The organism is Psychromarinibacter sediminicola (assembly GCF_029168335.1).
GTDB classification, from domain to species: domain Bacteria; phylum Pseudomonadota; class Alphaproteobacteria; order Rhodobacterales; family Rhodobacteraceae; genus Psychromarinibacter; species Psychromarinibacter sediminicola.
Map to the genome: position 1 here is coordinate 1 of NZ_JARGYC010000006.1, position 56782 is coordinate 56782.

Genomic DNA, 56782 nt, shown 5'->3' on the forward strand with positions numbered 1-56782 from the left:
TCCGTCCCGCGCATCATCACCCCCAGCATGCCGTGCAAAGGGTGAATCACGTTCTCAAACCCCTGTCGAGGCAGAGTTTTTCAGCAGCCTGTTAAAAGGGGGCCCGGGCGGCCCCCTTTCGCGTTCTGCGGGCGGCTCAGCTATCGCCGTCCTCGGCCGCTTCGGCCTGCAGGAAATGCGTGCGCGCCACGTCGTTCACGACATCGCGGCGAACGCCGGGCTGGTTCTGCAGATAGACCCGGCCCTCGTTGCCTTCGAGCCCTTCATGGGCCTTCAGGATCGACAGTTCCTGCAGCGTGTACTGCCCGGGCTCCACGCCGAGGCTGCGCGCAAGCTGGTCGTTGGCCAGGGCCGGCGTGGCGGCTGCGAGGGCGATGGCGGAAATGATGATGCGTTTCATGGTCTTGCTCCTTGTCTCAGGTTCGTTGGGTCGCGGCGTCTTGCCGTCGATGATCAAAGAATGGGAGCCACCGACCCGTTTATCAATGAACAAGAGCGTGCCAAATTCGTTAGATAGGTGCTTTCTTGCACATAGGTTCCGCAATTTCTGGCATGACGTCGCGTTGCATGGTCGCAGGCGGCCCACTGTCCGACGGTTTGAAACGGCCCCATATTGCTGCCAATCTTCATGGCGAGATCGCGCTGGATAGGGCAAAAGACAGGCATGCGCTGGAAATCCACGACATATGCGGGTTGGGGCCGCGCCCTGCGCGCCGCGGGCGAGCTCGCCCGGCCGGAGCGGCAGGCGACGCTCGCGGCGCTGATGGCCGACAGCCCCGCCCCCGCCATCGGCAAGCGCCGCTCCTACGGCGACGCCTGCCTGAACGACGGCGGCCGGGCGGTGGACATGACCCGGCTCGACCGCTTCCTCGGCTTCGACGAGACGACCGGTGCGCTGACCGCCGAGGCCGGCCTGACCCTGGGCGAGATCGTCGCGGTCATGGCGCCGCGCGGCTGGATTCCCGCGGTGGTGCCCGGCACCGGCTTCGCGACCATCGGCGGCGCCATCGGCAACGACGTCCATGGCAAGAACCACCACCACGCCGGCAGCTTCGCCCAGCATGTCCGCGCGCTGACCCTGCTCCGGCCCGACGGCACGCAGGCCCGCATCACGCCCGAGGACGACATCGACCTGTTCCGTGCCACCGCCGGCGGGCTGGGCCAGACCGGCATCGTCGTCTCGGCCGAGCTGGAGATGACGCGCGTGCCCGGCGACATCATGACCGTGACCGAACGGCGGGCGGAAGATTTCGACGCCTTCCGCGCCATGCTGGACGCCTCGGAGGCCTCCTATACCGTGGGCTGGATCGACACGACGGCGAAGGGCGACAGCCTGGGCCGCGGCATCCTGGAAGAGGCGGAACCGGCCTCGGGCCTGGTGCCGCTCAAGAAAGGGTCGAAACGGGTGCCGATGGACGCGCCGGGCTTCGCCCTGTCCCACCCGATCGTCCGGGTCTTCAACGAGGCCTATTACCGCCGCGTGCCCCGGCGCGGGCGCACCGTGGTCCGGCCCGTCGACGACTTCTTCTTCCCGCTCGACCGGATCCACGACTGGAACCGGCTTTACGGCAAGCGCGGCTTCCACCAGTTCCAGTGCGTCGTGCCGCTGGCCGCGCGCGAGGCGATCCGCGACATGCTGGGCCGGATCGCGGGGTCCGGCCTGTCCTCGCCGCTGGCGGTGCTGAAACGCACCGGGCCGGGCCGCGCGGGGCATCTGAGCTTCCCGATGGAGGGCTACACGCTGGCCTGCGATCTGCGCGCCCTGCCCGAGGCGGAAAAGATGATCCGCACGCTGGAGGATCTGACGGCGGATGCCGGCGGCCGTATCTACTTCGCCAAGGACGCGCTCTGCACGCCCGAGCGCATTCCGCAGATGTATCCCGAACTCGACGCCTGGCGCGCGGTGGTGGCCAAGGCCGACCCGAAGGGCGCGATGGTCACCGACCTGGTGCGGCGGCTGAAGCTTCGGGAGGCTGCATGAGCCAGACCTGGATCATCCTCGGGGCGACCTCGTCGATGGCGCGCGCGCTGGCCCGGGCGCTGGCGGCGGAGGGGCACATGCTGATCCTCGCCGGGCGCGACGGCGCGGAGCTGGAGGCCATCGCCGCCGACTGCCGCCTGCGCGGCGCCGCCGCGGCCGAGACCGCCGCCTTCGACGCGCGCGACGCCGGCAGCTTCACGCCCCTGATCGACCGCGCCAGGGCGGCCGAGGGCATCGTCAACGCCGCCGTCTTCGTCGGCTCGATGCCCGAGCAATCGGCCATCGACGCGGACCCGTCGCTTCTGGACGGCACCGTGACCGACAGCTTCACCGGGCCGGCGCGCTTCCTGCAGATGCTGGCCCCGGTGATCGAGGAGAAGGCCGCCGGCACCGTCGTCGGCGTCGGCTCCGTCGCGGGCGACCGCGGGCGGCTCGGCAACTATGTCTACGGCGCCGCCAAGGCGGGCTTTGCCACCTATCTCTCCGGCCTGCGCAACCGGCTGACGCGCGCCGGCGGGCATGTGGTCACGGTCAAGCCGGGCTTCGTCGACACCGGCATGACCTGGGGGATCGAGGGGATGTTCCTGGTGGCCCAGCCCGACAAGGTCGCCGCCGACATCCTGAAGGCGGTCGCGCGCCGGCGGAACGTGATCTACACGCCGTTCTTCTGGCGCGGGATCATGGCGATCATCCGCGCGATCCCCGAGCCGATCTTCAAGAAGCTGTCGATCTGAGCGGCACGCCCGGCGAGACCGGCTCGGCAGAGCGCGCCGAGCGCGAGCTCAGCCGAACCATGTCTGCCACAGCCCGGCCGCGTAGAACATGATCGCCAGCATCAGGAAGATCAGCCCCAATCCGTGCTTGTCGGTCGCCGCAAAGACGATGGGGTCGTAATCCTGCTTGCCCTGGTAGCCCAGCCGCACCATCCGCCATAGCCACAGGAACAGCGGCACCAGCGCCACCCATAACAGCCAGCGCGTCGGGTAGAGCTCCCGCGCCTGCTCGGTGAAGCTGTAGAGGAAGAAGACCAGCAGCGCCCCGAATGTCCCGAGCCACGCCACGTTCAGCAGGTCGCCCCGGTCCGGCCGGCCATAGCCGCGCCCCGGTAGCCGCTCGTCCCCGGTGGCCAGCGTCACCTCGGTCAGCCGCTTGACGCAGCCCAGCGTCACGAAGGTCGGGAAGATAAAGACCAGCAGGTAGCCCGAGACATAGACGTCGACCGCCAGCGCCCCGGCGACCACCCGCAGGGTGTAAAGCCCCGCAAGCGTCGCGATATCGACCCAGCGCAGCCGCTTCAGCTTCAGCGAATAGCTGAGCGACAGCACCATGTAGAGACAGACCACGCCCAGAAAGGCCGGCGAGATCAGCAGGCTCAGGCTCACCGCCAGCGCCGTCAACACGGCCCAGGCGGCCATGCCTACGCTGATCGGGACGGTGCCGCTGGCGAAGGGCCGCTTGTGCTTGGTGGCGTGCAGCCGGTCGGCCTCCAGGTCCAGAAGGTCGTTGACGATGTAAATCGACGAGGCCGCGAAGGAGAAGGCGACCATCCCCAGGAGCACGGTGAACAGCGTCGACCAGTCGAAATAGTGCGAGGCCAGCATCGGCACCAGCAGCAGCACGTTCTTCACCCACTGGTGCGGCCGCAGCGCGCGGATCAGGTCGCCCAGCTGCCACGTGCCGGCCAGCCGAGTCACCGGCTTGCCCGCCGCCTCCAGCGCCGCGGCCTCCGCCGGTGCACCGACGACGACGGCGCCGCGCGCCTCGGCCCAGACGGGGCGGTCGGCGGCCTCGTTGCCGGCATAGTCGAAGCCGCCCTTGCCATAGGTCTCGACCAGCGCCGCCGCCTTGGCGGCGCCCTTCATGTTCTGCCCGTCGGCCGAGGCGATGACGGTCTCCGGCAGCCCGTGGTCCCGCGCCAGCGCCTGTACCAGCGCGCTGTCCGAGGCGGAGGCGAAGACCACCTCGCGCCCCTCCGCCCGCGCGGTGCGGGCCAGGTCCGCGACGTCCGAGTTGACCGGCAACAGGTCGGTCCGGAGCTGGGCGATCTCGGCCAGTTCGCGCTTCAGCACGGCGCGGTCGCCGAAATGCGCCGCGCAGGTGCGCAGGGTGTCGGCGGGCGCCCGGCCCAGCCCGGCCCAGAAACACTCGAACAGCATGTCGGTGCGCAGGAACGTGCCGTCCACGTCCAGCACCAGCGGCGTCTTATCAGCTTTCACTCGGGATTCCCGCAACTCGGAAGGCACAGCCATCGCTTATGAACATCGGCGGCGTCTGGCACAAGCCGCGCGCCACCGACCACGCGGCCAGCACCTTGGGCACATAGGCGCGCGTCTCGGCATAGGGCGGCACGCCGGCATGTTTCTTCACCGCGCCCTCGCCCGCGTTGTAGCCGGCCAGCACGAGGATCGGGTCGCCGCCGAACTCCTCCATCAGCCAGTCCAGATAGGCCACGCCGCCGGCGATGTTCTGCGCCGGATCGGCGCGGTCCGTCACGCCGAAGCGTGTGGCCGTGTCGGGCATCAGCTGCATCAGCCCGGCCGCGCCCTTGCCGCTGACGGCGTCGGGGCGGCCGGCGCTTTCGATCCCGATCACCGCCAGGACCAGGGCGGGCGAGACGCGGGTGTCGATCGTCGCGGCCAGGATCTGCGCCCCGTAGGTCTCGGCGATGCTCTGCAGGCTGGCCAGCCGCGGCGTCGGCACGCCCGGCCCCTTGGTCAGTTGCGCCAGGGCCGCGTCCAGCCGCCCGGGCCGGCCGTCGCCCAGGGCCGGGCTGACCTTGTCCCAGTACCACGCATAGGCTTCGGGCGCCGGGTCGGGTCCGGTCTCGGGATCGGTCTTCTCCGGCGCGACCTCGGCCTCCGGCTCGATCTGAACGGTGATGCGCGGTGGAGCGCCGGGTTTCGGCGGCTTCACCCGCTTGAAGGTGAAGTCGCGGAACGGCGGCGGGTCGTCGGCCGCGGCCGGAAGCGCCGCCATGGCGCATGAAATCACTGTCGCAAGGAATACCTGTCTCATTATGGGTGCGTTCCTGCCCGGACCCTGTTGCGCCTTCATTGCCAAGTGGCACCGCGGTTGACCAGATTCCGACGCGGCGCAGCGGCCGGCGGAGGGTCATTCGAAGCTCGGATGTGGCAAAATTGACAGTCTGGCGCTGTGAATGCGCAAAACAAACGCGAAAATGCGAAGAACCCGGCGGCGCGGACCACGCCGGCGCGACCACCGGGTCGCACCGATCCGCGCAGGTGACGCTCTGCCAAGGAACTCCGCCGCGAGGAACCTCTCGGCTGTGCGGTCGGCAACGCGCGCGCCACCATGTCGAACCGCCGGCGATTGTTGCGACCCGGACACAAATAACCGCCAGCGCTTCGAAATTGTACACATGCCGCCCAATTGCCGCCCCAATTCGAAGGTTAATGATTTTTTGCCGCGGGCAAAGATCCGCGGAGAGCAGAGTATCGAGCAGACGGAGAGAGACATGAAACTATTCAACCTGATCAAGCGCTTCGAGCGTGACGAAGACGGCGCCGTGACCGTCGACTGGGTCGTGCTGACCGCCGCCATCGTCGGCCTGGGCATCGCCGTGCTGACCACCGTCGGCGGTGCCACGGACGACTACGGCGAGACCATCGGCTCGCACCTGTCCTCGCAGGATGTGAAGACGACCTACTGATCGCCTGACAGGCGATCCGAACGGACCCGCGCCGGAGGGCCCCGGCGCGGGTCCTTATTATGTCCGGCCCCCGGCAACCGCCGTCGGACACCGGCCTCAGTCGGAACCCAGTCGGAGCGATATGCCGGCACTGTCGGCGGAGCGTGGAGAAATCACAGCAATGCCAACGGCAGTGCACGGATTTGCCGCAATACCGGGGCAGATTGAACGAAACCGTTGGGTCGACGTACGACCGGCGCGGTTCGCCGTGCCCGGTCGATCGGGAAAGGAAACACGATGCGCGTGATATTCGGACTGGTTCTTGTCATCGGCCTCGGCCTTGCCGGCTTCGCCGTCTACATGGCCAAGGGATATCTGGAGAGCGAGCGCGCGGCGCGCGAGAGGATCGTGCCCACCGTGGACGTCGTCGTCGCGGACACGCAGCTGACCTATGGACAGCCCATCAGGAAGGAGGACCTGCGCGTCATCCGGTGGCCGGAGAATTCCGTGCCCAAGGGAGCGTTCCCGTCCATCGACGCGGTCTTCTCCAAGGGCGAGGACGTTTACCGCACCGCCCTGCGCACCATCGAGAAGAACGAGCCGCTGATGCTGGTGAAGATCACCGATCCCGGCGAGGATGCCGGCGTGTCGACCCGGCTGACCAAGGGCATGCGCGCCTTCGCGATCAAGGTCGACGTCGCCTCCGGCGTGTCGGGCTTCCTGCGGCCGGGCGACCGCGTCGACGTCTACTGGACCGGGCAGTTGCCCGACCGTCGCCGGGAGGGCACGCGCGACGTCACCAAGCTGATCCTGTCGCGGATCAAGCTCGTGGCGGTGGACCAGACCGCCGACGGCGAGCGCGCCGCCCCCACCATCGCCCGCACGGTCACGGTGGAGGTGACGCCGATGGAAGTCGCCGCCCTTGCCCAGGCGCAAAGCACCGGCCGGCTGTCGCTGTCGCTGGTGGGCGCCTCTGACGACACCTCCGTGGAAAGCAGCGTGGAGATCGACCAGAACCGTCTGCTCGGGATCGAGGAGGAGGAAAAGGAAGAGCCCGAGGTCGTCGAGGCCGAAGAACCGGAGGTCTGCACGATCCGCACGAATCGTGGCGGCGAGATCCGGGAAATCCCGATCCCCTGCACCAACTGACAAAGCACGAATCAAACAAAGGACGGGCCCGCAATGCAGGGCCCGTTTTGTTTCTAAAGTACAATTTGTGGTGCTCTGTTGCCCTTTCTCCACATGAAAGGATTTCTACAAACGGTTGATTATTGATCGGAATCGCGTTTTCGGTCACCTTGCGCCCAACCCGGCATCCAGATCGGGCTTCCGTGATCATAGAGGCAGGTCACATGCACATTGCGAGATTCCTTGGGGCCGCCCTGCTGGGGCTGTCCGTTCTGGGCGCCACCGTGCCGGACGCATCCGCCCAAAGCCTTCGGGTGCTGCGCGGCGCGGCGTCCGGCTCTCTCAAGGTTCCGATGAACCGGGCGGTCGTCGTCGAAAGCGACGTGCCCTTCGCGGAGCTCTCCATCGCCAACCCGGCCATCGCCGACATCTCCACGCTGTCGGACCGCACGATCTATGTGCTGGGCAAGACGCCGGGGCGCACCACGCTGACGCTGCTGGGCGTCGACGGCGGGCTGATCGCCAATGTCGAGGTGCAGGTCGCGCCCGACATCACCGAGTTCAAGGAACGGCTGCAGCAGATCCTGCCGGGCGAGAATATCGAGGTGCGGACCGCGAATGACGGCATCGTGCTGTCCGGTGTCGTCTCCAGCATCGAGAAGCTGGATCGCGCGCTGGATCTGGCCAACCGCTACGCGCCGGACCGGGTGTCGAACCTGATGGTCGTCGGCGGTACGCATCAGGTGATGCTGAAGGTCCGCTTCGCCGAGATGGAACGCTCGGTGTCGAAGAGCCTGTCGACTTCGCTGGCCGTCGGCGGCGGCAACGGCGTCAGCGTCTCCGGCGAGACCGGGACGTGGCTGGACGCCGGCAACGGGCTCGGCAATCCGATCACCACCGGCCCGGGCACCGAGGGCGCGCTGGCGCTGGGCGTCTCGGCCGGCGCCTTCGAGTTCGGGGTGCTGCTGGAAGCGCTGGAGACCAAGGGCGTCGTCCGCACCCTGGCGGAGCCGAACCTCACCGCGCTGTCGGGGCAGGAAGCGCATTTCCTCGCCGGCGGCGAATACCCGATCCCGGTCGTCGACAACGACGGCTCGGTCACCATCGAGTACAAGCCCTTCGGCATCGAGCTGACCTTCACCCCCCGCGTGGTGGACCAGGACAAGATCAACCTGCAGCTCAACGCGGCGGTGTCGGGCATCGACCCGTCGATCACCGTCACCCAGGGCGGCATCGACGTCAGCGCCTTCCGCCGGCGCGAGGCCTCGACCGTGGTCGAGATGCGCGACGGCGAGAGCTTTGCCATCGCCGGCCTGCTGCAGGACGACTTCGAGGACCTGAACGGCCAGGTGCCGTGGCTGGGCGATATCCCGATCCTGGGGGCGCTGTTCCGCTCGGCCAGCTATCAGCGCGAGCAGAGCGAGCTGGTGATCATCATCACCCCGCATCTGGTGACGCCGACCAACGGCGACGCGCTGGCGCTGCCGACCGACCGTGTCAACCCGCCGACCGAGGCCGAGCTGTTCCTGTTCGGCAAGACCGTGGGCGGCGACGGCACCACCCCGCCGCCCGGACCCGCCGGCGAAGTCTCTCAACAGGACTTCAACGGCTCCTACGGCTACGTGATGGAGTGAGAGACATGGCCGGATACCGCACAACGACCCTGCTCGCCGCCACGAGCCTCCTGGCGCTGTCTGCCTGCGGCGACCGTGCGCCCCTGTCCGGCTGGACCGAGGAGGCCGGGGCCTTCATCGACTCCGGCGGCTTCGGCAACGCGACGATGAACAACACCGGCGTCCAGAACGGCGACCTGTCCTACGTGCTGAACCTGAACGAACGGTTCAACGACGAGGTCACCACGGTCGTGGAATTCGCCTTCGACTCCGCGGTGCTCGACGCCCGGGCGCAGGCCGTGCTGCGGCGGCAGGCCGCCTGGATCCGGCAGTTCCCCGAGGTGCGGTTCCGGGTCTACGGCCATACCGACCTGGTGGGCTCGGACGCCTACAACAAGCGGCTCGGCCAGCGCCGCGCCAACGCGGTGGTCGCCTATCTCGCGCGGCAGGGCATCCACCGCGGCCGGCTGGAGGCGGTGGTCTCCTATGGCGAGACGCAGCCGATCATCTACACCGAGCAGCCCGAGATGCGGAACCGGCGCGCGGTGACCGAGGTGTCGGGCTTCGTCCAGAACCACCCGCTGGTGCTGAACGGCAAATACGCCGACGTGATCTTCCGCGAATACGTCGAAAGCGCGACCGAGCAGAGCAGTTCGGACGAAGGTGGGGGCGAAGGCGGCTGACGCCGCCGCAAGTCGGGCAATCTGGAGAAAGGCGGTCACCGGATCGCCTTTTTTCGTATCGGGTGCCCCCGCGGCAGCCGCCCCCGCTCGCGGAACAATCCTGCCGAATGGGGCCGCTCCGTTCCAAGAAATCGAATAATGACGATTTTTCAGCCGTAATCTTGCCCACATTCCCCGGCATCACAACGGCATAGGAGCAGTGCATCCGGCCCGAGGGGGGCCGGGTTCCGGGCTCTTCCCCTGCGCGCCAGAACCGGCCGCGGGCGGCCCGGAGAAACAGGGAACGGAATTATGAGCTCAAACGCGGCCTTGCAAAGCGATCCTGCACCCATCCTGGCGTGCACGGTGGCGCGCGACGTTCAGAAGTTCGACCTTCTCATCGAGGACATGGAGACCGAGCTGGGCGAAGCCTGGGGGGATCTGTCCTTCGAAGACGCGCGGATGTTCTTCGGTCAGCCCGAAGCCCAGCACATGGAATTCGTCGCCATCGCGATCGACGAGGAGGACGAGACGAACCTCGCCGGGATCGCCGACCTGATCGAGACGGCGAACCACCACGGTCTCAAGGTGATCCTGATCGCCGAGAATGTCAGCCCCATCGCGCTGCACCAGCTGCTGAAGCTCGGCGCGAAGGAGTTCTGCCCCTACCCGCTGCCCGAAGGCACGCTGCACGACGCCATCGAACGCATCCGCAACGCCGACCAGGCCGCCGAGCTGGCGCCGGCCAACACGAACGTGGCCCATCCCAGCCGGACCGACCGCAACGGCGTGATCGTCACGGTGCACGGCCTGGCCGGCGGCGTGGGCGCCACGACGCTGGCGGTCAACCTCGCCTGGGAACTGGCGACCGTCGAGGACAAGAAGCCGCCGCGGGTCTGCCTGATCGACTTCGACCTGCAGTTCGGCTCGGTCGCCACCTATCTCGACCTGCCGCGCCGCGAGGCGGTCTACGAGCTGCTGTCCGACACCGCGTCGATGGACGCCGAGGCGTTCATGCAGTCGCTCGTCACGTTCAAGGACCGGCTGCACGTCCTGACCTCCCCCTCCGACATCCTGCCGCTGGACTTCGTCGCGCCGGAGGATATCGAGCGGCTGATGGAGGAGGCCACGGCGAATTTCGACTACGTGGTCATCGACATGCCCACCACCATCGTCCAGTGGACCGAGACGGTGCTGAACGAGAGCCACGTCTACCTGACGCCGCTGGAGCTGGACATGCGCTCGGCGCAGAACGCGCTGCGCATGGTGCGGGCGCTGAAATCCGAGGACCTGCCGTTCGAGAAGCTGCGCTATGTCCTCAACCGCGCGCCCAAGTTCACCGACCTCAGCGGCAAGAGCCGGGTCAAGCGCATGGCAGAAAGCCTGGACATCGCCATCGAGATCCTGCTGCCCGACGGCGCCAAGCAGGTGATGCAGTCCTGCGACCACGGCGTGCCGCTGGCCGAGACCGCGTCGAAGAACGTGCTGCGCAAGGAAATCCACAAGCTGGCGGCCTCGATCCACCAGCACAATGTCGACCAGGCGGCCGCCGAGGCCGACTGAACGTCCAAGCGAGGATAAGCGTCCGTGTTTGCCCGTTACAGCAAAAAGAGTACCGCCAACGCCAAGCCGGTGAAGACCGCGGAGGCCGCGCCGAAGCCCGCACCCGCGGCCGAGGCCGCCCCCGCGGCGAAACCCGCGCCCAAGGCGAAACAGGCCCCGCGCCAGCCCGCCCTGCCCCAGCCGGTGGACAAGGAGCGCAAGCGCAAGGAACGCATCGCCGAGATCAAGGTGGAGCTGCACAAGCGGCTTCTCGACAACCTGAACCTCGCCGCGCTGGAACACGCCACCGAAAGCGACCTGCGCGCCGAGATCGCCGCGATCACCTCCGAGGCGCTGGAGGAGTTGTCGGTCGTCCTGAACAAGGACGAGCGCACGACGCTGATCAAGGATCTCTACAACGAGGTCACGGGCCTCGGGCCGCTCGAGGCGCTTCTGCAGGACGACAGCGTCAACGACATCCTCGTCAACGGGCCGCGGCAGATCTTCGTGGAACGCGACGGCCGGCTCGAACTGTCGGACATCACCTTCAAAGACGAGCGCCACCTGTTGCGGATCATCGACAAGATCGTCTCGGCCGTCGGCCGGCGCGTCGATGAATCGAACCCCTACGTCGACGCCCGCCTTGCCGACGGCTCGCGCTTCAACGCCATGGTGCCGCCGATCGCGGTGGACGGCAGCCTCGTCTCGATCCGTAAGTTCAAGAAGGAAAAGCTGGGCATCCGCGACCTGGTGGGCTTCGGCGCCTTTTCCGAGGACATGGCGATGTTCCTGGAGGCCGCGGTGGCCTGTCGGCTGAACGTCATCGTCTCGGGCGGGACAGGTTCGGGCAAGACCACCACGCTCAACGCGCTGTCGTCCTTCATCGACGACGCCGAACGCATCCTGACGATCGAGGACACGGCCGAACTTCAGCTGCAGCAGACCCATGTGGGCCGGATGGAAAGCCGCCCGCCCAACGTCGAGGGCAAGGGCGCGGTGACCCAGCGCGACTGTCTGCGCAACGCCCTGCGGATGCGTCCCGACCGCATCATCGTCGGCGAGACGCGCGGCGAAGAGGTCATCGACATGCTGCAGGCGATGAATACCGGCCACGACGGCTCGATGACCACGATCCACGCCAACAGCGCGCGCGACGCGGTTTCGCGTCTGGAGAACATGATCGCCATGGCCGGCATCGAGATGCCGCTGAAGGCGGTGCGCGCCCAGATCGCCAGCGCCGTGAACCTGATCGTGCAGGCCAGCCGCCTGCAGGACGGCTCGCGCCGCATGATCTCGATCACCGAGGTCACCGGCATGGAAGGCGAGGTGATCTCGATGCAGGAGCTGTTCCGCTATCAGCGCCTCGGGCTGGAACCCAACGGCAAGATCATCGGCCAGTTCACCGCGACCGGCGTGCGGTCGCATTACTCCGAGCGCTTCCGGCAGTGGGGCTACGACCTGCCGCCGCAAATCTTCGAACCTTCGGTAGGACTGTAAGCCATGAGCGTCCCCATAGAACTCATTATCTACGGGCTGATCTTCATCGCCGTTCTGGTGCTGGTCGAAGGCATCTACCTGACCGTCTTCGGCAAGTCGATCAGCCTGAACAACAAGCTGAACCGCCGGCTGGAGATGCTGGAAAAGGGCGTTGGCCGCGAACAGGTCCTGGAACAGCTCCGCAAGGAGATGTCGCAGCACCTGAAGTCGAAGTCGATCCCGCTCTACGCGATCCTGGCCGAGAAGGCGCAGAAGGCCAATATCGCCTTCACGCCGGCGCAACTGATCATGGTGATGGGCGTGCTGGCCGCCGTCGCCTTCATGGGCCTGACCATCGGCACCGGCGCCTCGATCCAGATCCGCATCGGCGTGTCCGTCCTGATGGGCATCGGCGCGGTCTATGTCTGGATCAACAAGAAGGCCACCCAGCGCATGAAGATGATCGAGGAGCAGCTGCCCGACGCGGTGGAGCTGATGGTCCGCTCCCTGCGCGTCGGCCACCCGTTCTCCTCGGCGCTGAACATCGTCGCCAAGGAGGTGCCCGACCCGCTGGGCACCGAGATGGGGATGATCGCCGACGAATCCGCCTATGGCCGCGACGTGGGCGAGGCGCTGAAGGCGATGGCCGAGCGGCTCGACATGCAGGACATGCGCTTTCTCGCCGTCGCCGTGACGATCCAGCAGACCTCGGGCGGCAACCTGGCCGAAATCCTCGACGGCCTGGCCAAGGTGATCCGCTCGCGCTTCAAGCTGTTCCGCCGCGTCAACGCGATCACCGCCGAGGCGAAATGGTCGGGCAAGTTCCTGTCGGGCTTCCCGCTCCTGGCGCTGGTCGGCATCAATGTCGCGCAGCCCAACTATTACGACGAAGTGATGCAGACGCCGGTCTTTATCCCCGCCTGTCTCTTCGTCGCCGGCTTCCTCGTCGCGAACCTGTTCGTGATGCGGATGCTCGTGAACATCAAGGTCTGAGGAGGCCCCGCCCATGCAATCCTTCATGGACATGCTTACCGAACTGATGGGGCCCTTCGGACCGCTGATCGCGGTGGGGGGGCTCGGCCTGCTGCTGGTGCTGCTGACCCTGCCGATGTTGCTGAAAAAGCAGAAGGATCCGCTCGACCGGCTGAAGGAGCAGGCCCGCGCGCCCAAGCCGGGCGCCCCCGAGGCGCGGCTGCGCGCCGAGACCAAGAAGGACAAGCTGGAGAAATACTCCGACTTCCTCGAACCCAAGGACGCCGAGGAATTCTCGGCCGTCAAGCTGAAGCTCCTGCAGGCGGGCTATCGCGGCCGCAACGCCGTGCGCATGTACCACTTCGCCCAGTTCGCGCTGGGCGGCGGCGGCCTGATCCTGGGCACGGCCTATGCGCTGCTTCTGCAGGTGACGCAGGATCCCTCGACCCAGCAGATCATCCTGTCGATCCTGGTCCCCGGCGCCGTCGGCTATCTGGCGCCGAAATACTGGGTGAACCGCCGCCTGCAGTCCCGCCAGGAGGAGATCACCAACGGCTTTCCCGATTCGCTCGACATGATGCTGGTCTGCGTCGAGGCGGGCCAGTCGCTCGACCAGGCGATCCTGCGGGTGTCGCGCGAGATCAAGGCGGGCTACCCGGCGCTGGCCGAGGAGTTCAGCCAGGTCAGCCAGGAGATGAAGGCCGGCAAGGACCGGATCAGCGTGCTGCGCGACATGTCCGAGCGCGCGGGCGTGACCGACGTGGCCAGCTTCGTCACGGTGCTGATCCAGTCGGCCAGCTTCGGCACCTCGATCGCCGAGGCGCTGCGCGTGTTCTCCGCCGAGATGCGCGACAAGCGGGTGATGCGCGCCGAGGAAAAGGCGAACACCTTGCCCACGAAGATGACCCTTGCCACAATGATGCTGACGGTTCCGCCGCTTTTGATCATCCTGGTGGGACCGTCCGTGTACGGTATCTACGATACGCTCACGGGGCAGAGCACGGGGTTCTGAGCGCATGAGACATCGCTGGCCGGGCCTCCTCCTGGTCATCACAGCCTTGGCCGCCTGTTCGGGAACGGGCGGCCTTCGCACGTCCGACGGCCTGTTCGCGCCCGCCGTCGACACCAGCCGCGACAACGTGGACGGGCTCGTGGTGGGCCACAGGCTGATGGCCGGCGGCGAATACGAACTGGCGCTCAAGGCGTATTACCGTGCCGCCGCGGCCCAGGGCATGACGGTCGACGTGCTGTCCGCCGTGGGCTCGGCCAACCTGCGGCTGGGCCGGCTGAACCAGGCCGAAAACCTGCTGCGCCGCGCGCTCGACACCGACCAGACCTTCGTGCCCGCCTGGAACAATCTGGGCGTCGTGCTGATGGAGACCGGCCGCTACGGCGAGGCGGAGCGTGTCTTTCATACCGCATTCGCGCTCGATAACGGCGAAAGCGCCGCAATACGCGAGAATTTGCGCTTAGCCCTCGCAAAACTGGAAAATCCCAGTTACGATGCGGAAAACAAATCCCAATTCGCCCTGGTTCGGCGGGGAAGCGGTGAATACCGCCTGCTCGCCACGCCATAAGGCGAAGGACGAGCAGTAAAGGACGCCCAGGATGCGCCATGTTGTGGGGATGCTTTGCATCGGCAGCACTGTTCTGCTGTCCGCGTGCGGGGACAAGGCAGGCAACGCCGATGTCGAGCGGAGCTTCGACTCCGTGAACGTCATCGACGAAAGCAATATGAACGACATCATGCTGACGGTCGCCGACCCGAACGAGGCGGTGAACTACTTCCGGCGTGCGCTGTCGGAAGAGCCGGAGCGCGTGGATTTCCTGCGCGGGCTGGCCAAGTCGCTGATCCGCGCCAAGCGCAACACCGAGGCGGTGGCGGCCTGGAAACAGGTGATCGCGCATCCGGAGGTGAACAACGACGACCGGGTCGACTATGCCGACGCGCTGATCCGGACGGGCGACTGGACCAAGGCCGAGGAACAGCTGGACACGATCCCGCCGACCTACGAGACCTTCAAGCGCTACCGGCTGGAGGCGATGGTCGCCGACAGCAACCAGGAATGGAAGAACGCCGACTCGTTCTACGAAACCGCGGTGGGGCTGACGACCAAGCCGGCGAGCGTGCTGAACAACTGGGGCTATTCCAAGCTGACCCGCGGCGATTTCGCCGAGGCCGAGCGGCTGTTCACCGAGGCGATCACCTATGACGACAGCCTGTTCACCGCCAAGAACAACCTTTGCCTCGCCCGCGCCGCGCAGCGCAACTACGAGCTGCCGGTGATCCCGATGAGCCAGGTGGAGCGGGCGCAGCTGCTGCACACGCTGGGCCTGGGCGCGGTCAAGCAGGGCGACGTGGCGATCGGCAAGGGCCTGCTGCGCGAGGCGGTCGACACCCATCCGCAGCACTTCGAGGCCGCCGTGCGCTCGCTGCGCGCGCTGGAAGCGAACGTGACCAACTAGGGCGCCGCCCGGCCGAAGGCGCCGGGCGACGGGCCAGACAAGAGAGCGGTCCCGCATGACACTGCCCGCGGCCCAGGCGTTCTGGTTTCTGCCCTTCGTGCTGCCGATCGGTCTCTGGGTGGCCTGGAGCGACCTGAAATTCATGAAGATCCCGAACAAGGCGGTCTATGCGCTGACGGCCGTGTTCGTGGTGGTGGGTCTGATCGCCGTACCGCTCGCCGACTATCCCTGGCGCCTGCTGCACCTCGTGGTGGTGCTGGTGGTCGGCTTCGGGCTGAACGTGGCTGGCGCGCTGGGCGCGGGGGACGCCAAGTTCGCGGCCGCCATGGCGCCGTTCATCCCGCTGGCCGATGCGCGCGCCTTCCTGATGCTGCTGGCCGCCGTGCTGCTGGCCGCTTTCGTCACCCACCGCGCCGCCCGGGCCCTGCCCGCCCTGCGCGCGCATACCGGCGACTGGACGTCCTGGCGCAGGAACGACTTCCCCATGGGTCTCGCACTCGGTCCCGCCCTCGTCTTCTACCTGGCCCTCGCCGCCGCCTCCGGCCTCTGACGGCGCCGACCTCCGACATGCTCAGGCCGGCCGATTTGCCTCGGAGCCACCGTCGCCTGAGCGCAGCAGGACGGGCGGCGGCGCCCCGGGCAAGCGGAATCGCCGAGGGGCCCCGCGCGCATGTCGCGCGGGGAGACGGCTATTCCGCTTGCCCGGGGGGACGGCGCCTGTCAGGCAAGGCTCTGGCGAGGGGGGCTCCGAGGCTGCATCTGCCTTGGTGAACCAGAGCTGTCCCGCTTCGCCCCATTGAACCAGAGCTAACCCCCACTCCGCCCCCCGACGCACCCGCGCTTTTCCGGGCGCGCGGGCGGGCGGGTGGGCGCGCCCGGAAAAGCGCGGCCCCTACCCGGCCGCCTCGCCCAGCCCGTAGAGCACGTAGAGCGGCGCCCGCCGCACTTCGCGCACCGGGATCTCGGCCTCCTTGACGGCTTCCAGGATCTGCTTGCGCACCGATTGCGAGGTCGGGCAGAGCGGCACCAGCAGGTAATCCGCGCTGTCGATCCCCGGCAGCCCGCCGTAATACCACGGCGCCCCGCCCTCCAGCCGCGACAGGTTGCCGAACATCCAGTGCCCCATGAACAGGTCCGCCACGAAGACCCGGGTGCCGTCGCCGAACCCGTTCGCCTCCAGATCCGCGACGATCGCCTCGAACCAGGCGACGATCCCCATCTGCAGCTCACAGAACGGCAGCGCCCGGTCCTGGAACAACACCCGCTGCTCGTCGCGCTCGGCCGGCCCCGCGCGGTCCTCCAGCCCCGATCCCGGCACATCCAGCGCCACCAGCCCGTCGACCCGGTTCGCCCGGATGACCCGCGCCTGCAGGTCGTGATGCTCGGGGTTGCGCGCCAGGATCGGCTCGTAGTCGTCCTCTGGCAGGCTCAGATGCCGGAACGGCGAATAGGCGAGGTTCAGCACCGACGGCGCCGCGAAGGCGATGGCGACCGCCGCCGCCACGCCCAGCGCCTGCCCCACCGGCCAGCCGAAGCCGTTGCGCAGTTCCGCCCGCGGCTCGGGCACCAGAAGCAGCACCGCCAGCAGCATCAGCCATTGCGGGTCGTTGCCGAAGTTCTGGTAGGTCACATAGACGAAGCCCGGCGCCAGCAGCAGAAGCGACAGGCCCAGCACCATCTCGCCCGCCTGCCGCAGCAGGATGATCCCCGCGATCAGCACCGCCGTCGCCCCCAGATAGGCCGGCGCCGTCACCACCGACTCCAGCCCCAGCCCCGGCTGCGGCCGCACCGACGAGGCGGCGACGGTGCGCAGATCGGCGACATAGGCGAACCAGAAGTCCAGCGTCGCGAAGACCGACACCAGAAGCGCCACGCCCAGCCCGCTGAGGATCGCCGAGCGCAGCGCCCGCGCGTTGCCGTTGGCGATCAGCCCGACCACGACCACCGGCGCGAAGGCGGCGAAATAGGTCACCTTGCACAGCGCCAGAAAGGCCAGCCCCAGCCCGATGATCAGCCCGTCCAGAAGGTCGTTGCCGAAGGCGCGCGGCGGCAGCACCGCCAGCGCGATCACCACATAGCTCACCGCCCAGGCCCAGCGGTTGTAGTGCATCGAGATCGACACCGACCGCTCCGCCTCGCCATGCACCAGCCCCAGGACCAGCACGATCACCGCGAACCCGAACGGATAGGCCGCCCGCCGCGGCAGCCGGCTCATCCCCGTCCAGAACACCGCCGGCAGCAGGATGAAGGCCACGAGCACCTGGCTCAGCAGGATCGACATGCCCACCCCGACCCCGAGGTTCAGAAACAGCACGATCGGCGCGAAGGCCAGAAGCCCGATCGGCGTCATGAAATCCATGTGCGGCCACTCGCCCGACGCCATCCGGAACACGATCTGCAGAAGGTGCAGCGTGTCGCCCTCGTGCTTGGCGATGTAGAACCCGCCCTTGGCCAGGGTTACCGCGCCGAGGATGACGATCACCGCAATCAGAAAGGTGATGTAGATTGCGGGATTCGGTCTGCTCATGCCCTCGCCGCGTCCATTATTTTGCCACAGTAACCCGTCAGAAAACGACAAACGTCAGGGTGTCAAGGCTCAGGCCGGAGCCCCTGCGTAAGATTCGACCGATGGAGAGCAGTCCATGAACATGCAATCCGCGCCGGTGCTGGACCCGCCCGCACCGAAGGGCCTCGACGACACCGGCCTGCCCGTGGTGGTGATGCGCGACATCCTTCTGAAGACGATGTTCCGCCGCAACGTGGAACAGGTGACCGAACTGGCGAAGGTCCTCGCCCTGCCCGTCCCCGTCACCCAGGAACTCGTCGATCTCTGCCGCACCCAGCGGCTGGTCGAGGCGACCGGCACGCTGCACGCCAATTCCGGCGGCGAGATGGGCTATCAGCTGTCCGATGCCGGCAAGGCCCGCGCGATGGATGCGCTGTCGCAGTCGGAATATTACGGCGCCCTGCCCGTCCCGCTGGAGGATTACGGCGAACAGGTCAAGCGCCAGTCGATCCGCAACATCCAGATCACCCGCGACCAGCTGACCGGCGCCATGGGCCACCTGATCCTGCCGCCCGACCTCCTGGATCAGCTGGGCCCCGCCGTCGGCGCCGGCCGCTCGATCCTGATGTACGGCCCGCCCGGCAACGGCAAGTCGTCGATCTCCAACGGCATCCGCGACGCCATCGGCGACCAGATCTTCGTGCCCCGCGCCGTGTTCTACTCCGGCCAGGTGATCACCGTCTTCGACCCCATCGTCCATACCGTCGCCGAAGAGCTGGAGGACGACCCCACCCAGCTGCGCCGCACGTCGAACCGCTACGACCGCCGCTACGTGAAATGCGAACGCCCCACGGTGGTCACCGGGGGCGAGCTGTCGCTCGACATGCTGGATCTGGTCTACAACGCCACCAGCCGCACCTACCAGGCGCCCCTGCAGCTCAAGTCCACCGGCGGCGTGTTCATCGTCGACGACCTCGGCCGGCAGAAGGAGCCGCCGCAGGCGCTGATCAACCGCTGGATCGTGCCCTTGGAGGAATCCAAGGACATCCTCGCCCTGCAGTCGGGCGAGAAGTTCGAGGTGCCGTTCGACACGCTGGTGATCTTCTCCACCAACTTCCACCCGAACGAGATCTTCGACAAGGCGGCGCTGCGCCGGATCTTCTTCAAGATCAAGATCGACGGGCCGACGCAGAAGGACTTCCTGAAGATCTTCGCGATGGTCGCCAAGAAGAAGAACCTGCCGCTGTCCGAGGAAGCGCTGGTCTACCTGATCAAGCAGAAATACCCGACGATCAACAACGTCTACGCCAACTACCAGCCGGTCTTCCTGATCGACCAGATCCTCTCGATCTGCGACTTCGAGGGCATCCCCTACCAGATGACCCCCGAGCTGGTGGACCGCGCCTGGGCGAACATGTTCGTGAAAGACGAAAAGATCGTGAAGTAGCGCCGCGCGCGCCGCGTCCGCCCTCGAAACAGCGCGGCATGACCCCGCGTCAGAGTCGCCGGGACCGCCCATTCGTCGGGCATCTGCCCCGAGGGCGGCTTTCCGTTCGGTCAATTCTTGGGCGTTTCCCCGGATTGCGGTGAAATATTCATCGCCCCGGCGGAGTCGGCGCCGCGAAAGCCGGCGCGCTGTCCCATTCTGCCGCCAACCCGTGCAACGAAAAGGCGCCGCCCCGAGCGGGTGGCGTTGGTCGTGCGGTGATGCTGGCCGGTCAAACCAAGACATCACCGCACTGCGCAATTGATGCGTGGGGGGACTGTCGGCGCCTTCGGGCCGCCGCGCAAGAGGTCCCGCGCATACCGCACAAAGGGAACTTGTGATGCCGAAACCTCTTCTTTCCACCACCGCCGCCGCCGCGACGCTCGCTGCCGCGCTGCCGGCGATGGCGCAGGACGTCGACTGCCCGATCAAGGTCGGCGTGCTGCATTCGCTGTCCGGCACGATGGCGATCTCCGAGACGACGCTGAAGGACACGATGCTGATGCTGGTCGAGCAGCAGAACGAGGCCGGCGGGCTTCTGGGCTGCGACCTGGAAGCCGTCGTCGTCGACCCCGCCTCGGACTGGCCGCTCTTTGCCGAAAAGGCGCGCGAGCTTCTGACGGTGCACGACGTCGACGTGATCTTCGGCAACTGGACCTCCGTGTCGCGGAAATCCGTGCTGCCGGTGATCGAGGAGCTGAACGGCCTGCTGTTCTACCCGGTGCAGTACGAGGGCGAGGAAAGCTCGAAGAACGTGTTCTACACCGGCGCCGCGCCGAACCAGCAGGCGATCCCGGCCACCGACTATTTCCTCGAAGAGCTCGGCGTCGAGAAGTTCGCGCTGCTCGGCACCGACTACGTCTATCCGCGGACGACGAACAACATCCTGGAGTCCTATCTCAAGGACAAGGGCATCCCGGAAGAGGACATCTTCGTCAACTACACGCCGTTCGGCCATTCCGACTGGTCCACGATCATCGCCGACGTCAAGGAACTGGCCGCCGACGGCAGCCAGGTGGGCGTGATCTCGACCATCAACGGCGACGCCAATGTGGGCTTTTACAAGGAGCTGGCCGCCGCCGGCATCGACGCCGCCGACATCCCGGTCGTCGCCTTCTCGGTCGGTGAAGAGGAACTGTCGGGCTTCGACACCTCGAACCTCGTCGGCCACCTGGCCGCCTGGAACTACTTCATGAGCGCCGACACCGACGCCAACGAGGAGTTCATCGAGGCCTGGCACGAATTCATCGGCGACGACAGCCGCGTGACCAACGACCCGATGGAAGCCCACTATATCGGCTTCAACATGTGGGTGAACGCGGTCGAGGACGCCGGCACCACCGATGTCGACGCCGTGCGCGAGGCGATGTGGGGCCAGGAATTCCCGAACCTCACCGGCGGCACCGCGGTGATGAACGTCAACCATCACCTGTCCAAGCCCGTCCTGATCGGCGAGATCACCGAGGACGGCCAGTTCGACATCCTCAGCCAGACCGAGGAAGTGCCGGGCGACGCCTGGACCGACTACCTGCCGGAATCGGCGGTGCTGGTCTCCGACTGGAAGGATCTCGGGTGCGGTATGTACAACACCGAGACCGAGACCTGCGTCCAGATCGAATCCAACTACTAAGACCATCGGCGCGGGGGGCCTTGCGGCCTCCCGCGCCCCTTTTTCCGGGATCCAGGGCATGACGCGCATCCTGACCGCTCTCGCCGCCTGCCTGCTTCTGCTCGCCCCCGCGCCCGCGCCGGCGCAGGACGACGGGATCAGCGAGATACAGGCGCTTCTTCAGGCGCATCGCGAGCTGATCGAGGACAGCTCGCGCCGGACCATCGGCCCGGCGATCGACGCGCTGGCCGACAGCGGGCTTCCGGCCGCGCAAGCGGTGCTGGAACGCTGGCAGGCCAAGGAGATGTATCAGCGCGAGTCCGACGGGCTGTTCTTCTTCGCCGAGGAGGCGGGCGAGGACGACCAGGGCGAGGACCTGCTGACCCTCTACGACATCGCCACGGGCGAAGAGCTGGAGACCGTGCTCGAAGACGGCATGGACCAGCTTCGGCCGAATTCCGGCATCCGCGGCATGATGGGGGCCGCCCTGGTGCGCTTCCAGCTGAAGGACCCCGACCCGGCCGTCCGGCTGGGCGCGCTCGACGCCATCGGCCGGGACGCCGAGCCATCGCACCTGCCCGCCCTGCGCGCGGCGCTGGAGGCCGAGGACGACCCCGACATCGCCGCCCGGATGGACCGCCTGGCGCGGCTGCTGACGATCCAGTTCTCCGAAGACGACGCCGCCCGCATCGCCGCCATCGAGAGCTTCGCCGGCGACCTGGGCGTCGACGTGCGTGCCACGCTGAACCCGCTGGTGCGCACCGACCTGCGCGTCACCGAGGGGCCGGTGCCGGACGACGTGGATCTCGCCCGCGTGCTGACGCCGGGGACCGAGGCGCTGTCGAAGGTCGACGCCTACGAGGAGCTGGTGGACGCCGACCTCGCGCCGCCGCTGATCGACCGCGACGCGCAGAAGGCGGCGCTGGTGACCCATCTCGCCGACGGCGAAGTCGCCGGCATCCAGGTGGCCGACCTGAACACCGAAGCCACCCGCGACATGGCCTATGCCGAACTGGTCCGCCGGGGCGCGGTCGAGGCCGCCGCCACCCAGTCGGAGATCGACGACATCCTCGCGGGCTTTTCCTTCTACGAGGTCTATACCGCCACCTCGCCCGAGGTCGTCGCCGCCGCCGTCTCGGCGCTGCAGGCCATCGACCGCTCGGTGGCGTTCAACGAATTCCTCGACCTGGCGCTCGACGCGCTGTCGCTCGCCTCGATCTACTTCCTCGCCGCCATCGGCCTGGCGATCACCTTCGGCGTGATGCGGGTGATCAACATGGCGCATGGCGAGTTCATCATGATGGGCGCCTATACCGGCTACGTGGTGCAGCAGATCATCCCCGACTACACCGCCTCGCTGATCGTCGCGCTGCCCGCGGCCTTCGCGGTGACCTTCGGCGCCGGCGTCGCGATGGAGCGGCTGGTGATCCGCTGGCTCTACCACCGGCCGCTGGAGACGCTGCTGGCCACCTTCGGCATCTCCATCGCGCTGCAACAGCTCGCCCGCAACATCTTCGGCACCCAGGCGCGGCCGCTGACCTCGCCGGACTGGCTGGGCGGGGCGCTGACCATCAACGACGTGGTCTCGATCAGCTATATCCGCATCGCGATCTTCGGGCTGGCGCTGATCTTCCTGTGCGTCTTCCTGTTCATCATGAACCGCACCCGCGTCGGGCTGGAGGTGCGCGCCGTCACCCAGAACCCGGCGATGGCCGCCTCGATGGGCATCAACCCCGACCGCATCAACATGCTGACCTTCGGCCTGGGCTCCGGCATCGCCGGGATCGCGGGCGTGGCCATCGGGCTCTGGGCCAAGGTCACCTCCGAGCTCGGCCAGGACTATATCGTGCAGAGCTTCATGACCGTCGTCGTCGGCGGCGTCGGCAACATCTGGGGCACGCTGCTGGGCGCCGGGCTGATCGGCGCGCTGCAGAAGTTCATCGAGTGGTTCAACCCGTCCAACACGCTGGCGGCGCAGACCTACATGATCATCTTCATCATCATCTTCATCCAGTTCCGGCCGCGGGGGCTCATCGCCCTCAAGGGCCGCGCGGCGGAGGCGTAGGCAATGCCCGCAGACACGACGGCCCGCTCTTCATCCTGGCGCAATTCCTCTGGAGACTCCGGGGGGATCACCCCCCGGTCCGGCCCCTTCCTGCTGCGCCATCCCTCGGTCATGGTGTTCATCGCGCTCCTCGCGCTCTTCACCCTGGGCGTGACGATCCTGTCCGAGGGCTTCGGCATCGGCGCGATCTCGACCAGCTTCGTCAAGACGCTGGGCAAGACGCTCTGCCTCTGCCTGGTCGCGCTCGCGATGGACCTCGTCTGGGGCTATTGCGGCATCCTCTCGCTGGGCCACATGGCGTTCTTCGGCCTCGGCGGCTACGCCATCGGCATGTGGCTGATGTATGCCCGCACCGAGATCATCGTGGTCGAAAGCCTCGCCGCGGCCGAGCTGCCGCCGACCCCGCAGGAGATATCGGACGGCATCGCCGCGCAGATCTTCGGGGTCGTCGGCGCCTCCGAATTCCCGCCGGTCTGGGCCTTCGCGCATTCGCTGCCGCTGCAGCTCGCCGCCGTGGTGCTGGTGCCGGGGCTCCTGGCGCTGGTCTTCGGCTGGCTCGCCTTCCGCAGCCGCGTGACCGGGGTCTACCTGTCGATCCTGACCCAGGCGATGACGCTGGCGCTGTCGCTCTACCTGTTCCAGAACGACAGCGGGCTCAGGGGCAACAACGGCCTGTCCGGCCTGCAGAACCTGCCGGGCCTGGGCGACATGCCGCAGTCGGTCGTCTCGATCTGGTTTCTCTGGGCCTCCGCCCTGGCGCTGGGCGCGGGCTATCTGCTCTGCGCCTGGATCGTCTCGGGCAAGTTCGGCTCGGTGATCCGCGCCATCCGCGACGACGAGGCGCGGGTGCGGTTCCTGGGCTACCCGGTCGAGGCGTTCAAGCTGGCGGTCTTCACCGTGACCGCGGTGATCGCGGGCATCGCCGGCGCGCTCTATTACCCACAGGCCGGCATCATCAACCCGGCCGAGATCGCGCCCATCGCCTCGATCTACCTGGCGGTCTGGGTCGCCATCGGCGGGCGCGGGCGGCTCTACGGCGCGGTGATCGGGGCGGCCTTCGTGTCGCTGCTGTCGACCTGGTTCACCGGCGGGCAGGCGCCCGACGTCAATCTGGGCTTTTACCGCATCCACTGGGTCGACTGGTGGACCGTGCTGCTGGGCCTGTCCTTCGTGGCGGTCACGCTCTTCGCGCCGCGGGGCATCGGCGGGCTCGTCGACCTGATCGCCGAGCGCCGCCATCCCGACCGCCACGGCGCCGATCTCGGCCCCGACCAGGGCGCGCTGCGCGAGAAGGAGGCGGACCAGTGACCACGCTGCTCGAAGTCTCCGGCGTCTCGGTCTCGTTCGACGGGTTCAAGGCGATCAACAACCTGTCCTTCCAGGTCGCCGAGCGCGAGCTGCGCGCGGTGATCGGCCCGAACGGCGCCGGCAAGACGACCTTCATGGACATCATCACCGGCAAGACCCGGCCGGACCAGGGCCATGTTCGCTATGGCGACAAGGGCGCCTCGCTGCTGTCGATGTCGGAAAGCCGGATCGCGCAGGCGGGCGTCGGGCGCAAGTTCCAGCGCCCGACCGTGTTCGAGGACCAGTCGGTCGCCGACAACCTGATGATGGCGCTCAAGCGGGACCGCGGGCCGTTCGCCGTGCTCTTCTTCCGGCCGAGCGCGGCGGACCGGGCGCGGGTGGAGGAACTGGCCGACGAGATCGGGCTGACGCCTGCGCTGCATCGCAAGGCGGGCGAGCTCAGCCACGGCCAGAAGCAATGGCTGGAGATCGGCATGCTCCTGGCGCAGGAGCCCCGGCTTCTGCTGGTCGACGAGCCGGCCGCCGGCATGACCCCGGCCGAGCGCGAGCACACCACCGACCTTCTCAAGGAGGCCGCCCGCACCCGCGCGGTGGTGGTGGTCGAGCACGACATGGAATTCGTCCGCCGGCTGGAATGCAAGGTCACGGTGCTGCACGAGGGGTCGGTGCTGGCCGAAGGCTCCATCGACCACGTCACGCGGAACGAGAAAGTCATAGAGGTCTATCTTGGGCGCTGATCTGCTGAGACTCGAGGGGCTGACGCTGCACTACGGCGGCAGCCAGATCCTGAACGGCATCGACCTGACCGCGCGGCTGGGCGAGGTCACCTGCGTGATGGGCACGAACGGCGTCGGCAAGACGAGCCTTCTGAAGGCAATCTCCGGCACCCATCCACGGTCGGACGGGGTCTATGTTCTGGACGGAGAGGAGATCGGGCGCGCGCCGGCGCATGTGTTGGCCCGCAAGGGGGTCGGCTATGTCCCGCAGGGGCGCGACATCTTTCCGCTGCTGACGGTGCGGGAGAACCTGGAGACCGGCTTCGCCTGTCTGCCTGCGGGCAGCCACCGGATTCCCGACGAGATATTCGAGCTGTTCCCGATCCTGAAGGACTTCCTGAACCGCCGCGGGGGCGATCTGTCGGGGGGCCAGCAGCAGCAGCTCGCCATCGCCCGGGCGCTGATCGCGCGGCCGAAGCTCTTGCTGCTCGACGAGCCGACCGAGGGCATCCAGCCCAACATCATCCAGCAGATCGGCCGCGTCATCGCGCATCTGCGCGAGCGGGCGGACATGGCGATCGTTCTGGTGGAGCAGTATTTCAGCTTCGCCTACGACCTCGGCGATTCCTTCCACGTGGTCGAGCGCGGCGCGGTGAAGATGAGCGGCCGCAAGGGCAAGATCGACCGCGAGTCGCTTCTGGGCAGCGTGTCCGTGTAGGGTCGGGGGGCGCGAGGGCGGCTCCGGTCGAACGGACCGCCGTGCGGGCCGGATGGCACCCACCCTCGGCCGACCCGGCGTCGCGTGTTGTGTCGGGACGACCACACAACACGACACTTGAACAGCCGTGGGCGATTTCCACCTGCCTCGCGCGGCGGAACGCCGTGCAGCGCCGACCCGACGGGGCGCGGTCGAGCTTTGCGATTCCGGAGACATAAGCATGCACGTCCGTCATTTGGCACCGTCCTCGCCAGAAGCGCCGCCCCGATGGGGGCGGGTCTCTCGGGCATTTCGAAACGAAATGCCCTGCCGACAGGCGATTGCAGAGCAATCGCCGAGAGGCGGCGCTGCACGGCGTTCCGTTCGGCCTGAGCCGCTATTCGGCAATGCCGAGGAAGCAGTGTTGCGTAATATGTCCGGGCCAAGTCCTGTTACCGCTATCGGCAAAGATTACAGAAGGTTAGATAGGTGTCCAACCTTGGACACCCTCGGACACCCCCTATTCCGCCGGGTGGCGGGCCTCCTCCGGCATCCGGTCCGACAGCGGCAGCTCCACCATCATCAGCGCCACCAGGCAGGCCAGGCAGGCCATCACCGCTCCGATCAGGAAGACCGGCTGCAGGGCCTGGGCGATGCCCTCGGCCACCCGCGCCTGCACCGCTGGGTCCATCCCGGCGATGGTCTGCGCCGACAGCCCCCGCGGGTTCGCCCCGCCCAGCACGCCGCCCAGCTCGCGCGTCAGCCCGTAGGCGAAGATCGCCCCGAAGATCGCCGTGCCCAGCGAGCCCCCGATCAGCCGGAACATGTTGGCCGAGGCCGTGCCCACGCCCACCATGCCCACCGGCACCGCGTTCTGGATCGCCGTGACGCCGACGCCCATCACCGGCCCGATCCCGATCCCCGCCATCGCCGTGTAGGCCGCGATCAGCCCGTTCGGCGTGCCCGTCGTCAGCGAGGCCATCAGCCCCATCGCCACCGCCAGCAGCATCGTCGACCAGACCGGCAGCATCCGGTACTTCCCCGTCCGCGACATGATCTGCCCCGCCGTCGCCGAGGCCGTGATCATCCCCAGCATCATCGGGAAGATGAACAGCCCCGACATGGCCGGCGACAGCCCCTTCACCACCTGCATGAACATCGGCAGGAAGGTGATCGTCCCGAACATCGCCACCCCGGTGATCAGCCCCACCGTGTTCGACACGACGAAGTTGTTCACCCGGAACAGCTCCAGGGGCAGGATCGGCTCGGCCGCCCGCCGCTCCGCGGCGATGAAGGCCCCGAACGCCGCGACCAGCGCCGCGATCAGGGCCCACATCACCGGGCTCGTCCAGGGGACGAGGTCGCCGCCCGTGCTGGCGATGATGACGGCCAGGGAGAGGGAGACCGTCAACAGGACCGCGCCGGCATAGTCGAGCACCGGAATCCGGCGCGGCGGGAGGCCGTCCAGCACGGCGGCGATGATGCCGAAGGCCAGAAGGCCCAGCGGCAGGTTGGCAAGGAACATCCAGCTCCAGTGGAGATGCTGCACGATGAAGCCGCCCGCGAGCGGCCCGACCACGGTGGAGACGCCGAACACGGCGCCCATCAGCCCCTGGTACTTGCCGCGCTGGCGGGGCGGGACGACATCGGCGATGGTGGCCATCGACACCACGATCAGCCCGCCGCCCCCCGCGCCCTGCACGAAGCGGCCGGCGACCAGCACCCAGATGTTCGGCGACAGCGCCGAGATCAGCGAGCCCAGCAGGAACACCCCGATCCCGACCTGCAGGATCCGCTTGCGCCCGTAAAGATCGCCCAGCTTGCCGAAGACCGGCGCCGCGACGGTCGCCGCCGCCAGATAGGCGGTGATCACCCAGGCGATCTGGTCCAGCCCGCCGAGCTCGCCCACGATGATCGGCAGCGCCGTGGTGACGACCGTCTGGCCCAGAGAGGCCAGGAACAGGACGGAGGCGATGGCCAGGAAGACCAGCCTGAAACGGGCGCGGTCCACGCCCTCCGGGGGCGTATGATCCATGGGCTGTGACATGCAGACATCCTCGAAACACGGTCGGCGCACGATGCCCCGGGGCCAGACCCGGCCCCGCGACCGCCGACAGGGAGATATTTGTGCCAACAGCAAATACATGTCAATAGCACGTATTGGAAAATCCGGACAAACCGCGTATGCTGCCGCGAACACCGGGCGTGGTGTCGGGGAAGGCTCGGCGAGTCTTGCAGGAGGGCGAAACGATAACGTCACGCGATGATGCGATTGCCGAGTTCCTGGAATCCGCCGGGATCGGGCGCGATGTCACGGATGCGGCGCTGGAGATCGACGCCGCCCTGCAGGCATGGCGTCGCCGGATGAACAAGCGCGAACTGGGAACCGCGGCGCTGCGGGCCTTCGGGCTGGACGCCGAGATCGACCTTGCGCAGCTCGACGTGCTGATCGCGATCTGGGGGCCGTCGAACGAGTTCGGTCCCGACAAGGAGGCCGAGACGATGGTGGCCACCGTGGCCGCAAGGCTGCGGATCGACCCGTCGCGCGCCTCGCGGCTGGTGAGCGAGCTGATCGGCAAGGGCCTGGCCCGCCGCGCGGTCAGCCAGGAGGACGCGCGCCGCACCATCGTCGAACTGACCGAGCGCGGCCACGCCATCGTGGCGGCCGTCCGCCGGTTCAAGTTCCTGGTGATGGGCGAATTCCTGTCCGGCTGGACCGAGGAAGAGCGCCGCACCTTCGTGCCGCTGCTCGAACGCTTCGTCGCCTGGACCGACGAGGCGCACGGCGTCGGGCCGGACCGCTTCGCCGACGAGGTGGCCGAGATCGCGGATCAGCTGAACCGCCGCTGCGCGGGGTGAGCCGGGGCCGGCGGGGCGTTTTCTTCAAGAAGAAAACGGGAAACACGATCTTCTAGAAGATCGTGCGCGGCAAATCCTTCTAGAAGGATTTGCCGGCCGCCACTAGGTACACGGCATGACCGCCCTGCCCCCGGCCTTTTCCGACTGGTTCGCCACCCGCGGCTGGCAGATCCACCCGCACCAGCAGGCGATGCTGGACCGCGCCGCCGCGCCGGCGCTGTTGCTGATCGCGCCCACCGGGGGCGGCAAGACGCTGGCGGGGTTCCTGCCGTCTCTCGTGGAGCTGGCGGAGAGGGCGCACCAGGGGCTTCATACCCTTTATGTCTCGCCGCTGAAGGCGCTGGCGGCCGACATCCGCCGGAACCTCGGCGCCCCGATCTCGGAGATGGGTCTGTCGATCCGGGTCGAGGACCGGACCGGCGACACCCCGGCGACGCAGAAGAAGCGCCAGCGCGCCGACCCACCGCATATCCTGCTGACCACGCCGGAAAGCCTGGCGCTGCTCCTGAGCTACGAGGACGCGCCGCGCATGTTCGCCGGGCTGCGGCGGGTGATCGTCGACGAGATCCATGCGCTGGCCGAATCCAAGCGCGGCGACCAGCTGATGCTGGGGCTCGCGCGGCTGCACTCCATGTGCCCCGACCTGCGCCGCGTCGGGTTGTCGGCGACGGTCGAGGACCCGGCCGCCATCGCGACGCTCCTGGCCCGGCACCCCGATCCCTGCGACATCCTGCACGCCGATCCCGGCCCGGACGCCGACATCCGCATGCTGGAGACCGCGGAGAAACCGCCCTGGTCCGGCGGCGGCGGCGCCTATGCGATCCCGGCGGTGCTGGACCAGGTGCGGCGGCACCGGACGACGCTGATCTTCCACAACACGCGGGCGCAGGCGGAGATCTTCTTTCACAACCTGTGGCTGGCGAACGAGGACGATCTGCCGATCGGCATCCACCACGGCTCTCTCGCGCGCGAACAGCGGCAGAAGGTCGAGGCGGCGATGGTGGCGGGCGAGCTGCGCGCCATCGTCTGCACCGGGACGCTGGATCTGGGCATCGACTGGGGCGACGTGGACCTGATCATCCAGGTCGGCGCGCCGAAGAACGTCAAGCGGCTGATCCAGCGGATCGGGCGGGCGAACCACCGCTACAACGCGCCGTCCAAGGCGCTCTTGGTGCCCGCGAACCGCTTCGAGGTGGTGGAATGCGTGGCCGCGCTGCAGGCGGCGAAGGCGCGCGAGTTGGACGGCGAGCCGCGCGGGCCGGGGCCGCGGGACGTGCTGTGCCAGCAGATCCTGATCGCCGCCTGCGCCGGGCCGGTGGACGCCGACGCGCTGTTCGCCGAGGTCACGACGGCCGGGCCCTATGCCGCGCTGAGCCGGGCGCAGTTCGACGAGTGCCTCGATTTCGTGGCCACCGGGGGCTATGCGCTGCGCGCCTACGACCGCTGGCAGCGGCTGAAGCGGCGCGAGGACGGACTGTGGCAGCTGCGCGACCCGCGCGCGGCGCGGCAGATCCGGATGAACATCGGCACGATCCAGGACAGCGACCTCTTGAAGGTGCGGATGCGCGGCCGCGGCACGCCGCTGGGCGAGATCGAGGAGGGCTTCGCCGCCTCGCTGACGCCCGGGGACACCTTCCTGATCGGCGGGCGGATCGTGCGCTACGAGGCCTTGCGCGAGATGACGGTCGAGGTCACGCGCAGCCCGACCCGGAAGCCCAAGATCGCCACCTTCATGGGCACCAAGTTCGCCACCTCGACCCAGCTGTCGCACCGCATCCTGGCGATGTTCCGGCAAAAGGCCTGGCCCGAGCTGCCGCCCCACACCGCCGAATGGCTGGCGCTGCAGCGCGCGGTGTCGCAGCTGCCCGATGCCGACCGGCTGCTGGTGGAGACCTTTCCCTTCGAGGGCCGCCAGCATGCCTGCATCTACGGCTTCGCCGGGCGCAACGCGATGCAGACGCTGGGGCTGTTGCTGACCCAGCGGATGGAGGAGCTGGGGCTGCACCCGCTGGGCTTCGTGTCGTCGGATTACGCGGTGCTGATCTGGGGGCTGGAGCGTCTGCGCCACCCCGCGCCGCTGTTCGAGCCGGGCGATCTGCGCGAGGCGTTCGAGACCTGGCTGGGCGGCAACGCGGTGATGAAGCGGACGTTCAAGGCCTCGGCCGTGATCGCGGGGCTGATCGACCGCAAGACCGGCGGCCAGCGCAAGACCGGCAAGCAGGCGACGTTCTCCTCCGACATCCTCTACGACACGCTGCGCCGTTATGATCCAGGCCATCTGCTCTTGGACATCACGCGGGAGGAGGCGCTGAAGGGGCTGGTGGATTACGGCCGGATCGAGGAGATGCTGGCACGGACGGAGGGCCGTATCGACCATGTCGACCTCGACCGCGTGACCCCGCTGGCCGCGCCGCTGTTCCTGGAGGTGGGAAAGGTGCCGATCGAGGGGCAGGCCACCGAGCGGCTGGTGGAGGAAGAGGCGGCGCGGCTGATGCAGGCCGCAGGACTGGACGAGCCGCCGCCCGCGCCGCGCAAGAGCTGGCGGGTTCCCTATTGACCTGCGCGGCGCTCTGACGTCTACCTGAAGGCGATGCGAGCGGAACATATAAGGAACGAAACCCCCTTCACCCTGGCCGGCGCCGACCTGGTCGCCTGCGGCTCGGGGGCGCTGTGGTGGCCGGACCGGTCGCTGATGGTCGTGTCGGACCTGCATCTGGGCAAGTCGGAACGCATGGCCCGGCGCGGCGGCCCGATGCTGCCGCCCTACGAGACGCAGGACACGCTGCACCGGCTGGACGACGAGATCGCACGGCGTGATCCGCGGGCCGTGATCTGCCTCGGCGACAGCTTCGACGACGACGCGGCGCAGGGCGGGCTGACGGAGGCCGAGATCCTGTGGCTGTCGCGGCTGATGGCCGGGCGCCGCTGGGTCTGGATCGAGGGCAATCACGATCCGGGGCCGGTGACGCTGGGCGGGACGCATATGGGCGAGTTGCACGAGCCGCCGCTGACCTTTCGCCACATCGCGCGGGACAGCGCCAGCGGCGAGGTCTCGGGGCATTACCACCCCAAGGCGACGCTGAACGCGCGCGGGCGGCAGGTGTCGCGGCCCTGTTTCCTCTATGACAGCGACCGGGTGATCCTGCCCGCCTTCGGCACCTATACCGGCGGGCTGCGCTCCACCGCGCCGGAGTTGTGCGGGCTGATGCGGCGCGAGGCGATGGCGATCCTGACGGGCGGCTTCACGGTGGAGATCCCGATGCCGCGGGGCGCGGCATGACTCCGCGCTTCGACGGCTGGGCGGAGAAGGTGCGCACCACCTTCGGCAGGCAGGGGATGATGCAGGCGCTGTCGGCCGAGATGACCGACCTGGCGCCGGGGCGCTGCAAGATCGCGGCGCCGTTTCCCGACCGGATGCGCCAGCATCACGGCTATGCCCACGCGGCCGTCACCTTCGCGCTGGGCGACACCTCGGCCGGCTTCGCGGCGCTGACGCTGATGGAGGAGGCCGACGAGGTGCTGACGGCGGAGATGAAGATCAACCTGCTGGCGCCGGCCGCCGGCGAGCGGCTGATCGGGCGCGGCCGGGTGATCCGGCCGGGCCGCCGCCTGACGATCGTCACCGCGGAGGTCTGGGCCGAGGCGGACGGGCGCGAGGTGCAGGTGGCGCTGTTGCAGGGCACGATGATGCCGGTGCCCGGCTGACCGCTCGGCGGCCCGTGCGGGCCTCCTCGCGCGGGCTGGTCATGCGGGCCCGTTCCCGCCTATGCTGCGCCCCATGTGGCCCGATCCCCGTCTTTGCGAGCTGTTCGGCATCGCGCATCCCATCCTGCAATCGCCGATGGTCGGCTCGGATTCGCCCGACCTGGCGGCGGCGGTCGGTGCGGCCGGGGGGCTGGGCGCCATGGGCACGGGGATGCTGGACGGTGACGCCGTCACCGGGATGGTGGAGCGCTATCGCGGACTCAGCAACCGGCCCGTCAACCTGAACTTCTTCGCCCATGCCGGCGGGGCGCAGGACGCGCAGGCGGTCGCGCGGGCCGTGGAAAAGCTGCGCCCCTGGTACGACCGCTACGGGCTGGGGGCGCCGCCGGCGGAGCTGCCCGACGTGCCGCCCGGCTTCGGTCCCGAGCGGCTGGAGCTGACGCTGCGGCTGCGGCCCGCCGTGGCGAGTTTTCACTTCGGCTTGCCGGAGGCGGAGGCGATGGCGGCGCTGAAGGACGCCGGCATCCTGGTGATCTCCACCGCGACCACGGTGGCCGAGGCGCGGGCACTGGAGGCGGCGGGCGTCGACGCCATCGTCGCGCAGGGCTACGAGGCGGGCGGGCATCGCGGCAGCCACGCCCCCACCGCGCCGGGGGACGGCGTGGGCACGCTGGCGCTGGTGCCGCAGGTGGTCGACGCGGTGCGGGTGCCGGTGATCGCCGCGGGCGGCATCGCCGACGGGCGCGGCATCGCGGCGGCGCTGGCGCTGGGGGCGGCGGGGGTGCAGATCGGCACCGCTTTCCTGCGCTGTCCGGAGGCGGCGACGGATGCGACCCGCCGCGCGGAACTGGCGACGACCCGCGACAGCGACACGGTCTTCACCGCCGCCGTCTCGGGCCGCGCCGCGCGCGGGCGGCGCAGCGCCTTCGCCGACGCGATGGCCGAGGCCGGGGCGGACATGCCGCTCTTCCCCTCGCCCTACTCGCTGACCCGGCCGCTCCTGGCGGCCTCGGCCGAGGCGGGCGACGAGGCGGTGCATTTCCGGCTTTACGGCCAGGCCGGAGCGCTGGCGCGCGAGATGCCGGCCGCCGACCTGGTGGCGCGGCTGGTCGAGGAGACCGGGGCCGCCGTCGCGCGGCTCGGCTGACGCGCATTTCCCCTCGCACACCGCGCCGCTTCGGCCTATTGCATGCTCATGGCACGTATCCTGCCCCTCGACGCCGCGGCACACCTGCCGCTCTGGCAGCGGCCCGTGACGCTTTTGTTGCTGATGGCCTTCGCCATGCCGATCGCCTTTGCCACGTGGTCGGCGCTGTTGAACAACTTCGTCATCGAGGTCGCGGACTTCACCGGGGTCGAGATCGGCTGGCTGCACACGGTGCGCGAGATCCCCGGCTTCTTCGCCATCGGGGCCATCGCGCTGATCATGGTGATCCGCGAGCAGGTGCTGGGGATCGTGTCGCTGATCCTGCTGGGCGCCGCCACCGCCGTCACCGCCTGGTTTCCCAGCCTGGGGGGCCTTCTGACCGTCACGATGCTCAGCTCGATCGGCTTTCACTACTACGAGACGGTCAACCAGTCGCTGCAGCTGCAATGGGTCGACAAGAAGCGCGCGCCGCAGGTGCTGGGCTGGATTCTCGCCATGGGATCGGCCGCGTCGCTTCTGGCCTACGGGCTGCTGGTGGTGACGTGGAAGACGTTCGATCTGTCCTACAGCTTCGTCTACCTGACCTCGGGCGGGATCACGGCGGCCATCGCGGTGCTTTGCCTGCTGGCCTACCCGCAATTCGAGGCGCCGCACCCGCAGTCCAAGAGGATGGTGCTGCGCCGGCGCTACTGGCTGTACTACGCGCTGCAGTTCATGTCGGGCGCGCGGCGGCAGATCTTCGTGGTCTTCGCCGCCTTCATGATGGTCGAGCGCTTCGGCTTCGAGGTGCACGAGGTCACGGCGCTGTTCCTGATCAACTTCGTCGCCAACATGGTGGCGGCCCCGCTGATGGGCCGGGCGGTGACACTCTGGGGCGAGCGGCGGGCGCTGATCTTCGAATATGCCGGGCTGATCTGCATCTTCCTGGCCTATGGCGGCATCTACTGGTTCGGCTGGGGCGTGGTGCTGGCCGCGGCGCTCTACGTGCTGGACCACGTGTTCTACCTGCTGGTCATCGCGCTGCGCACCTACTTCCAGAAGATCGCCGATCCCGGCGATATCGCGCCCACCGCCGCCGTGGCCTTCACCATCAACCACATCGCGGCGGTGTTCCTGCCGGCGCTGCTGGGCTACCTGTGGATCGTGTCGCCGGGCGGGGTGTTCATCCTGGCCGCCGCCATGGCGGCGACCTCGCTGGCGCTCGCGCTGATGGTCCCGCGCCACCCGGCGCCGGGACACGAGACCGTGTTCCAGGACCGTCTGACCGCCGCCCCGGCGGAATAGGCCCGGCGGCGCACGATCTTCCAGAAGATCGTGGCCGGCAAAATCTTCTGGAAGATTTTGACGTGGCAGGATTTTCTGGAAAATCCTGTTGCGCGCCCGGGACGGCAACAGGTGGTAGACCACCGCCCCAGCCCCTATATCCTGCCCAGGACAAAGGGAGAGACGCGATGTTCATGCTGAAGCGCAACAAGGCCGAGATGGTCGCCCCTGGCGACGCCCTGCCCGGGCGGGAGACGCCGATCCCCACGGCCGAGACCCATTACGTGTTCGACCGCCCGCTGAAGGCGCCGGTCCCCGAGGGCATGGAAGAGGCGATCTTCGGCATGGGCTGTTTCTGGGGCGTCGAGCGGATGTTCTGGAAGCGCGACGGCGTCTGGAACACCGCCGCGGGCTATGCCGGCGGCCATACCCCGAACCCGACCTACGAAGAGGTCTGCACCGGCCGGACCGGCCATAACGAGGTGGTGCGCGTGGTCTACGACCCCTCCGTCATCTCCTACGACGAGCTGCTGCGCACCTTCTGGGAGGGCCACGACCCGACGCAGGGGATGCGCCAGGGCAACGACATCGGCACGCAGTACCGCTCCGGCATCTATACGTTCACCGAGGACCAGCGCGCGGCGGCCGAGCGGACGAAGGCCGCCTTCGCCCCGCGGTTGAAACAGGCGGGCTATGGCGAGATCACCACCGAGATCCTGCCCGCGCCCGAATTCTACTTCGCCGAGGACTACCACCAGCAGTACCTCGCCAAGACCCCCGGCGGCTATTGCGGGCTGGGCGGCACCGGCGTGACCTGCCCGGTCGGGGTGGCCGTGTGATCCTCTGTCCGGGCGCCGTTCCGGCGTCCGGAACCCAGTTGCAGGCGTCCCGGCAAGCCCGCTATAGGGCGCCATGACCACGTTCACCGCACTGACCACCCTGAAAGGCCGCGACCGCGCCGAGGCGCTCGGCGAGGCGATGGAGAGCCTCGACCCCGAACCGACCGGTGTCGGTGTCTTCGAGATCGAGGACGGCTCGGGCCTCTGGGAAGTCGGCGGTTATTTCACCGAAACCCCCGACCCGATCGGCCTCTCCCTGCTCTCCGCCACCTTCGGCGCGGGAGAATTCGTGGTGTCCGAACTGCCGGAAACTGACTGGGTCGCCAAGGTCCGGCGCGAGCTGGCGCCGGTGGAGGCCGGGCGCTTCTTCGTCTACGGCAGCCACGACGCCGACCGCGTGCCCGAAGGGTCCATCGCGCTGCTGATCGAGGCCGCCATGGCCTTCGGCACCGGCCACCACGGCACCACGCTGGGCTGCCTCAGGGCGCTCGACCGGCTGGTCGATGCGGGGCTGACGCCGGGCCGCGTGCTGGACCTGGGCTGCGGCACCGCCGTCCTGGCGATGGCCGCGGCGCGCGTGTGGCCCGGGGCGCAGGTGCTGGCCAGCGACATCGACCCGGTCGCGGTGGAGGTGGCCGAGGCGAACCTCGCCGCGAACGGCATGGCGGGCGCCGTGGAATGCCACGAGGCCGCGGGGCTCGACCATCCCGCGCTCGCCGCCGCCGCGCCCTTCGACCTCGTCTTCGCCAACATCCTGAAGGGCCCGCTGATCATGCTGGCGCCGGAGATCGCGGCGGCCACCGCGCCGGGCGGCACCGTGATCCTGTCGGGCATCCTGACGCCGCAGGCCGACGAGGTGATCGCCGTGTATCGCGACGCGGGTTTCGCTCTGGACGACCGCACCGACATCGTCGACTGGACGACGCTGACGCTGACCCGCGCCGCAGAGAAATAGGGCGATTTCCTGCCAATCCCGTCAAAGCGCCCAATTGCTGACACATTCGGGTCAAATCATGCCCCTTACGAGACGCCCCAAGGACAAGATCGCCGACATGACCGCCGCCAGCGCCCTGACCCTCGTGACCGCCACGCTCGCGCTTTTCGCGCTTGGCGCAGGTCCGGAGCCAAGGCGCGCGACGATCGCGGCGCGACCGCCGCGGGGCTGATCGTGGGAATTCTCGACGACTCTCTTCGTTCAAACTGGGCCGCGCCGCGGATGCGACGCGGTCCTTTTTCCAACGCCCCGCCGGCCGCCCCCGGACGAATCGTGGATTTCCCGTGCGGGCAGAAACAGAACGCGACGTCATCTTTTCATTGTTTCACGGCAATTTCGGGCGAGCCTATACTTTAGTTCAAATAAGGCACGAAATCGGCAGATCGCCATTTCCCGCCACAATGTCGCCCCATTTCGGCACGAATTTCACCCCGTTCGATCGCGCCCCCTCGGACCGAACAGAGACAACGAGATAACCAGTCAGGCTGTTACACTGATGAAAACCGCCAGATTCGCCCCTGCACGAAGTAGCTCGGTCCAGAGCTTCAATCACGACGGGCTTGAACTCGCGCGCCGCAAGCCGCACCGCCGCAAACTGCCGGTGGCCAAGTTCGTTCAGTTCGCGCTGGCGGTCTTCGCCTTCCGCCTCTTCCTGTTTCTGCAGATGGGCGCCCTCGCCTATACCGCGAAGATGGAGGCGCTGGCCGATGGCGCGCTCCTGGAACGGCTGGCCGGCAAGGCGATGGCGCTGGACCCGGTGACGCTCTACATCGCCGACATGATCCGCTTCGCGCTCTGACCAGAGACCGCGACCGCAAAAGAAAAGGGCCGCCTCCCGGGCTGGGACGCGGCCCTTCTGCCTTGAGCGGTGGCAGGGTCAGTAACGGGCCCGGCGGGCGATGACGTCGATGTCGTTCCGGGTCAGGCCGAGATCGTCCAGTTCGTGGTCGCTGAGCCGGGTCAGCGCGTTGCGGGTCACACGCGCATCGTTCCAGGCGGCAAGGCGGCCGACGAGGTCGGCGAACAGGCCCTGGCTGCGCGGCGTCGTGCGGCCGTAGCCGATCGGCTGGGCGTTGTTGCCATTCCAGGCGGCGTACATGCCGACGAATTGACCAAACAGGCCGTTCGGACGCGGAGCGTGGCCGACGACCGACGGGCGGGCGGAGTCGTAGAGAGCCATTGGTGTCTTCCTTCAATGGGCGTTTCGGTAGCGGCGCGGTCCTGGCGTCGTGCGGCGCACCTAGAGAGCCGAAATGACGCTGGCAAGACGGGAATTTGCATGGGTTCTATGCAAATTGCGCATAACTTCGGCATTCTATGAACGGCCGTCATCAAAGCGATGATCGGCGGCGATGGAATGTCGCATCCGAACCCGGAGATGGCGCGAACGGCCAAGGTTCGTGGCATTTCCGCGACGCGGCCTGGCGGGGCGGGCTTGGCGGATGTTCGCGTTTCGTGCTAAGTTGTTTCAAACAATTGATCGGGCAGGTGAGGCGAATGCGCGTTTTGGGGATCGACCCCGGTCTTCGGGCCATGGGCTGGGGCGTGATCGAGGTGTCGGGCACGCGATTCGGCCATGTCGCGAACGGCGTCTGCCGGTCCGAGGGCGCCGACCTGCCCGCCCGGCTGCTCAGCCTTCACGCGCAGCTCAGCGAGATCGTGGCGCGCTTCGCCCCGGCCAGCGCCGCCGTGGAACAGACCTTCGTCAACAAGGACGGCGCCGGCACGCTGAAGCTGGGCCAGGCGCGCGGCATTGCCATGCTGGTCCCGGCGCAGGCCGGGCTGCCGGTGGGCGAATACGCGCCCAACACGGTGAAGAAGACGGTGGTGGGGGTCGGCCACGCCGACAAGCGGCAGGTGGATCATATGGTGCGCATGCAGCTTCCGGGGATCGAGATCGCCGGGCCGGACGCGGCCGACGCGCTGGCCATCGCGCTGTGTCACGCCCATCACGCGCAAACGGCCGGCCGGCTGGAGGCGGCGCTGCGGGGCGCGCGCGGCGGCCGGGCGGCGCGGGGCGTCGCATGATCGGGCGGCTGGCGGGGCGGCTCGACTATCGCGGGCCGGACCACGTGCTGATCGACGTGGGCGGCGTCGGCTATGTCGTGCATGTCTCCGACCGGACCATGGCCGCCCTGCCCGGCCCCGGCGAGGCGGTGGCGCTCTATACCGACCTTCTGGTGCGCGAGGACCTGTTGCAGCTCTTCGGCTTCACCTCGCCGGTGGAGAAGGAGTGGCATCGCCTGCTGATGACGGTACAGGGGATCGGCGCGAAGGCGTCGATGGCGATCCTCGGCGCGCTCGGGCCCGAGGGCGTGGGCCGGGCGATCTCGCTGGGCGACTGGACCGCGATCAAGGCGGCGCCGGGCGTCGGCCCGAAGATCGCCCAGCGCGTGGTGAACGAGCTGAAGGACAAGGCCCCGGCGGTCATGGCGATGGGCGGCGCCCTGCCAGCCGAGCCCGCGGCCCCGGCCGAGGTGATCGAGCCCGGCGCCGCCGCCGCTCCCGCCGGCCCGGCCCCGCGCCCTGCCCCGCCCCGGTCCGAGGGCAGCGCGGCGGCGCAGGCCGAGGCCTTGAGCGCCCTGTCGAACCTGGGCTACGGCCCCGGCGAGGCGGCCGGCGCGGTCGCCGAGGCGGCGCAAAGCGAGACCGAGACCGCCGCCCTGATCCGCGCCGCGCTCCGCCTGCTGGCGCCGAAGGAGTGACGCGATGACCGAGCCGGACCCGACCCTGCGCCCCGAGCGGCGGCCCGAGGATGTGGACCGGGCGCTGCGGCCGCAGATGCTGGACGAGTTCATCGGCCAGGCGGAGGCGCGGGCGAACCTGAAGGTCTTCATCGAGAGCGCCCGCAAGCGGGGCGAGGCGATGGACCACGCGCTGTTCTTCGGCCCGCCGGGGCTGGGGAAGACGACGCTGGCGCAGATCATCGCGCGGGAGCTGGGGGTGAACTTCCGGATGACCTCCGGCCCGGTGCTGGCGAAGGCGGGCGACCTGGCGGCGATCCTGACCAACCTGGAAGCCCGCGACGTGCTGTTCATCGACGAGATCCACCGGCTGAACCCGGTGGTCGAGGAGGTGCTGTATCCGGCGCTGGAGGATTTCGAGCTGGACCTGGTGATCGGGGAGGGGCCGGCGGCGCGGACCGTCCGGATCGAGCTGCAGCCCTTCACACTGGTGGGGGCGACGACGCGGCTGGGGCTGTTGACGACGCCGCTGCGGGACCGGTTCGGGATTCCCGTGCGGCTGCAGTTCTACTCGGCCGGCGAGCTGGGCGAGATCGTGGCGCGCGGTGCGCGGATGCTGGGGGTCGAGGCGGAGCCGGAAGGCGTCGCCGAGATCGCCAAGCGGGCCCGGGGGACGCCGCGGATCGCCGGGCGGCTGCTACGCCGGGTCGTGGATTTCGCCGTGGTGGAGGGCGATGGGCGGCTGACGCAGGAGATCGCGGACGGGGCGCTGACGCGGCTGGGGGTGGATCACCTGGGTCTCGACGGGGCGGACCGGCGATACCTGGAGATGATCGCCGAGAATTACGGCGGCGGACCGGTGGGGGTGGAGACCCTGTCGGCGGCGCTGTCGGAGAGCCGCGACGCGCTGGAGGAGGTGATCGAGCCGTTCCTGCTGCAGCAGGGGCTGATCCAGCGGACGCCGCGGGGGCGGATGCTGGCGAGCAAGGCCTGGGCGCATCTGGGGCTGGCCGCGCCGCGGCCGGCGGGGACGTCGGACCTGTTCGAATGAAGCCCCCTGCGGGGCTTGCCTCCGGCGGGGATATTTCGGACCAGAAGAAGCCGGGGCGGGGTTTCGCAGCAGGGGCGGGCGCGGTAGGTGTCCAGGGGTGTCCGAGGTTGGACGGGGTGTCAAGTGCATGATATTCCTACAGATACCGCTAACAGAACCGCGGACGGTCCGGGCATGACGCCGGAGGAGGTGCAGGCGCTTTTCACCCGGTCGGACGGGGCCTATCTGTTCGCGCGCTGGGGCCGGCCGATCGCGCCGATCGTGTTCGGTGTGACCGACGAGACGCTGCAGGTCGTCAAGGGCGCTTGCGAGGCGGTGGTGGCGCTGGCCGGCCACAAGATGGCCGAGACCGACCCGGAGCTGGGCGCCAACCTGATGGTGTTCTTCTTCCGCGACTGGGGGGAACTTCTGGAGGTGCCGGATCTCGGCCGGATGATCGACGGGCTGGAGCCGCTGGTGGCGCGGCTGTCGGCCGACGACGCGAACCAGTACCGGGTGTTCCGCTTCGATGCGGACGGCGCGATCAAGGCCGCCTTCGTGTTCCTCAGGATGGACGACGCCCTGTCGGAGATGCCGGCGGAGACGCTGGCGCTGGACCAGGTGGCGCGCACGGTGCTGTTGTGGTCGGACACCGCCTTTGCCGAGCGCTCGCCGCTGGCCGTCGCCGGAGAGCGGGTGATCCTGCGGCCGGAGATCGCGGATGTCATCCGGGCGGGCTACGACCCGGTGATGCCGGCGGTGGCGGACGACCCGAGCCACGCGCTGCGGCTCTATGCGCGGATGGGGGGCGGGCGCTGACCCGTTGACCGGCAGCGCGGCCGTGGTCGGTTCGGAGGCCCGGCCGGTGCTTCGCGGATCAGCGCCGCGACGGCGCGGCGCGGCGATCCCGCCGATCATCGACCACGATGCTGGCCGGGCTGCCGATGGCGCAGGCGTTGTCGGTCAGCGCCAGCCGGCCGGTCGCAGCCTCGCGCCTCAGGCTCGTCAGCGTGTCGCTCGTCTGGTTGGCCACGACGATCCAGCCGTCGTCGGGCGTCACGATGAACTCGCGCGGCCCCTGCCCGCCGGTGTCGAACCGGCCGATCAGCTGCCCGTCGCCGGAGAACGCGGCGATGGAGGATTGCCTGCGGCCGGAGATGTAGACATGCCGCGCGTCATGCGAGAGCCGGATGGCCGCGGCGGCGCCGTCCGTACCGCGTGGCACCTCGAATCCCGGCCGGACGCGCGAGAGGGTCCAGCCGAGCCCGGCGCGCTCCAGCAGCGCGAGCGTCTCGTCCAACTCGCAGACGACCCAGGCGCGGGTGGCCGCGCGGTTCAGCGCGATGTGGCGCGGGCCGGATCCGGCGGGCAGGCGCAGCTCGGCGGTTTCGACCGCGCGGCCATCCGGTGCGAGCCGGTGGCTGACGAGGCTGTCCGTCCCGAGATCGGCGAGATGCAGGACCTCGCCGCCGTCGGAGAAGGCGACACAATGCGCGTGCGGGCCCTCCTGGCGGGCGGCATTCGGCCCGCGGCCCGTGCGCCGGAGATAGCGCGGCGGCTGCAACACGCCCGCCGCGACCGGGCAGATCGCGACATCGCCGGTCCAGTACTGGGCAGAGGCCAGGCGCCGCTGCGCCGGGTCGAAGGCCAGATGGCAGGGGAGCTGACCGTCGAGCGGCATGTGCGACAGCGGGGTCAGCCCGCCATCGGCCGAGACGCGGAACGACACCACGGCGGGGCCGTGATCGGCGAAGACTTCGCGGCCCGCCATCAGGACAACGCCGCAGGGCGACAGGACCAGCGAGGAGGGGTTCACGCAGTCGGCAAGCAGGTCGGGCGGGCCGAACGCGCCGGTCCCGCCGTCGAAAGGGACGCGGTAGATCCCGGCGCCGTTGCCCGCCATGCCCGCGATGGGACGGGTATAGGTGCCGACGATCAGGTCCATTCACATGATCCCGAAGGTCTCGAACGCCTCGACCGTGCTCATCCCCTCCTGCAGCGCCTTGCGCACGGCGCTTTCGCCGCGCACCTTGTCGAGCGCCGCCGCAACGACCTCGCGCTCGCGGTCCCGGGGCACGCAGAGCACGCCGTCGCAATCGCCGAAGACGATGTCGCCCGGCTCGACCCGGACCCGCCCGATGGCGAGGGGCACGTTGTAGTCGAGCACCTTGCCGCGCGGCGCCTGATCCTGCGCATAGCAGCCGCGGGCGGCCACCGGCAGGCCCAGTTCGAGGATCTCGTTGCTGTCGCGCACGTAGCCGTCGAGCACCGCGCCCGCGGCCTTCAGGTGCAGCGCGCGGGTCGACATCAGGCCGCCCCAGAGCGCGTAGTCCGGCGACGCGCCGGTGCAGATATAGACGTCGTCGGGTCCGAGGCTGTCGAGCGCCTCGAACATCAGCCCGAAGGGTTTGGCCATCAGGGGGGTCCTGGCGCCGTCCGTCGCCTCGTCGAACACGTCCGCCTCCAGCACGGTCATCGCCCGCCCGGCGATGATCATCCGGCGGTCGAGAACCGCCAGGTAGGGTGGCAGGAACTGGTGGCGCAGCCCCATCCTGTCCATCACGTCGCCGATCACGGCCGAGAACAGCTCGGTCCGCATCAGCGCGAAAAGTTCGGTATCGGTGGTCCAGTCGGACATGGTCTCAGCCCTTTCGCGGATCGTAGCGGACGAGGTTCAGCACATAGCCCCCGTCGATTTCGAGCGTGGTGCCGGTGATGTAGCCGGCGTCGTCGGAGACGAGAAAGGCCGCGACCTTCGCGACATCCGCGGCGCGTCCGAGGCGGGACAGGGGAATCCAGTCCTCGAACCTGTGCTTGCCGAAGGCGGCGATCTCGGCGGCGTTCGCGTCGGTCTCGATGGCGCCCGGGGCGATGCCGAGCACGCGGATGCCGTGTTCGGCCCATTCCAGGGCCAGGGCCTTGCCGAGCATGCGCAGCCCCGCCTTGCTGACGGCGTAGTGCGTCAGGCCGAGGCGGGAGACCGACTCGTGGATCGACGAGGTGAACAGGATCACGCCGCCCCGGCCGTCGGCCACCATCCGGCGGGCGGCGGCGCGAGCGCAGACGAAGCCGCCGCGCAGATTGGTGTTCATCACCCGGTCCCACTCGGCGAGGTCGAGGTCCATGGCGGCGACGGTGCTTTCCACGCCCGCGTTGTGGATCAGGATGTCGAGGCCGCCGAGCCGGTCGGCACCGGTCCGGATCAGTCGTTCGGCCTGGTCGGGGACCGAGATGTCGGCGCGGATCGCATGGGCCGTGCCGGCGCCGGCGGCCGCGTCGAGGCGCGCCGTCAGCGCCTCGGCGGCCGGCATTTCGGCCGGGTCGTGCGTGTTGATCACCACCCGGGCGCCTTCGGCCACCAGTTCCTGCGCGATCCCGGCGCCGATGCCGCGCGACGATCCGGTGATAATGGCGCGTTTGCCGGGCAGTCTCATGCGGGCCGGCCCAGCCGGTCGATCTCTGCCCGCATGTAGCCGAGCGCGAAGGCCATCCCCGCGTGCCAGGGCGCGTCGCAGGTGACCTGCGGGGTGTGGTCGGGGATCACCGTGCCGTCGAAGCCGTTGCGGTTCAGGATCGACAGGATCCTGGGGATGTCGACGTCGCCCTCGTCGATGAAGACCTCGTGATACTCCGGCACCTTGCCGCGGACGTTGCGCAGGTGGACATAGCCCACGCGGCCGTCGCGGCTCCAGCGGTCGACATCGGCGTAGATGTCGCCTTCGGACATCTCCGAGAGCGAGCCGATGCACAGTTCGGCGCGGTTCGCGCGGGACGGGTTGTCGGCAAACATCTTGTCGTAGAACCGCGGCTGCCAGACCAGCCGCGCGTGCCCGCGCATCGTCGGCATCGGGGGATCGTCGGGGTGGGCCGCCAGCTGCACACCCGCCGCCTCCGCGACGGGAAGGATCGCGTCGTGGAAGGCGTGCAGGTTGGCCCAGAGCGTCTCGTGGTCGACGGGCGGTATCGTGCCCTCCGGCGCCTCCGGGTCGTAGACCATGTTCCAGATCATCCCGTTCGGGATCGGGTCCAGGCCCAGGGCATCGGACTCGACGAAGCCGACGCTGGTGGCCCCGCCCCGGGCGAAGGCCCCCGCGCTCCATCCCGCGACGCCGGCGATGGAGAAGTTGTAGCCCATGACCGGGATGCCGACGGCGCCCATGTTGCGGATGATCTGCGCGATGAAATCGAGCTGCGCGTCGCGGCGCGGCCCGCCGAGCGGCACGTCGTACCAGAGGCCGGGATCGAAGTTCTCGATCGCGGCGAATTCCAGGCCGGCGGCGTTCATCTCGGATTTGAGCCGGGCCAGGGTGTCGCGCGACCAGACCGATCTGTCGCCCCGGGTGACGCCCCAGCCCATCGCGGTCTGTCCGGGGAGCCGGGGGCCGTCGGCGAAGTAGTCGGTCAGGTGCGCCACGATGTGGGTCGCGCCGCATTGCCGGGCGAACGCGTAGTTCTCCGCCGTCAGCATGTGCTTGTAGAGGCCGAGGCCGAGTTTCATGTCCTACCCTTTCCTTCTACGCCGGCATTCGGTGTCCGCTGTCGCCCGCCGGGCCGAAAGGCGCCGCGCGGTTCAGGCCACATCGGCGAGCACCGTCTGAACGAGCGCCCGGGCGTCCGGCATGGCCCGGTCGATGGCGTCCTGCGGGCAGGCGAGATGCGGCCAGAGCATGTACCGCCCGACCGGCGCCCAGCCGCCTAGCACCGCCAACATCTTGTCGAGCGCCGCGTTGGACACGCCGCATTGCGTGACGAGGGGGACGACGTATCTGTCCAGGAACGCGCGGACACGGGCCTCGTGTTCGACGGCCCGCGCCGGAGCGCTTTCCGCGAGGGTCCAGATCCGACCGGCGGCGCGCGGCGACAGGCAGGCGACGTTGGAATAGGCGCCGTCCGCGCCGAGGGGGCGTCCGAACGCCACCGTGTGCCCCGGCACGAAGACCGAGAAATCGGGGAGGCGCTCGCGACGGTCCTTATACCAGTCCGCATCTCCGCCGGGAAGCTTCGCGCCGACGATACCCGGCGCGATCCGGCGCAGCTCGGCGATCTCCGACAGGGAAAGCCGGATCTTCGCATGGGGCGGGTTGTAGAGGATCAGGGACAGCCCGTCGGCCGCCTCCTGCATGCCCTCCGCGAAGCGCGCCAGCTCCGCCATCGAATGCGGCCACCAGTCCGGCAGGATGAACTGCGCGCCCGAGGCGCCGACGGTGCGGATGCGCGCCAGCCGGTCCCGCGACACCCGCGGGTTGGGGTGGCTGACGCCGATCTGGAACGGCATCTTCGCGTCGACGGCCCGGCGCGCGACGAGTTCCGTCACCCGATCGAACTCCGCCTCGGTCTGGAGGTGGAATTCGCCCGCCGTCCCGTTCGTGTAGATCCCCGCGACCCCGCTGTCGCAGAGCAGCCGGACCTCCTCGTCGAGCGCGTCGCAGTCGATCTCGCCCGCCGCCGTGACCGGCAGCAGGACCGTCCCCCAGATGCCGGTCGGACGCTCCGGCCCCGCGCTCACCCCTCGGCCCTCCAGTCGAGGAGTGGGCGGATCGCCGCGGCCAGCACCTCGCGGTCGCCTTGCACCAGTTTCCGGAACGGCCGGCGGCACTGGCCGATCCCGACGCCCATCAGCTCCAGGATCGCCTTGGCGCCGGGCATCACCCCGACCCTGATCAGACCGTCGATGGCCGTGTTCGCGATGCGCTGAAGCCGGCGTGCCTCGTCCATCCGGTCCGCCCGGATCTCGGAGGCGAGCCGCATGAAGAGATCGCCCATGAAGTTGTAGGTCGTCCCGATCCCGCCCTGCGCGCCGCTGGCCATGCCGGCGACGAACATCTCGTCATAGCCGTTATAGACCACGGTTTCGGGGAACGCGGTGCGGATCCGTTCGAGCTGATACATGTCCGACGAGGTGTGCTTGAGCCCGGCGATGTTCGGATGCGAGAGCAGAAGCTTGAACTCGTCCATGGTGAACGCGGCCGAGATCGCCGGGAAATTGTAGATCACCAGCGGCAGCGCGGCGGCGTCGGCGATCTCGCAATAGTGGGCGATCACCTCGGACCGGGAGAACGGGTAGTAGAAGGGCGAGATTGCCGACACCGCGGCATAGCCGGACTCTGCCGCGGTCTCGGCCAGGGCCAGGACATCCGCCGTCGAGGCGGCGCCGACATGGGCGATCAGCTCGAACCTGCCGCCCGCGGCCTCGGACACGGCCGTCAGGTAGTCCGCCCGTTCGGTGCGCGACTGAAGCATCGCCTCCCCGGAACTGCCCCCCACATACAGCCCGTCCACGCCATGTTCCTGCTGGAGGTCGATCAGGCGCAGGGCCGCGTCAACGTCGATCGACTCGTCCGCGGCGAAGGGCGTCAGGAGCGAGGTATATATGCCGGGTCTGAGTGCCATGATCGCTTTCCGTTATGCCCGGCTCACATCAGCGTTCGCGGCAGATACGTGACCAGGGAGGGGAAGAAGATGAGCAGGAGGAGAACGACGAACAGCGGCAACAGGAACGGCAGAACGCCGATCGCCAGATCCCGGAAGGGGATCCGCGCCACCGACGACACGACGAACAGCGCGACCCCCATCGGCGGGGTCAGGATGCCGACCATGAGATTGAAGACCACCACGATCCCGAAATGGATCGGGTCGATGCCATAGCTTCGGGCCGCCGGCACCAGCACCGGAACGATCAGGAGCAGGATCGCGAGCGTATCGACGAATGTCCCAAGCAGGATCAGCATCAGGCTTACGATCAGCAGGAAGGCCACGGGGCTTTCCGAGAACGACAGGAAGAACTGCGCGAATTCCTGCGGCACCTGCTCGCGCGCCATGATGTAGCCGAACAGCGAGACCCCCATGATCAAGAGGCCGACGGCCGAGGTGTAGATCACGGTGTCGCGCATCGCCTCGGCCAGCTTGGCCAGCGTCAGTTCACCATAGACCACGAAGCCGAGAAACAGCGCGTAGCTCGCCGCGACCACCGCCGCCTCGGTGGGCGAGAAGATGCCGCCGAAGATGCCGCCGATGATGATGAACGGCGTCATCAGCGGAACGAGCGCGCGCAGGAAGACCTTGCCGATCTGCCGCAGGGGCGGCCGCGGCTCTTTCGGATACCCCCGGCGCCGGGCGATGATATACACCGTCACCATCAGCGTCAGGGCGCAGATCAGGCCGGGCACGATACCGCCCAGGAACAGGCCGCCGATCGAGGTGCTGGCGATGACCCCGTAGATCACCAGCGGGATGGAGGGCGGAACCAGCGGGCCGATGATCGCCGAGGCGGCGGTCAGGGAACCCGCGAACCGGTCGTCGTAGCCGGCATCCCGCATCGCCTTGATCTCCAGCTGGCCCAGCCCCGCCGCATCGGCGACCGCCGAGCCGGACATGCCCGAGAACAGCAGGCTCGCCAGGACGTTGACGTGGCCCAGCCCGCCGGTGATGTGCCCGACGAGCGACTTGGCGAAGTCGAATATCCGCTCGGTGACGCCGGAGATGTTCATCAGCTGCGCGGTGAGGATGAAGAACGGCACCGCGAGCAGCGGGAAGGAGTTCAGCCCCGCGACCATGCGCTGCGCCGCGAAGTTGATCCCCATGCCGTTCACCAGCATGTAGATCACCGAGGCGACGATCAGCGTGAAGGCGACCGGCATTCCGGCCAGCAGCAGGGCGAACCAGCCTGCGAAGAGCGTCGGCATCAGGCGGCCTCGCCGGTGTCTTCGACCTCGCCGCGGATCAGCGCGACGACGTCCTGGGTGAAAATGAAGGCGACGCGCAGGGCCATCAGCACGGCACCGACGGGCAGCGCGCCGTACAGCAGCGACTCCGGCACGCGCAGGGCCACGGACATCACGCTGTGGGCCCGCATCGTGCCGAGCGTCCCGTACCACGCCAGCACCGCGAGGCAGCCGAAGATCGCGACGTGAAACACCAGCTGCAGCGCCAGGCGCAGGCGGACCGGCAGGAGCATGTAGAAGACGTCCATGGTGATATGCGACCTCGACCGGACCACGTCGGCACTGCCGATGGCGACCATCCAGACATAGAGATACCGCGCGGCCTCCTCGGTCCAGAACAGCGGGTCGCGCAGGACGAAGCGGGTGATGATCTGAAGCGCGATCGACAGGAACACCAGGGCCAGAAGAAGCATGCCCATCGTCTGTTCCGCGCGCAGGATCCTATGTGCGATCCCGTTCATGGACATGGCTCTGACGTCGTCCCGGAAGCTGCTCGGTGCCGATCGGCGGTTCGGCGCCCGCCGGGTGCGGCGGGCGCCTTCGGGTCAGTCACCGGCAAGCCCGGTCAGGGAGGCGACCGTGCCGTCGCCGAAGCGCTCGTCGAGGTCGGCATAGACTGACGCCATCAGTTCGCTCAGGGCCGCGCGATCCGGCTCTGTCACGGTGGCGCCCTCGGCCTCGAAGTCGGCGATGAGGCTCGCCTCGCGCTCGCGGACGACCCGGTCGTTCACGTCGCCACCGGCTTCGAAGGCCGCCGTCACCAGCGCCTTGTCCTCTTCGCTGAGCGTGTCCCAGGTCGCCGCCGAGGCGATGATGGCCTGATCCTGCACGAGGTGTCCGGTCAGGGCGAGATGCGACTGCACCTCCATGAACCCCATCGAGTCGATGGTCGGCAGCGGGTTCTCCTGCCCGTCGACCTGGTTGGTCTGCAGCGCCAGGTAGACCTCGGCGAAGGCCACCGGCGTCGGGCTGGCCCCCATCGCCCGCGCCCATGACAAGAGCGGCGCAGAGTTCGGAACCCGCAGGCGCATCCCGTCGAAGTCCGCGGCACTCTCGATCGCCGCGTTCGACGTGGTGTGGCGCGTCCCGAAATACCAGTCGTCGATGATCAGCAGCCCGTGCTCGCTGCGAAGCTCGTCCTGGATGCTCTGCCCCCAGTCGGAGGCGATCATCGCCTGCAGGTGCTCGAAGTCCTGTGCGACATAGGGCGTATCCGCGACAATGGCGCGTTCGACCCAGGGGTTCATGCCGCCGAAGGGGTTCAGCGTGAAGTCCAGCTCGCCGAGCTTCAGCTGTTCCATCATCTCGGTGAAGTTGCCGAGCTGCGAGTTGGGGAAGATCTCCAGCGTGATGCGCCCGTCCGAGCTTTCTTCCAGCACGCGCGCGGCCTCGACCACGCCCTGGTGCTGAGGGTCGCCTTCGGTCCCCTGCATGCCGAGCCTGAGCGTTATCTGATCCTGCGCCAGGACCGGCATGGCGAGGCCGATGGCCAACACCCCTCCGAGTGCAAAATGTTTCATGTCGTCTCCTCCTGTTGGGTAGTCCTTTTCTGATTGAACCGCCGCTGCGCATGTTCCAGGTGATCGCGCATCGCATCCGCGGCGGCTTCGGGCTCGCGGCGGCGTATCGCATCGACGATCCTCTGATGCCCCGCGAAGGACTGCCGATTGCCCTGCTCTGCCGCGGACGGCAGGGTGCGCCGGTTGATCATCCAGTCGACGATCGCCTCGTGCATCGCCACGAAAATCGGATTGCCGGGTATCTCCGTCAGCACCCGGTGGAATGCGACATCGGTGATGGCGAAGGCCCTGGCGCGCGGAATTGCGCGTTCGTTATCCTCCAGCGCGGCTTCCAGGGCGGCGATCTGGTCCGGCGTGGCGTGGCGCGCCGCGTGATGCGCGACGCTGACCTCGAGGAACTCGCGGGCCTGTTCGAAATGCTCCACCCCGCTGGGCTGGTCGAGCAGGAGGTTCGCGGTGCCGGCGAGCGCCGACATCATGTCCCGCATCGTCGGGCGCGTGACGCGCGGACGTTCGCCGGTGTGAATCCGGACGAGCCCCATGCGTTCGAGAGAGAACAGGGCCTCGCGGATCGACGGCCGCCCGACATCGAAGAGTTCCATCAGGTCGCGTTCCGACGGCAGGTGGCTGCCCTCGGGATAGATCTCGTCCCGGATCATCTCTTCCAGCCTGAGCCGGACATCGTCTGACAACTTCCGCCGCTTCATATCCGTCCGAATTCCCGATCTGCGCATTTAGGTATTAAGGTGTTATACCAGTTGTTAAGGTATTATACCAAAACTGTCAAACGCAATCGCGGGACGTCCGTAAGTCTTTGAAATAAGGAATTTTATCCCTGAGAGGTCGAAGCGCGCCGCAGGCCGACCCCTGAAGGATGCGCCACCGCTGCCCCGTCACACGAAGGCGCCGGACGCCCCGACCCTCCCCTCACGACCCTTGCGTCCGCACACGGCGTTGGACGCAAGGCGGCGACTCATGCAGGCTGCGCCGGACCTGCCAAACGTCGGAGACCTTTCCATGCCCCGCTTCCCGTTTCGCCCCCTCCTGCTCGGCGCCGCCCTGGCCGGCCTTGCCGCGGGCACGGCTTTGGCGCAGTCCGAAAACGGCGACGAGCCGTACTGGAAGACGCAATGCGACGACGACTGCCCGACGATGGAGGACAAGCGCGCCGCCGAGGCAGCGGCGCAGGCGTGGCTGGACGGGATGCCGGAGGACGGCTTCCAGGTGCGGACGGTCAACGCCACCGCGGTCTACGAGGACAAGGTCGTGTCCCTGGCCGACGGCGGGGAGAGGCGGATCGTCAATATCCACGCCTATGGCGGGGCCTGGCCGACGACGCTGCATTTGAGCGGGCCGGTGCATTCCGGCATGAGCCCGGCCGAGCTGCAGGCTCGGGTCGAGTCCTTCTCGCATGACGGGTTCCCGGTGCCCGGCCTGTCGGTGGAGCACTGGCGCATCGAGGCACAGACGCCGAGCAGCCACGTGGAGGAGGGCATCGAGATCCTGGAGGTCGCGCCCGGGCGCGTGAGGTTCCGGGTGCGGACGTCGTTCTTCGCGCTCTACGGGTTCGACACGCGAATGCCGGAGATCATGGACGCGCCGACGCCGGAGGAGGCCTATTTCCAGATCCGCACCCCGTTCCGCGGCGAGGCGCTGGTGACCTACGAGGTCGCGGGGTTCTGACGGCCGGGTCTTGCGTCGCCGGGCCGATGCGCGCCGACGTATTCAAACTATCGCATCCGATGCCTATCTCCCGCAGGGGGCGCCCCGCTGACGGCGGCGCCCGCCGGGGGAAGGAGACGGGCATGGACACGGACGGCGCAGCGGGCGGCACGGCGCATTGGGACGCGGTTTATCGGGCGCGGGCGGAGGACCGGCTGACCTGGTTCGAGGCGACGCCGACGCTGTCGCTGGAGCTGATCGCGCGGCATGCCGTGCCGGGCCGGCCGGTGATCGACGTGGGCGGCGGCGCATCGCGGCTTGCGGAGGCGCTGGTGGCGCGCGGGGTCGGGCCGGTGACGGTGCTGGATCTGTCGCCGGAAGCGCTGGCGGCCAGCCGGGCGCGGATGGGCGCGGCGGCGGCGCAGGTCGACTGGATCGCGGCGGATGTCACCGGCTGGGTGCCGGACCGGCGCTACGGGCTGTGGCACGACCGGGCGGTGTTCCATTTCCTGACCGACGCGGCGCAGCGCGCGGGCTACCTGCGAGCGCTGGACGCCGCGCTGGACCCGGACGGCGCCGCCATTCTCATGACCTTTGCCGAGGACGGGCCGGAGACATGCTCGGGCCTGCCGGTGCGGCGCTACAGCCCGGACACGCTGGCGGCCGAGGTCGAGGCGCATCTGCCGGGGCGGTTCCGGCTTGCCGAACGCGGCCGGCACGTGCATGTCACGCCCAAGGGCAACCGGCAGGCGTTCCAGCTGTCGGTGCTGAGGCGGCAGGAGCAGGCGGAATGAGCCACCGATTTCCGGTCCGGGTCTATTACGAGGACACCGATCTGGCCGGGATCGTCTATTACGCCAATTACCTGAAGTTCATCGAGCGCGCGCGCAGCGAATGGGTGCGCAAGTTGGGGATCGACCAGAGCGAGCTAAAGCGGCAGGGGCTGGTCTTTGCCGTGCGGCGGGTGGAGGCGGATTACCTCCGGCCCGCCCGCTTCGACGACGAGGTGATCGTTGTTACAGAGCCGGTAGAGCGGACGGCCGCCCGGCTGGTCCTGCGACAGGACGTAACGCGCGGGGAAGAGGTGCTTTTCTCGGCGCGCGTGACGCTGGTGGTGCTCACGGAATCGGGCCGGCCGGGACGGATGCCGGCAGAGATTCGCCGAGTGGTCGGCTGATCACGGGTCTTTGTGTTTCCAATACGGCTTTTCTTGGCTTTTGGGGGCGAAATCCGGTAGACACGTGGGCAAGAAGAGCCCGCGCAAGCCGGGCCGACGAAAAGAGCAGGACCAATGGAAGCCGATTTCTCCTTTTTCGCGCTGTTCTGGCGTGCGTCGTTTGTCGTGCAGTTGGTGATGCTTCTGCTGCTGGCCGCCTCGTTCTGGGCCTGGGCCATCATCATCCGAAAGATCATCACCTACCGCGCGGCGCGGCGCGAGGCGGAGGCGTTCGACGCCGTTTTCTGGTCGGGCGAGCCGCTGGACGAGCTCTACGACACGCTGGGCCCGACGCCGGACGGCGCGTCGGAGCGGATCTTCGCGGCCGGGATGCTGGAATGGCGGCGCTCGCACCGGCAGGACGGCGCGCTGATCGCCGGCGCGCAGAGCCGGATCGACCGGTCGATGGACGTGGCCATCGCCAAGGAAGCCGAGGACCTGAACCGGGGCCTGCCGTTCCTGGCGACGGTGGGGTCGACGGCGCCCTTCGTGGGGCTGTTCGGCACCGTCTGGGGCATCATGCGCTCGTTCATCGAGATCGCGGGGCAGCAGAACACCTCGCTCGCCGTGGTCGCGCCGGGGATCGCCGAGGCGCTGCTGGCGACGGGGCTGGGGCTTCTGGCCGCGATCCCGGCGGTGGTGGCCTATAACAAGCTGTCGTCGGATTCCGACGCCATCGTGGCGAATTACGAGAGCTTCGCCGACGAGTTCTCGACCATCCTGTCGCGGCAGCTGGACGCGGCCTGATGGGGGCCGGGGTCGTCAAGAACGGCGGCGGGGCCAAGCGGCGCGGGCGCGACCGGCGCCGCCGGGGCAACGCGCGCGCGATGTCCGAGATCAACGTGACGCCCTTCGTCGACGTGATGCTGGTGCTTCTGATCATCTTCATGGTGTCGGCGCCGCTTCTGACCGTGGGCGTGCCGATCGAGCTGCCCGAGACGGCGGCCGAGGCGCTGCCCGTCGACCAGGAAGAGCCGCTGACGGTGACGATCACCGACGAGGGCACGCTGATGATCCAGACGACCGAGATCGCGCGGGATCAGCTGATCGGCCGGCTGCGGGCCATCGCCGCCGAGCGGGTGAGCGACAAGATCTTCCTGCGCGCCGACGGCCGGATACCCTATGCCCGGGTCGCCGAGGTGATGGGCGCGCTGAACGCCGGCGGGTTCCGCAACATCGGGCTGGTGACGGATACCGGCGGGCCGTCGCTGGACGACGCGGGCGGCTGAGGACATTGGACACGGGGACGGTCATATCGGGCACGGGCCACGGGCTTTTGCTGGCGTGGCTGGCCTTCGGCGGGCTGTTGCAGCCGGCGCCGGAGGAACCGGAATTCTCGGTCGCGGACGTGTCGATCATCTCGTCGGAGGAGTTCGCGGCGCTGAGCCGGCCGGAGGTGGCCGAGGAGGCGCCGGAGGCGGAGACCGCCGCCCCCGAGGTCGAGGAGACGCCGCCGGAGCCGGCCGAGCCGGAGGTTGAGGCGTCGCCGCCGCCGGCGCCGCGGCCGGAGGAGCCGCCCGAGCAGGCGGAACCGCCGCTCGCCGAGGCGCCGGAGATGCCCGAGGATGTGCCGGTGGAACCCGAGACCCCGCCGGCGCCGGAACCCGATGTGGTCGAGCCGCCCGAAGAGGTCGCCCCGCCGGCCGAGCCGCCTGCCCCGCCCGAGCCCGAGGTGGCCGAGGAGCCGCAGCCGGACGCGGCCCCGCGCGTGGCGCCGGACCCGGTGCCGGAGACGCAGGATTCGCCCGAGATCGCCGACACGCCCGCGCCCCGCGTGGACGAGGAGGCCGACACCGACCAGGTCGCCGAAGAACAGCCCGACGCCGCGCCGGAAGAGGCGACGACCGAGATCGTGACCGAGGCGGAGACGCCCTCGGGCGCGCCGGACCGCTCGCCCGTGCCGCGGGCGCGGCCCGCCGCTCCGGCCCCCGCGCCCGAGACCGAGGCGGTCGAAGGCCCGGTGGAGGTGGCCGAGCCCGACGCGCCAGACGACGCGCCGGACGACGCGCCCTCGGAGGCGCCCGAGGAGGACCAGCTGGCCGAGGCCATCGCCGGCGCCGTGGCCGAGGCGAACGAGGACGGGGCCCCGGCCGCCAGTGCCACGCCCGCCGGCCCACCGATGACGCGCGGCGAGGAAGAGGCGCTGCGCGTGGCGGTGCAGCAATGCTGGAACCTCGGCTCCTCCTCGACCGAGGCGCTGCAGACGACGGTGGTGGTCTCGGTCGACATGAACCGCGACGGGACACCGGACACGGGCTCGATCCGGCTGGTGGCGTCGAACAATGTCGGCAGCGAGGGCGAGCGCATCGCCTTCGAGGCGGCGCGACGCGCGATCATCCGCTGCGGCGCGCGCGGCTTCCCGCTGCCGGAGGAAAAGTACGGCTACTGGCAAGAGATCGAGATGACCTTCAACCCCGAGGGGATGCGGCTGAGATGAGGGGGCGCGTCGTATCGGCATTGCTGACCGCCCTGCTGTCCGGTCTTGTCACCCCATCGGGGGCAGAGGGTCAACGCCTCGGCCCCGAACCGGGCGAGGCCGGCCTTCCGGTCGACCTGGCCCAGCCCGCGCCGCCGCTCTCGCCCGCGGTCATTGAGGCGCTCGGACTTGCGGTGCAGCAGTGCTGGACCCTCGGGGCCTCTCCCTCGGGGACGAGACAGACGACGGTGGTGGTTTCCGTCGACATGCGCCGGGACGGGACACCGGATAACGGCTCGATCCGGCTTGTGAGCTCGGAAACCCCTGGCGGCGAGGCCGAGCGTATCGCCTTCGAGGCCGCGCGCCGCGCGATCATTCGGTGCGGGGCGCGGGGCTTCCCGCTGCCGGAAGAGAAATACCCACATTGGAAGAGAATCGAGATGACCTTCGATCCCGAGGGAGCGCACCGGCAATGAAAGGGTCCGCGATGTCTTCCTACGGGGCACGGTGCATGGGCAAGGCCATCTTTCGCCCCGTCGTCGCACTCGCACCCGCGAACCGAACGACTCCATTAACGGTAGATAAACCGTCCCGCCGCGCCATATGGTGGCCTCGAACCCCTGCGAGCCGCCGCTCCGCGCCAGTGACGTGACAATCGAGAGGGTATTTCACGCATGATCCGCCTTTTGATCCTGACCCTTGCCCTGGGCCTGGCCGCCGCCGGTCCCGCCGCCGCGCAGGAGCGCGGGCCGCTCCGGATCGAGATCACCGAGGGCGTGATCGAGCCTCTGCCCTTCGCGATCCCGCAATTCGTCCCGGAAAATCCCGGCGCCGCCGAGATGGCGCGGCAGATCACCCGCGTGGTCTCGGCCGACCTGACCGGCACGGGGCTGTTCCGCGAGATCCCGCGCGACGCCTATATCTCGGACGTCACCAGCTTTCAGAGCCCGGTGCAGTATTCCGACTGGAAGGCGATCAACGCGCAGGCGCTGATCACCGGGGCGGTGCAGACCACGAATGACGGCCGGGTGATCGTGAAGTTCCGCCTGTTCGACGTGTTCGCCGAGAACCAGCTGGGCGACGGACTGCAATTCGCGGCCAGCCAGGACAGCTGGCGGCGGATGGCGCACAAGGTGGCCGACGCGGTCTATTCCCGGATCACCGGCGAGGGCGCCTATTTCGACAGCCGCGTCGTGTTCGTCGCCTCCAGCGGGCCGAAGGACGCCCGGCGCACGCGGCTGGCGATCATGGATTACGACGGCGCGAACGTGGAATACCTGACCGACAGCGGCAACCTGGTGCTGGCGCCGCGGTTTTCGCCCGACGGTAAGCGGGTGCTCTACACCAGCTACGAGACCGGCAGCCCGCGCATCCACATCCTGGACGTCGACACCGTCGAGCGCCGGGTGCTGGAACAGGAGGCCGGCGCGATGTCGGTGGGGCCCTCCTTTACCCCCGACGGCAACAAGGTGATCTACTCGCTGGCGCGCGGCGGCAACTCGGACCTCTACGAGCTGAACCTTCAGACCGGCGCGACGCGGCAGCTGACCAGCGCACCGTCGATCGAGACCTCGCCCAGCGTGTCGCCCGACGGCCGCTTCATCGTGTTCGAAAGCGACCGCTCGGGCAGCCAGCAGCTCTATGTGATGCCCGCGGGCGGCGGCGAGGCGCGGCGGATCAGCTCGGGCGCGGGACGCTACGGCGCGCCCGTGTGGTCGCCGCGGGGCGACATGATCGCCTTCGTGAAACAGAACAAGGGCCGGTTCCATATCGGCGTGATGCGGACCGACGGGTCCGAAGAACGCCTGCTGACGGCGTCCTTCCTGGACGAAAGCCCGACCTGGTCGCCC

56 protein-coding genes (1 of these 56 cut by a window edge) are annotated in these 56782 nt (G+C 68.6%); 40 read left to right on the forward strand and 16 right to left on the reverse strand.

Features of this window, described 5'->3' with window-relative positions:
• Positions 1-136: 136 nt before the first annotated feature.
• On the reverse strand, positions 137-400 hold the full coding sequence (locus P1J78_RS03485; protein WP_275565936.1) for a hypothetical protein: 264 nt from the start codon (positions 398-400) through the stop codon (positions 137-139).
• A gap of 264 nt (positions 401-664) precedes the next feature.
• Between P1J78_RS03485 and P1J78_RS03490 the strand changes: the two genes are divergently transcribed.
• Together P1J78_RS03490 and P1J78_RS03495 are read left to right on the forward strand one after the other, a co-directional pair.
• Positions 665-1981, forward strand: a complete 1317-nt coding sequence (locus P1J78_RS03490) for an FAD-binding oxidoreductase (RefSeq protein ID WP_275565937.1) — start codon at positions 665-667, stop codon at positions 1979-1981.
• Positions 1978-2715, forward strand: a complete 738-nt coding sequence (locus P1J78_RS03495; protein WP_275565938.1) for an SDR family oxidoreductase — start codon at positions 1978-1980, stop codon at positions 2713-2715. The genes P1J78_RS03490 and P1J78_RS03495 overlap by 4 nt, the downstream gene beginning before the upstream one ends.
• Before the next feature lie 48 nt (positions 2716-2763).
• Here the strand turns inward: P1J78_RS03495 and P1J78_RS03500 are convergent, their stop codons facing one another.
• Positions 2764-4197, reverse strand: coding sequence for a UbiA family prenyltransferase (locus tag P1J78_RS03500; RefSeq protein WP_275565939.1), 1434 nt, complete (start codon positions 4195-4197; stop codon positions 2764-2766).
• The gene (locus tag P1J78_RS03505; protein WP_275565940.1) at positions 4187-4957 is read right to left on the reverse strand and encodes a lytic transglycosylase domain-containing protein; all 771 of its coding nucleotides are present in this window, start codon (positions 4955-4957) and stop codon (positions 4187-4189) included. The genes P1J78_RS03500 and P1J78_RS03505 overlap by 11 nt, the downstream gene beginning before the upstream one ends.
• Positions 4958-5456: 499 nt before the next feature.
• Between P1J78_RS03505 and P1J78_RS03510 the strand changes: the two genes are divergently transcribed.
• The 11 genes from P1J78_RS03510 to P1J78_RS03560 all read left to right on the forward strand — a co-directional run bounded on the left by P1J78_RS03510 (position 5457) and on the right by P1J78_RS03560 (position 16039).
• Entirely contained in the window at positions 5457-5651 is a 195-nt protein-coding gene (locus tag P1J78_RS03510) for a Flp family type IVb pilin (protein WP_275565941.1), read from the forward strand.
• A gap of 276 nt (positions 5652-5927) precedes the next feature.
• The gene (gene cpaB, locus P1J78_RS03515; RefSeq protein ID WP_275565942.1) at positions 5928-6779 is read left to right on the forward strand and encodes a Flp pilus assembly protein CpaB; all 852 of its coding nucleotides are present in this window, start codon (positions 5928-5930) and stop codon (positions 6777-6779) included.
• 203 nt (positions 6780-6982) lie between these two features.
• Positions 6983-8392 carry a type II and III secretion system protein family protein gene (locus P1J78_RS03520; protein ID WP_275565943.1) on the forward strand — a complete coding sequence of 470 codons (1410 nt, stop codon included), beginning with the start codon at positions 6983-6985 and terminating at the stop codon, positions 8390-8392.
• Between the two features lie 5 nt (positions 8393-8397).
• Positions 8398-9054, forward strand: coding sequence for an OmpA family protein (locus tag P1J78_RS03525; protein ID WP_275565944.1), 657 nt, complete (start codon positions 8398-8400; stop codon positions 9052-9054).
• Between the two features lie 291 nt (positions 9055-9345).
• Positions 9346-10596: a CpaE/TadZ family protein gene (locus tag P1J78_RS03530; RefSeq protein WP_275565945.1), complete on the forward strand. Its 1251-nt coding sequence runs from the start codon at positions 9346-9348 to the stop codon at positions 10594-10596.
• Between the two features lie 24 nt (positions 10597-10620).
• Positions 10621-12072 carry a TadA family conjugal transfer-associated ATPase gene (locus tag P1J78_RS03535; protein ID WP_275565946.1) on the forward strand — a complete coding sequence of 484 codons (1452 nt, stop codon included), beginning with the start codon at positions 10621-10623 and terminating at the stop codon, positions 12070-12072.
• Between the two features lie 3 nt (positions 12073-12075).
• A complete protein-coding gene (locus P1J78_RS03540; RefSeq protein ID WP_275565947.1) occupies positions 12076-13044 on the forward strand; it encodes a type II secretion system F family protein in 969 nt (322 codons plus the stop codon).
• 13 nt (positions 13045-13057) lie between these two features.
• Positions 13058-14035, forward strand: coding sequence for a type II secretion system F family protein (locus P1J78_RS03545; RefSeq protein ID WP_275565948.1), 978 nt, complete (start codon positions 13058-13060; stop codon positions 14033-14035).
• A 4-nt stretch (positions 14036-14039) separates the two neighbouring features.
• Entirely contained in the window at positions 14040-14600 is a 561-nt protein-coding gene (locus P1J78_RS03550) for a tetratricopeptide repeat protein (RefSeq protein WP_275565949.1), read from the forward strand.
• Positions 14601-14631: 31 nt separating this feature from the next.
• A complete protein-coding gene (locus P1J78_RS03555) occupies positions 14632-15489 on the forward strand; it encodes a tetratricopeptide repeat protein (protein ID WP_275565950.1) in 858 nt (285 codons plus the stop codon).
• A 55-nt stretch (positions 15490-15544) separates the two neighbouring features.
• On the forward strand, positions 15545-16039 hold the full coding sequence (locus tag P1J78_RS03560) for a prepilin peptidase (RefSeq protein WP_275565951.1): 495 nt from the start codon (positions 15545-15547) through the stop codon (positions 16037-16039).
• A gap of 342 nt (positions 16040-16381) precedes the next feature.
• On the opposite strand, the gene P1J78_RS03565 is transcribed toward P1J78_RS03560, so the two are convergent.
• A complete protein-coding gene (locus tag P1J78_RS03565) occupies positions 16382-18016 on the reverse strand; it encodes a hypothetical protein (protein ID WP_275565952.1) in 1635 nt (544 codons plus the stop codon).
• 115 nt (positions 18017-18131) lie between these two features.
• Here P1J78_RS03565 and P1J78_RS03570 point away from each other — a divergent pair, with 115 nt between their 5' ends.
• The 6 genes from P1J78_RS03570 to urtE all read left to right on the forward strand — a co-directional run bounded on the left by P1J78_RS03570 (position 18132) and on the right by urtE (position 25897).
• Positions 18132-19442 (forward strand): DUF8689 domain-containing protein, encoded by a 1311-nt coding sequence (locus P1J78_RS03570; protein ID WP_275565953.1) that lies wholly within the window; start codon positions 18132-18134, stop codon positions 19440-19442.
• A gap of 379 nt (positions 19443-19821) precedes the next feature.
• Entirely contained in the window at positions 19822-21111 is a 1290-nt protein-coding gene (gene urtA / locus P1J78_RS03575) for an urea ABC transporter substrate-binding protein (RefSeq protein ID WP_374213152.1), read from the forward strand.
• A gap of 58 nt (positions 21112-21169) precedes the next feature.
• Positions 21170-23155, forward strand: a complete 1986-nt coding sequence (gene urtB / locus P1J78_RS03580; RefSeq protein ID WP_275565954.1) for an urea ABC transporter permease subunit UrtB — start codon at positions 21170-21172, stop codon at positions 23153-23155.
• A 111-nt stretch (positions 23156-23266) separates the two neighbouring features.
• The gene (gene urtC, locus P1J78_RS03585; protein WP_275566034.1) at positions 23267-24463 is read left to right on the forward strand and encodes an urea ABC transporter permease subunit UrtC; all 1197 of its coding nucleotides are present in this window, start codon (positions 23267-23269) and stop codon (positions 24461-24463) included.
• Entirely contained in the window at positions 24460-25200 is a 741-nt protein-coding gene (urtD, locus tag P1J78_RS03590; RefSeq protein ID WP_275565955.1) for an urea ABC transporter ATP-binding protein UrtD, read from the forward strand. Before urtC ends, urtD begins: the two co-directional genes overlap by 4 nt.
• 1 nt (position 25201) lies before the next feature.
• Complete coding sequence (urtE, locus tag P1J78_RS03595; protein ID WP_275566035.1) at positions 25202-25897, forward strand: urea ABC transporter ATP-binding subunit UrtE; 696 nt, start codon at positions 25202-25204, stop codon at positions 25895-25897.
• Between the two features lie 499 nt (positions 25898-26396).
• On the opposite strand, the gene P1J78_RS03600 is transcribed toward urtE, so the two are convergent.
• Entirely contained in the window at positions 26397-27911 is a 1515-nt protein-coding gene (locus P1J78_RS03600; RefSeq protein ID WP_275565956.1) for an MDR family MFS transporter, read from the reverse strand.
• Positions 27912-28108: 197 nt separating this feature from the next.
• On the opposite strand from P1J78_RS03600, the gene P1J78_RS03605 reads away from it, so the two are divergent.
• The 9 genes from P1J78_RS03605 to P1J78_RS03645 all read left to right on the forward strand — a co-directional run bounded on the left by P1J78_RS03605 (position 28109) and on the right by P1J78_RS03645 (position 37482).
• Positions 28109-28735 carry a MarR family winged helix-turn-helix transcriptional regulator gene (locus P1J78_RS03605; protein WP_275565957.1) on the forward strand — a complete coding sequence of 209 codons (627 nt, stop codon included), beginning with the start codon at positions 28109-28111 and terminating at the stop codon, positions 28733-28735.
• Positions 28736-28850: 115 nt separating this feature from the next.
• Positions 28851-31292: a ligase-associated DNA damage response DEXH box helicase gene (locus tag P1J78_RS03610; protein ID WP_275565958.1), complete on the forward strand. Its 2442-nt coding sequence runs from the start codon at positions 28851-28853 to the stop codon at positions 31290-31292.
• A 33-nt stretch (positions 31293-31325) separates the two neighbouring features.
• Positions 31326-32015, forward strand: a complete 690-nt coding sequence (pdeM, locus tag P1J78_RS03615) for a ligase-associated DNA damage response endonuclease PdeM (protein WP_275565959.1) — start codon at positions 31326-31328, stop codon at positions 32013-32015.
• Complete coding sequence (locus tag P1J78_RS03620; protein ID WP_275565960.1) at positions 32012-32440, forward strand: PaaI family thioesterase; 429 nt, start codon at positions 32012-32014, stop codon at positions 32438-32440. Before pdeM ends, P1J78_RS03620 begins: the two co-directional genes overlap by 4 nt.
• A 73-nt stretch (positions 32441-32513) precedes the next feature.
• A complete protein-coding gene (locus P1J78_RS03625; protein ID WP_275565961.1) occupies positions 32514-33587 on the forward strand; it encodes an NAD(P)H-dependent flavin oxidoreductase in 1074 nt (357 codons plus the stop codon).
• 48 nt (positions 33588-33635) lie between these two features.
• Positions 33636-34871 (forward strand): MFS transporter, encoded by a 1236-nt coding sequence (locus tag P1J78_RS03630; protein WP_275566036.1) that lies wholly within the window; start codon positions 33636-33638, stop codon positions 34869-34871.
• A 167-nt stretch (positions 34872-35038) separates the two neighbouring features.
• The gene (msrA, locus tag P1J78_RS03635) at positions 35039-35689 is read left to right on the forward strand and encodes a peptide-methionine (S)-S-oxide reductase MsrA (RefSeq protein WP_275565962.1); all 651 of its coding nucleotides are present in this window, start codon (positions 35039-35041) and stop codon (positions 35687-35689) included.
• A 73-nt stretch (positions 35690-35762) separates the two neighbouring features.
• Positions 35763-36644 (forward strand): 50S ribosomal protein L11 methyltransferase, encoded by an 882-nt coding sequence (locus P1J78_RS03640; RefSeq protein WP_275565963.1) that lies wholly within the window; start codon positions 35763-35765, stop codon positions 36642-36644.
• 535 nt (positions 36645-37179) lie between these two features.
• The gene (locus tag P1J78_RS03645; protein WP_275565964.1) at positions 37180-37482 is read left to right on the forward strand and encodes a hypothetical protein; all 303 of its coding nucleotides are present in this window, start codon (positions 37180-37182) and stop codon (positions 37480-37482) included.
• A 78-nt stretch (positions 37483-37560) separates the two neighbouring features.
• Here P1J78_RS03645 and P1J78_RS25425 read toward each other — a convergent pair whose 3' ends face one another.
• A complete protein-coding gene (locus P1J78_RS25425; RefSeq protein WP_374213153.1) occupies positions 37561-37863 on the reverse strand; it encodes a DUF1127 domain-containing protein in 303 nt (100 codons plus the stop codon).
• Positions 37864-38180: 317 nt separating this feature from the next.
• Here P1J78_RS25425 and ruvC point away from each other — a divergent pair, with 317 nt between their 5' ends.
• The 4 genes from ruvC (at position 38181) to P1J78_RS03670 (ending at position 41216) form a co-directional block, all read left to right on the forward strand.
• Entirely contained in the window at positions 38181-38711 is a 531-nt protein-coding gene (gene ruvC / locus P1J78_RS03655; protein WP_275565965.1) for a crossover junction endodeoxyribonuclease RuvC, read from the forward strand.
• Positions 38708-39388: a Holliday junction branch migration protein RuvA gene (gene ruvA / locus P1J78_RS03660; protein WP_275565966.1), complete on the forward strand. Its 681-nt coding sequence runs from the start codon at positions 38708-38710 to the stop codon at positions 39386-39388. Before ruvC ends, ruvA begins: the two co-directional genes overlap by 4 nt.
• A gap of 4 nt (positions 39389-39392) precedes the next feature.
• Complete coding sequence (gene ruvB, locus P1J78_RS03665) at positions 39393-40418, forward strand: Holliday junction branch migration DNA helicase RuvB (protein WP_275565967.1); 1026 nt, start codon at positions 39393-39395, stop codon at positions 40416-40418.
• Positions 40419-40592: 174 nt separating this feature from the next.
• Entirely contained in the window at positions 40593-41216 is a 624-nt protein-coding gene (locus tag P1J78_RS03670; protein WP_275565968.1) for a hypothetical protein, read from the forward strand.
• 58 nt (positions 41217-41274) lie between these two features.
• Here P1J78_RS03670 and P1J78_RS03675 read toward each other — a convergent pair whose 3' ends face one another.
• The 10 genes from P1J78_RS03675 to nanR all read right to left on the reverse strand — a co-directional run bounded on the left by P1J78_RS03675 (position 41275) and on the right by nanR (position 50372).
• Positions 41275-42342 carry a lactonase family protein gene (locus P1J78_RS03675; RefSeq protein WP_275565969.1) on the reverse strand — a complete coding sequence of 356 codons (1068 nt, stop codon included), beginning with the start codon at positions 42340-42342 and terminating at the stop codon, positions 41275-41277.
• Positions 42343-43035 (reverse strand): RraA family protein, encoded by a 693-nt coding sequence (locus tag P1J78_RS03680; protein WP_275565970.1) that lies wholly within the window; start codon positions 43033-43035, stop codon positions 42343-42345.
• A 4-nt stretch (positions 43036-43039) separates the two neighbouring features.
• Complete coding sequence (locus P1J78_RS03685) at positions 43040-43831, reverse strand: SDR family NAD(P)-dependent oxidoreductase (protein WP_275565971.1); 792 nt, start codon at positions 43829-43831, stop codon at positions 43040-43042.
• Entirely contained in the window at positions 43828-44895 is a 1068-nt protein-coding gene (locus P1J78_RS03690) for a mannonate dehydratase (RefSeq protein ID WP_275565972.1), read from the reverse strand. Before P1J78_RS03690 ends, P1J78_RS03685 begins: the two co-directional genes overlap by 4 nt.
• A gap of 72 nt (positions 44896-44967) precedes the next feature.
• Entirely contained in the window at positions 44968-45903 is a 936-nt protein-coding gene (locus P1J78_RS03695) for a dihydrodipicolinate synthase family protein (protein ID WP_275565973.1), read from the reverse strand.
• Positions 45900-46787, reverse strand: coding sequence for an N-acetylneuraminate lyase (locus P1J78_RS03700; protein ID WP_275565974.1), 888 nt, complete (start codon positions 46785-46787; stop codon positions 45900-45902). The genes P1J78_RS03695 and P1J78_RS03700 overlap by 4 nt, the downstream gene beginning before the upstream one ends.
• A 23-nt stretch (positions 46788-46810) precedes the next feature.
• Positions 46811-48079 (reverse strand): TRAP transporter large permease, encoded by a 1269-nt coding sequence (locus tag P1J78_RS03705; protein ID WP_275565975.1) that lies wholly within the window; start codon positions 48077-48079, stop codon positions 46811-46813.
• On the reverse strand, positions 48079-48531 hold the full coding sequence (locus P1J78_RS03710) for a TRAP transporter small permease (RefSeq protein ID WP_275565976.1): 453 nt from the start codon (positions 48529-48531) through the stop codon (positions 48079-48081). The genes P1J78_RS03705 and P1J78_RS03710 overlap by 1 nt, the downstream gene beginning before the upstream one ends.
• Positions 48532-48663: 132 nt before the next feature.
• Entirely contained in the window at positions 48664-49638 is a 975-nt protein-coding gene (locus P1J78_RS03715) for a sialic acid TRAP transporter substrate-binding protein SiaP (RefSeq protein WP_275565977.1), read from the reverse strand.
• The gene (nanR, locus tag P1J78_RS03720; protein WP_309568089.1) at positions 49635-50372 is read right to left on the reverse strand and encodes a transcriptional regulator NanR; all 738 of its coding nucleotides are present in this window, start codon (positions 50370-50372) and stop codon (positions 49635-49637) included. Before nanR ends, P1J78_RS03715 begins: the two co-directional genes overlap by 4 nt.
• 283 nt (positions 50373-50655) lie before the next feature.
• On the opposite strand from nanR, the gene P1J78_RS03725 reads away from it, so the two are divergent.
• The 8 genes from P1J78_RS03725 to tolB form a co-directional block, all read left to right on the forward strand.
• Complete coding sequence (locus P1J78_RS03725) at positions 50656-51321, forward strand: hypothetical protein (protein ID WP_275565979.1); 666 nt, start codon at positions 50656-50658, stop codon at positions 51319-51321.
• 122 nt (positions 51322-51443) lie between these two features.
• The gene (locus P1J78_RS03730) at positions 51444-52094 is read left to right on the forward strand and encodes a class I SAM-dependent methyltransferase (RefSeq protein ID WP_275565980.1); all 651 of its coding nucleotides are present in this window, start codon (positions 51444-51446) and stop codon (positions 52092-52094) included.
• Positions 52091-52477 (forward strand): tol-pal system-associated acyl-CoA thioesterase, encoded by a 387-nt coding sequence (gene ybgC / locus P1J78_RS03735; protein ID WP_275565981.1) that lies wholly within the window; start codon positions 52091-52093, stop codon positions 52475-52477. Before P1J78_RS03730 ends, ybgC begins: the two co-directional genes overlap by 4 nt.
• A gap of 114 nt (positions 52478-52591) precedes the next feature.
• Complete coding sequence (gene tolQ / locus P1J78_RS03740; RefSeq protein WP_275565982.1) at positions 52592-53263, forward strand: protein TolQ; 672 nt, start codon at positions 52592-52594, stop codon at positions 53261-53263.
• Complete coding sequence (gene tolR / locus P1J78_RS03745) at positions 53263-53745, forward strand: protein TolR (RefSeq protein ID WP_275565983.1); 483 nt, start codon at positions 53263-53265, stop codon at positions 53743-53745. The genes tolQ and tolR overlap by 1 nt, the downstream gene beginning before the upstream one ends.
• Positions 53746-53750: 5 nt before the next feature.
• A complete protein-coding gene (gene tolA, locus P1J78_RS03750; protein WP_275565984.1) occupies positions 53751-54953 on the forward strand; it encodes a cell envelope integrity protein TolA in 1203 nt (400 codons plus the stop codon).
• Between the two features lie 20 nt (positions 54954-54973).
• Positions 54974-55408, forward strand: a complete 435-nt coding sequence (gene tolA / locus P1J78_RS03755) for a cell envelope integrity protein TolA (protein WP_275565985.1) — start codon at positions 54974-54976, stop codon at positions 55406-55408.
• Positions 55409-55597: 189 nt separating this feature from the next.
• Positions 55598-56782 carry the 5' portion of a Tol-Pal system beta propeller repeat protein TolB gene (gene tolB, locus P1J78_RS03760; RefSeq protein ID WP_374213156.1) on the forward strand. The gene runs 150 nt beyond the window's last position, so only the first 1185 of its 1335 coding nucleotides appear in the window; the start codon lies at positions 55598-55600; its stop codon lies beyond the right edge, outside the window.

Coding starts and splice junctions, on each gene's coding strand:
- P1J78_RS03485 (WP_275565936.1), bottom strand. CDS start 400: ATGAAACGCATCATCATTTCCGCCATCGCCCTCGCAGCCGCCACGCCG.
- P1J78_RS03490 (WP_275565937.1), top strand. CDS start 665: ATGCGCTGGAAATCCACGACATATGCGGGTTGGGGCCGCGCCCTGCGC.
- P1J78_RS03495 (WP_275565938.1), top strand. CDS start 1,978: ATGAGCCAGACCTGGATCATCCTCGGGGCGACCTCGTCGATGGCGCGC.
- P1J78_RS03505 (WP_275565940.1), bottom strand. CDS start 4,957: ATGGCGGCGCTTCCGGCCGCGGCCGACGACCCGCCGCCGTTCCGCGAC.
- P1J78_RS03510 (WP_275565941.1), top strand. CDS start 5,457: ATGAAACTATTCAACCTGATCAAGCGCTTCGAGCGTGACGAAGACGGC.
- cpaB (WP_275565942.1), top strand. CDS start 5,928: ATGCGCGTGATATTCGGACTGGTTCTTGTCATCGGCCTCGGCCTTGCC.
- P1J78_RS03520 (WP_275565943.1), top strand. CDS start 6,983: ATGCACATTGCGAGATTCCTTGGGGCCGCCCTGCTGGGGCTGTCCGTT.
- P1J78_RS03525 (WP_275565944.1), top strand. CDS start 8,398: ATGGCCGGATACCGCACAACGACCCTGCTCGCCGCCACGAGCCTCCTG.
- P1J78_RS03530 (WP_275565945.1), top strand. CDS start 9,346: ATGAGCTCAAACGCGGCCTTGCAAAGCGATCCTGCACCCATCCTGGCG.
- P1J78_RS03540 (WP_275565947.1), top strand. CDS start 12,076: ATGAGCGTCCCCATAGAACTCATTATCTACGGGCTGATCTTCATCGCC.
- P1J78_RS03545 (WP_275565948.1), top strand. CDS start 13,058: ATGCAATCCTTCATGGACATGCTTACCGAACTGATGGGGCCCTTCGGA.
- P1J78_RS03550 (WP_275565949.1), top strand. CDS start 14,040: ATGAGACATCGCTGGCCGGGCCTCCTCCTGGTCATCACAGCCTTGGCC.
- P1J78_RS03555 (WP_275565950.1), top strand. CDS start 14,632: ATGCGCCATGTTGTGGGGATGCTTTGCATCGGCAGCACTGTTCTGCTG.
- P1J78_RS03560 (WP_275565951.1), top strand. CDS start 15,545: ATGACACTGCCCGCGGCCCAGGCGTTCTGGTTTCTGCCCTTCGTGCTG.
- P1J78_RS03565 (WP_275565952.1), bottom strand. CDS start 18,016: ATGAGCAGACCGAATCCCGCAATCTACATCACCTTTCTGATTGCGGTG.
- P1J78_RS03570 (WP_275565953.1), top strand. CDS start 18,132: ATGAACATGCAATCCGCGCCGGTGCTGGACCCGCCCGCACCGAAGGGC.
- urtA (WP_374213152.1), top strand. CDS start 19,822: ATGCCGAAACCTCTTCTTTCCACCACCGCCGCCGCCGCGACGCTCGCT.
- urtB (WP_275565954.1), top strand. CDS start 21,170: ATGACGCGCATCCTGACCGCTCTCGCCGCCTGCCTGCTTCTGCTCGCC.
- urtC (WP_275566034.1), top strand. CDS start 23,267: ATGGTGTTCATCGCGCTCCTCGCGCTCTTCACCCTGGGCGTGACGATC.
- P1J78_RS03600 (WP_275565956.1), bottom strand. CDS start 27,911: ATGGATCATACGCCCCCGGAGGGCGTGGACCGCGCCCGTTTCAGGCTG.
- P1J78_RS03610 (WP_275565958.1), top strand. CDS start 28,851: ATGACCGCCCTGCCCCCGGCCTTTTCCGACTGGTTCGCCACCCGCGGC.
- pdeM (WP_275565959.1), top strand. CDS start 31,326: ATGCGAGCGGAACATATAAGGAACGAAACCCCCTTCACCCTGGCCGGC.
- P1J78_RS03620 (WP_275565960.1), top strand. CDS start 32,012: ATGACTCCGCGCTTCGACGGCTGGGCGGAGAAGGTGCGCACCACCTTC.
- P1J78_RS03625 (WP_275565961.1), top strand. CDS start 32,514: ATGTGGCCCGATCCCCGTCTTTGCGAGCTGTTCGGCATCGCGCATCCC.
- P1J78_RS03630 (WP_275566036.1), top strand. CDS start 33,636: ATGGCACGTATCCTGCCCCTCGACGCCGCGGCACACCTGCCGCTCTGG.
- msrA (WP_275565962.1), top strand. CDS start 35,039: ATGTTCATGCTGAAGCGCAACAAGGCCGAGATGGTCGCCCCTGGCGAC.
- P1J78_RS03640 (WP_275565963.1), top strand. CDS start 35,763: ATGACCACGTTCACCGCACTGACCACCCTGAAAGGCCGCGACCGCGCC.
- P1J78_RS03645 (WP_275565964.1), top strand. CDS start 37,180: ATGAAAACCGCCAGATTCGCCCCTGCACGAAGTAGCTCGGTCCAGAGC.
- P1J78_RS25425 (WP_374213153.1), bottom strand. CDS start 37,863: ATGGCTCTCTACGACTCCGCCCGCCCGTCGGTCGTCGGCCACGCTCCG.
- ruvC (WP_275565965.1), top strand. CDS start 38,181: ATGCGCGTTTTGGGGATCGACCCCGGTCTTCGGGCCATGGGCTGGGGC.
- ruvA (WP_275565966.1), top strand. CDS start 38,708: ATGATCGGGCGGCTGGCGGGGCGGCTCGACTATCGCGGGCCGGACCAC.
- ruvB (WP_275565967.1), top strand. CDS start 39,393: ATGACCGAGCCGGACCCGACCCTGCGCCCCGAGCGGCGGCCCGAGGAT.
- P1J78_RS03670 (WP_275565968.1), top strand. CDS start 40,593: ATGACGCCGGAGGAGGTGCAGGCGCTTTTCACCCGGTCGGACGGGGCC.
- P1J78_RS03675 (WP_275565969.1), bottom strand. CDS start 42,342: ATGGACCTGATCGTCGGCACCTATACCCGTCCCATCGCGGGCATGGCG.
- P1J78_RS03680 (WP_275565970.1), bottom strand. CDS start 43,035: ATGTCCGACTGGACCACCGATACCGAACTTTTCGCGCTGATGCGGACC.
- P1J78_RS03685 (WP_275565971.1), bottom strand. CDS start 43,831: ATGAGACTGCCCGGCAAACGCGCCATTATCACCGGATCGTCGCGCGGC.
- P1J78_RS03690 (WP_275565972.1), bottom strand. CDS start 44,895: ATGAAACTCGGCCTCGGCCTCTACAAGCACATGCTGACGGCGGAGAAC.
- P1J78_RS03700 (WP_275565974.1), bottom strand. CDS start 46,787: ATGGCACTCAGACCCGGCATATATACCTCGCTCCTGACGCCCTTCGCC.
- P1J78_RS03705 (WP_275565975.1), bottom strand. CDS start 48,079: ATGCCGACGCTCTTCGCAGGCTGGTTCGCCCTGCTGCTGGCCGGAATG.
- P1J78_RS03710 (WP_275565976.1), bottom strand. CDS start 48,531: ATGCTTCTTCTGGCCCTGGTGTTCCTGTCGATCGCGCTTCAGATCATC.
- P1J78_RS03715 (WP_275565977.1), bottom strand. CDS start 49,638: ATGAAACATTTTGCACTCGGAGGGGTGTTGGCCATCGGCCTCGCCATG.
- nanR (WP_309568089.1), bottom strand. CDS start 50,372: ATGCGCAGATCGGGAATTCGGACGGATATGAAGCGGCGGAAGTTGTCA.
- P1J78_RS03725 (WP_275565979.1), top strand. CDS start 50,656: ATGCCCCGCTTCCCGTTTCGCCCCCTCCTGCTCGGCGCCGCCCTGGCC.
- P1J78_RS03730 (WP_275565980.1), top strand. CDS start 51,444: ATGGACACGGACGGCGCAGCGGGCGGCACGGCGCATTGGGACGCGGTT.
- ybgC (WP_275565981.1), top strand. CDS start 52,091: ATGAGCCACCGATTTCCGGTCCGGGTCTATTACGAGGACACCGATCTG.
- tolQ (WP_275565982.1), top strand. CDS start 52,592: ATGGAAGCCGATTTCTCCTTTTTCGCGCTGTTCTGGCGTGCGTCGTTT.
- tolR (WP_275565983.1), top strand. CDS start 53,263: ATGGGGGCCGGGGTCGTCAAGAACGGCGGCGGGGCCAAGCGGCGCGGG.